This is a genomic window from Ruegeria sp. CDSB113 (assembly GCF_059611045.1).
In genome coordinates this window covers 111,236-167,233 of the sequence record NZ_JBXWOU010000009.1, presented here as the reverse complement: position 1 = coordinate 167,233, position 55,998 = coordinate 111,236, and the positions used below count along the sequence as shown (strand labels likewise).

Below are 55,998 nucleotides of genomic sequence, written 5' to 3'. Positions count from 1 at the left end.
TGGTCGCGATCATTCTGATGTGGCTGTTCGACGTCTGGTATCTGGTTGTCGTTGCTGTCACCATCGCGCTGTACATCTGGTTCACCTTTGCGGTGACCGAATGGCGGGTGAAACTGCGCCGCGAAATGAACGATCAGGATACCGAGGCCAACCAACGCGCCATCGACAGCCTGCTGAATTTCGAAACCGTCAAGTATTTCAATGCTGAATCGCGCGAGGCGGCACGGTACGACGTGTCGATGAAGGCCTATGCCGGGGCAGCGCTTAAGACGGCGTATTCGCTGGCCTTCCTGAATTTCGGTCAGTCCCTTCTGATCACTTGCGGGCTGATCGGCGTGATGGTTCTGGCGGCCATGGGGGTGCAGCAAGGGACGCTGACCGTCGGCGATTTCGTCATGGTCAACGCCTATATGATTCAGATTACTGTGCCGCTGAACTTCCTGGGCACCGTCTACCGGGAAATCCGCCAATCGCTGGTGGATATGGGGCAGATGTTCGACTTGCTGGAACAACCGACCGAGGTGCAGGACAAGCCCGGCGCGCCAGATCTGGTGGTCAGTGGTGGTGAGGTGACATTGGACAATGTGCGCTTTGGCTATGATGCGGACCGCGAGATCCTCAAAGGTGTATCGCTGACGGTACCTGCTGGCCAGACTGTTGCAATTGTCGGTGCCACAGGTTCGGGTAAATCAACGATAGGCCGCTTGCTGTTCCGGTTCTACGATGTCACTGGGGGCGCGTTGAAGATCGACGGGCAGGACGTGCGCGACGTGACCCTGAACAGCCTGCACGCGGCCATTGGCGTCGTGCCGCAGGACACGGTGCTGTTCAATGATACCATCCGGTACAACATCGCCTATGGCCGGGACGGGGCCACGCAGGAAGAAGTCGAAGCGGCTGCCAAAGCTGCGCAGATTCACGACTTTATCGTGACGTTGCCCGAAGGCTATGACACCACGGTTGGAGAGCGGGGCCTGAAGCTGTCGGGTGGCGAGAAACAACGAGTGGGCATAGCGCGCACCCTTCTGAAGAACCCGCCGATCCTGCTGTTGGATGAGGCGACTTCGGCGCTGGACACAGATACCGAACAGGACATCAAGGACGCATTGGCACGGGCTGGTGAGGGACGGACCGTGCTGACGATCGCGCACCGCCTTAGCACCATTGCCGAAGCGGACCGCATTGTCGTTCTGGAACGCGGAGAAATCCTTGAACAAGGCACCCATGACCAGCTTTTGAAGCGCGAGGGCCGTTACGCGCAGCTCTGGAGTCGCCAGCAAGCGGACGCGGCCTGATCCGTTCACCTGTGTAATTCCAGAGACCAGGTAGAACAGCACTGCAAAAATGCGTTCATTCCTCCAAGTTTAATTTGACGTTCATTTTCCTTGGTGACAAATCACCTAAAGTCACGGTGCCAGGTTCTTTGGCCGGACCTTAATCAAAGGAATATCTAATGAAAATGCGTGCAGCAGCAGCCTTGGCCGCAACTGTTCTTACGGCGACTTCGGCATTTGCCGAGGATCTTGAATTTCTGGTTGTAAATGATTCCAGCGCGGATCTGGTCGAGTTCAATGTCTCACCTGCATCTTCCGGCAGCTGGGAGGGGAACCTGCTGAGCGGTGGCTATGTCGCGCCCGACTACGAAATCGATGTTGTCATCGCGGATGGTCTGACCACATGTATCTACGATATTCGGGGGGCGTTCGACGATGGGTCGTCGGCGGAAGACTTCGGCCTGAATCTGTGTGATTTGGGTGAATATGTATTCACCGACTAAGTCATAGAAAAGAAAAATGGCGAACCCTGGGGTTCGCCATTTATGTTACTCAGCCGCCTTGAGGGGCGATGTTGGTGGGTGATCGGGACGCTCATCCTTGTCTGCATCCGGTGCAGGTGCGGCGGGTGTTTCATCACCCCAGACAACCTCGGTGGCCTGTACCTGACGGGCAGCGTGACCAACGGCCATATCCTGGGCGATTTGGCTGGAACGGCCTGCAGTGGCCCGAGCTATCGCCTTGGCCAGCCATACCGCATAGGTGGTGACCCACACCCGCAGGGCCAGGAACGATGGCGTCACGATCAGGGTCAGAACCGTTGCAATACCAAGCCCGAACACAACCGCCGTAGCCAGCTGTTTCCACCACAGCGCAGTTGGGCTGTCGATGGAATAGCCGCCATTGATGAAGTCCAGCGACAATCCGAACATCATCGGCGTCAGACCGGCCATCGTGGTCAAGGTGGTCAGTAGAACCGGCCGGATACGCGCTTCAGCCGTGCGGATGATCGCCTCGATCCGGGGCATATATCGGCTATATTCCTGATATGTATCGATCAGAACTATGTTGTTGTTCACCACAATCCCTGCCAAGGCCACAATCCCTGTACCGGTCATGATGATCGAGAACGGTTGCTGCATGACCATCATCCCGATCAGAACGCCGGTGGTCGAAAGCACAACGGCCAGCAGAACAAGCACCGAGTTGTAGAACGAGTTGAATTGCGCCAGCAGGATCACAAACATCAGGCCTAAAGCAGCCAGGAAAGCGCTGGACAGGAAAGCCTGGCTTTCTGCCTGATCTTCCTGATCGCCGGTCCATTCCCAACTGACGGTGCTGCCGAAGGGATTGGTTTCAAGCCACTCGGTCAGCACTGCAATGCGTTCGTTGGGATTGATCAGGCTAATCCGGGCGTCGCCGGATTCAATATCAGACCGCATGACGTCGACGTTTTCTGCGCCTGTAAGCGTCACCAGCTCATAGATATTGCCTGTCGGGGCGGTTAGCGTCGCGCCGGTAGGTTCGGATCCGTCGACAACCTCGCGCACGATTGCCAGCCGTTGCTCTGTGCCATTTTCATTGTCTACCACAACTTTGCTCAAGCCTGGCTCAACATCCGCTTTCACATCGTAATAGCGCTGCTGGTTGATCCGGTTGATCTCGGCCAGTTTGGCCACAGGCTTGCGGGTGACAAAGTTCGACAAAGGCACCAGCCCATCCGGCGTACGCACCTTGAGCGTATCCAATGTCGACAAAACCCGGTCTTCATCGGGCAGGCGAACGCGGATTTCGATTTCCTCGTCCACGCTGTCGGGGCGCATTTCGCCCAGCAGCAGCCCGCGCGTGACCAGCTGCACCATCGCGCCCACGGTTGCCACATCCGCGCCAAAACGACCCGCTTTGGCAACATCCACGTCGATTTGCCAGTCGATACCCGGCAAGGGCAGGGTGTCTTCGATCTTGATCAGGCCGGGCGTTTCATCGAACGTTTTACGGGCCGCAGCAGTGGCTGAGTTCAGTTCTTCCCAGCCATCCGCCTTGATGCGCAAATGAACGGGTTTGGCCGAGGCCGGACCCTGTTCCAGCGGTAGGATTTCCACGATGAAGCCCGGAATTTTCGCAAGTTCGGCGTTCAATTGATCGAGCACGAAGTCACCGTCATATTCCGGGGCAACCGTTTCACGGTCGATCAACCCGCCGAAGATCGGTTCGGACACGTTAGGCCGGTCTTCCCACGGGATGATTTCAAACTGGACGCGACCGACAGTGTCTGCCGGTGCTTGCGCACCTCCATTGTTTTGGTTCAGTCCGCCTTCCCCGGCAAAGGAAAACACGTTCACGACTGCGGGATGTGCGCTGATAATTTCTTCGGCCGCCAGTACCATTTGGTCCTTTTCGACCAGCGATATGTTGCCACGTGCACGAACATAGGCCGTGGCTTGCTCGGGTTCGCTTTCGACGAAGAACTCTACACCCCGATTGTTGTTCCCAAATGCGGTCATGACTGACATCACGGCGAAGCCAATGACGACAATCGAAACAATCGGCATGATTGGGTTGCCGACGAGGAACTTGATGACATAGCCAAAGGGTGTGTGTTCGCGTGCTGTATGCACATGCTGATCGGGTGCGCGTTCTATTTTGGCGGCACTCAACGTAACAGAACCGGCAAATGCTCCAAAAATGAACAGGAAGGCGCCAAGCAGAACTGCTCCGAATGCGCCTTCGGGTAACAGATAGGTCGGATTCAGCAGTTGCATCGCACCAAGGAAGATCAGGTACAGCGATGGCGGCACCATAACCGCACGAACCCACCACCGGGTGCGTGCGCGCAGCCAGTCGGATGTGCGGTCAAAAACCCGGCTCAGACGTCCCGAAACACCGCCCATGACAGGCAGATAGATCAGTGCAACGATCAACGAAGCGGACAAAACGAAGATCAGCGTGACAGGCAGCATGCCCATGAATTCACCCGGGACACCCGGCCAAAACAGCATCGGCAGGAAGGCGCACAATGTTGTGGCCGTGGATGACACGATAGGCCAGAACATACGCTGCGCAGCCTCGACATAGGCGTGCATCGGGCCGACGCCCTCTTTGATGCGCCGGTCAGCGTATTCCACGACAACAATGGCCCCGTCGACGAGCATACCCACCGCAAGGATCAGACCGAACATCACGATGTTCGAGATGCTGATGCCCATGACTGCCAGGAACGCAAAACACAGCAGGAATGAGGTCGGGATCGCAAAACCCACCAGCAATGCGGCGCGTGTGCCCAAAGAGGCCAGAACAACGATCATCACCAGTGCGATGGCCGTCAGAACCGAGCCTTCCAACTGGCTGACCATCGAGCCGACGATGCGGCTTTGGTCGTTCGAAGTGCCCAGCTGGATTGCGGCCTGCATCTCGGGCGGCCATTTGGCCTGCGCAGCGGCAATGGTTTGTTTCACACCCTCGACTGTGTCGATCAGGTTGTAGCCCTTGCGCTTGACCACCTGTAACGCGACGGTTTGTTCGCCGTTGAAACGGGCGGTGCCTTCGCGGTCCTCAAAGGTATAGTTGATCTGCGCCAATTCCCCCAGGGTGACGACCCGGTCGCCATTCACTTTGACCGGCAGGCCATAAACATCCTGCGCGGTTTTGAAGGAAGAGGGGATCTTGACCGAGAATGTGCCCTGTGCGGTTTCAACCTCACCGGCAGCAATCAACTGATTGTTGTTGCGCACCACATCGATAAGCTCGGCAGCGGTGACATTGTAGGCCTCAAGCCGAAGAGGGTCGATGATGACCTCAAGCAATTCGTCGCGGTTGCCCGCGATACCGGCTTCGAGCACCGAATCCATCGCCTCAAGGTCGTCCTGCAAAGCCTTCGCGACCCGCGCCATAGTGCGTTCGGGGACTGCACCTGTCAGGTTGACGATAACGATGGGGAACTCTGAGAAATTGATCTCGGTCAACGAGTATTGCTCGGCCCCGTCTGGGAATTCGGCTTGCGCGCTGTTCATCGCGTCGCGCACATCAGCCATGATCGCGGTCTTGTCCCAGCCGAAATCGAACTCCAGCGCGACGCCCGCATACCCTTCGGCGGCGGTCGAGGTCATCTCTTTCAGCCCATCAAGGTCCGCAAGCTCGGTCTCCATTGGTTTGACCAACAGATTTTCCGAATCCTCGGCTGAGATGCCCGGAAACTGAACCGAGACAAACAGGGCAGGGATTTCAATGTCTGGCTCGCCTTCTTTCGGCAGGCTGACATAGGCAAAGCCGCCAATCACCAATGAGATGGCGATGAAGGCCAGAACCATTCTGGCCCGGCCAGCGGCCCAACTGACGATTCCGGTCATTTCGAAGCTTCCCGATATGTGGGTTCAACTGTGACGCCGCGGGTTACGAACTCTTGCCCGATGACGATGATGTCCACAGTCTCCGGCAGGCCACCGACCCAAACGCCTTCGGCGGTATCACGCAGAAGAACGACGGGCTGGAAATCGACGACGTTGCTCTGGCCAATGGTGCGGACACCGAGTTGACCGTTATTGCTCAGGGTCAGTGCCGATTGCGGTAGGAAATGGGCTTTGGCTCCGGCGGCCGAAATGCGGATGTCGGCGGTTTGGCCGTCCCGAATGGCCAGTTCCGGGTTCGGAACAGTAATTTCGACCTCAAACGTACGGGTTGTTTCATCGGCCGAGCGGCTCAGGAATGTCACACGACCAGAAACCTGGAGGCCAGTGACCAACTGCGCCGTGGCTTCGGTTCCGACAATGATGCGGTTCACCTCGGTTTCCGGCACAAAACCCACCAGCTTGATCGGATCCAGTTGGATAACGGTCGCGCACAGCGCGCCGGGCTGCATCAAGCTGCCCAATTCGGCGGTATCGCTTTCCAGTAATCCTTTGAAGGGTGCAGTGATGGTCTGGCGGTCAATCTCGCGTTCCGCGGCTTTGACCTCGGCGGTTGCGGCTTCGATTCCGGCGCGGGTGGCCTCAAGACCGGCTTCGGCGGTCTTGATACCCGCCTCAGCGGTTCTCATAGAAGCCTCGCTTGAGATTCTGCGTGTCTCAGATCCAAACCCGGAGTCAGACAGTTTATTCGCAGCCGTCAGGTTGATCTCGGCCTCAGCGACGCGTGCATGCGCTTCTTCCAGGCGGGCTTCGGCTTCTGGAATGCGGCTTTGGGCTTCTAACTTGGCGGCCTTCGCTTCGGCCAAACTGGCGGGGCGGGTGCCTGGGTCAAGCTCGCACAGAAGATCGCCGGCTTCGACGAACGTGCCTTTGCGCTTGGGCTCTGAGATGACGGTCGATGTGGTTTCGGCCAGAACTTCGACCTGACGATTGGCCTTGGTCTGGCCCCGCAACAACACGGCGCTGTCAATTTCACGTGCAGTTGACCTTACGGCAACGACGCCAATCGTCGCCTGATCCACGTCCACGACTTCGCCAGATTCGCTGGCAACCTCAGGGCTGGCCTCGGCTTCCGCGCGCCCGGCGAAAGAGAACAGGCTGTCCCGTTCGAAAACCAAAAAAAACAAAACAACAATAACCAAAGCGGCGTTTACTAATGAAATCAATCGCATGCAGGACTACTCCCAGAATTCTGCGCCACATATTTTTTGCGGTCATGCTAGAAAGTGGGGACGATTATGTATCGTTTCCACACTAAACTGAATAGTTCGGTTTATTTTTTTCTACAAGAGGGCAGGCCACCGGCGGGATTGTAAAAAATCGGGCTCTTGGCTTGGCGATTGCGCCGGGGTATGACATGGCGCCATACACCAAGGATGCAGCCCCGGAGGGCAGGGATGAGCGACGTCGACAGTTTTATTGATGAGGTGACCGAAGAGGTGCGCCGGGACCGCCTGTTCTTGCTATTGCGCAGATGGGGTTGGGTCGGTGTGCTTGTGGTTGTCCTGATCGTGGGCGGTGCTGCATTCAATGAAGTCCGCAAGTCGCGCGCAACCAGTCAAGCGCAGGATTTAGGTGATTCAATCCTGGCGGCGCTGGCACAGAATCAGTCAGAAGACCGTGCAGCCAGCCTTGCCGCTGTCGAAACGCAATCGCCGGGTGGGGATGCGGTTCTTAACATGCTGTTGTCGGCCTCTCAGGTTGACGCCGGATCGGAGCAGGATGCGGTTACCAGCCTGAATGCCATTGCGTCCCAAGGGGATCTGCCGGAAATCTATCGCGCGATCGCGGCTTTCAAGGCGCTGCTGCTGCAGAGCGATACTCTGCCCGCGGCCGATCGCCGTCTTCAGTTCGAAGCGCTGGCCGCACCAGGTGCTCCGTTGCGGTTGCTGGCCGAAGAACAGTTGGCCCTGATCGATGTGTCCGAGGGCAATGTTGACGCGGCCATCACGCGGCTTCAGGCCTTACGTCAGGACGCAGAAGTTGGCGTGGATCAGCAACAGCGTGCGGCTCAGTTGATTGTAGCGCTGGGTGGCGAACCAGAGCCGTTGATCGCCCGGCAGGGCTGATCCGGTGGCGGCAGGAAAACTTACAGGCGAGTTCGGAACATCATGGTAGCAAGTCTATTCTCCCGTATTGGATTGCCGATGGCAGCCCTTTCATTGACCCTGGTCGCCGCCTGCCGGGAACCCGAGGTAATCTTGCCGGGACCGCGAGAAGATATCCGGCCCGCTTCCGATACCGAAACGGTGGAAACCCGCGGCTCAAAATCGATCAGCCTTCCGGCGCAAAGAGCCAACGCGAGCTGGCCGCAAAGCCCGGGCACGGCCGCGTTCCGGACGACCAATGCACAGTTGCGCGCAACGCCGCAGCGCATCTGGTCCGCATCAATCGGTCAAGGTGACTCGCGTAAGCAACGGATCACGGCTGATCCCGTTGTTGCGGGCGGTTTGATCTATACGCTTGATGCCGGCGCAACGGTGTCTGCAGTGTCGCCGCAAGGGCAGGTTGTTTGGAACACCGATCTTATTCCGCCAAGTGATGGCGACTCGGATGCCACGGGTGGTGGCATGGCGTACGACAACGGTGTGCTTTACGTGTCGTCCGGTTATGGCCGCCTGACAGCACTGAATGCCAAGACTGGTGCAGTTCGTTGGCAGAAAAGGCTGAATGCGACCGGTAGCGGCGCGCCTTTGGTCAGTAACGGGCTGCTGTATCTGGTGGCCGGTGACGAAACCGGTTGGGCAGTCAACACCAAGGACGGCCGCATTGCCTGGCAAATTCAGGGCACCCCAAGCGTTGGAAACGTTCTGGGTGCGCCGGCGCCAGTGATTGCATCAGATTTTTCCGTGTTCGCCTTTGGCTCGGGTGATGTTGCAGCGACGTTCCGTCGGGGGGGTATTCGCCGCTGGAACGCGTCAGTGGCCGGGGGACGTCGCGGACGTGCGGCGGCGCAGATCGTCGATGTAACTGGTGGACCAATGGTTGCGGGCGATAAGATCTATATCGGCAACCATTCCGGGCGCACAGTCGCGTTTGACGCCAATTCCGGCGAACGGATATGGACCGCAGACGAAGGGGCCGTCGATACCGTCTGGGCCGCTGGCAACAGTATTTTCCTGATCAGCGACCGCAGCCAACTGGTGCGGCTGGACGCTGCGACCGGAGCGATTGTCTGGGCGCAGGACCTGCCGGGTTTTGTTAAGGATAAGCCGGGACGCCGCGGTCCGGTCTACGCGCATTATGGTCCGATCATGGCGGGTGGGCGCATCGTCATCGCCTCGAATGACGGCTATGTTCGGTTCTTCAGCCCTGTTGACGGAGCACTGGTGAACCGTGTCGAAGTGCCGGGTGGCGCGACCACGGCACCGGTTGTGGCGGGTCAAACACTGTACGTCGTGTCGACCAAAGGTGATTTGCACGCTTTCCGTTGACGGCAAGATGCGCTAAAGGGCGCGTCTGAGTCTTGAAAGTTGAGTATCATGTCGCTGACCCTCGCCATCGTGGGGCGCCCGAATGTGGGCAAATCCACCCTGTTCAATCGCCTTGTGGGCAAACGTCTGGCTTTGGTCGATGACCAGCCCGGCGTGACGCGCGATTTGCGCGAAGGCCAAGGGCGTTTGGGGGATCTGCGCTTTACCGTGATCGACACTGCGGGGCTTGAAGACGCAACCGACGACAGCCTTGAGGGTCGCATGCGCCGCCTGACCGAGCGTGCGGTGGACATGGCAGATGTCTGTCTGTTCATGCTTGACGCGCGCGTCGGGGTCACGCCAACCGATGAGATGTTTGCCGAGATTCTGCGCAAACGTTCCAAACACGTGATCCTTGCGGCCAACAAGGCCGAAGGAAACGCGGCGGATGCGGGTGTGCTTGAAGCCTATAACCTTGGTCTGGGTGAGCCGGTGCGCCTGTCGGGCGAGCATGGCGAGGGGATGACCGATCTTTATTCCCAGCTTATGCCATTGGCCGATGCCGCCGAAGAACAGGCGGTCGTGGATGCGCCGGAAACCGATATCGAACTGGATGAGGACGGTGAGGGCGAGACGCCAATGATCACCGCCGAAAAGCCTTTGCAGGTGGCAGTTGTTGGCCGCCCGAATGCCGGCAAATCCACATTGATCAATAAGATCATTGGGGAAGACCGCCTGCTGACCGGGCCAGAGGCTGGTATTACGCGCGATGCCATCAGTCTGCGGATCGATTGGGCCGACCCGGACGGGGACAGCACGCCGATGCGTATCTTTGATACGGCCGGTATGCGTAAAAAAGCCAAAGTTCAGGAAAAGCTTGAAAAGCTTTCAGTCTCGGATGGCCTGCGCGCCGTAAAATTTGCCGAAGTGGTGGTGGTTCTGCTGGACGCTGCCATCCCTTTCGAACAGCAGGATCTGCGTATTGCCGATCTGGCCGAGCGCGAGGGTCGTGCCGTTGTTGTCGCCATCAACAAATGGGACATCGAAGAAGATAAACAGGAAAAGCTGCGGGATCTGAAAGAGTCGTTCGAACGTTTGCTACCGCAATTGCGTGGCGCACCGCTGGTGACGGTCTCGGCAAAGACAGGCCGGGGTCTGGAACGGTTGCGTGCCGCGATTCTGCGGGCTCATGACATTTGGAACCGCCGTGTGCCGACGGCCGCGTTGAACCGCTGGCTGACAGCCATGTTGGAGCAGCACCCGCCGCCAGCCCCGCAGGGTCGTCGGATCAAGCTGCGGTATATGACTCAGGTCAAAACCCGCCCGCCGGGCTTTGTCGTCATGTGTTCGCACCCTGACAAGATGCCAGCCAGTTACACCCGGTATCTGGTCAACGGTCTGCGCGAATCTTTTGACATGCCCGGTACTCCGATCCGCCTGACTTTGCGCGGACAGGGGGACAAGAACCCGTACAAGGGACGCCGTAAGAAAAACGCGGGCGCCTTGGCCAAACATCTCAAAGGTCGCGCGTAACTGCGCTAATTTTCAGCATTTTCGGCTGAAGGGCGTGACAGCCCCATTTCCCCGCGCTAGCATTCACTGGCGTGCATCTGTTTTTGTGTGCGCGTAATTTCACGCGGAGCTTCCGCACCAGTTTTTGACAACCATTGGACCTGACCAACGTGAGGAGCGGCTGGATGGATCTGAGGGAATACACTCGGCAATACGCGGTTCAGGATAACAGATTGGCCGCGCTGAGCTATTTTGGAACCTTCGCGATGTACTTCACATCGCTGGCGCTGGCGATCATCTATGTGGATCGCTGGTATGTCATGATCCCGGCCGGGGTCGTCTTTGCCTTTTCGGCGGTGCGCCTGTACGTGCTTCAGCACGATTGCGGGCATCATTCGCTGTTTGAGACACGTCGCCAAAACGAGTGGGCGGGCCACGGGCTTTCGCCGTTCACCTTTGCTCCGTTCGAGGTGATGAAACAGAATCACAACTTGCACCATGCCGGAATCGGCAATCTCGAGCACCGTGAGACGGGCGAAATCCACACAATGACCGTACGGGAATGGAACAAGGCGGATTGGAAAGCGCGCCTGTATTACAGGCTCTACCGAAATCCCTTCATCCTGGTTCCGGCCGGGGCTCTGTTCACGTATTTCGTCCGCTATCGGTGGCCCAAAAACACGATTCGGTTTGGCGTGAAGGGGGTATTGCTCCACAACTTGTCGATCATCGTCTTTCTTGGCCTTCTTTACCTGATAGCTGGCGCCACGGGTATTCTGGTCTGGTTGGTGTTTTCGCTTTTGGGCGGGATGCTGGGTGTGTTTTTGGTCTATCTGCAGCACAATTTCGAAGACACATACTGGGACCGTCGTCCGGATCTGGACCCGCAACTAGCGGCGCTTCAGGGATCATCGGCGCTGGATTTCGGGTGGTGGTTCGACAATGCGGTTGCGTGCATCACGCTGCACGACATCCATCATTTCAATGCGCGCATTCCGTCTTATCGGCTGCGTGCATGCCACTATAACCTACCGCCCGAATTCACGCCCCGCCGGATCAAATTCCCCGAGGCTGTTGCCGCTTTAAACCTGAAACTGTGGGACGAAGACGCCAAGCGGCTTGTTCCGTTTCCCGGAAAGGATCAATCCGGTAACCTCGCACACAGTAGCTGACACAAATGACCTGCATCCCTGGGCACTGGCTTGTGAGAACGTGTATCTGGTATACATAAGATAACGCAGGGAAAATCGGAAAGGACAAAGAATGACCGCAGTGACCGCAATAAAAGGCGTTGGAGAGGGGCTAGGAAAGTCACTTACAGCCAACGGCTTCAAAACCGCTGAAGCCGTTGCCAAGGCAAGCCCCGCTGCACTGGTCAAAGTTCCTCGTATCGGCAAAGCCCGCGCAGCCGTCTTGATTGCCGCCGCGAAAGAGGCGATTGCAGAGAAACCGCCAGCCGCCAAACCCGCCGCGGCGAAACCAGCCGCCAAACGCCCTGCGGCGAAAACAAGTACGCGCCGCGCGCCTGCCAAAAAGCCTGCAGCGCGCCGAACAGCGCCCCGCAAAACGATCGCTGCCGCCGCTGCCGAGAAGCGGGCGGAAGAGGCTGCGCGCAAAGCGGCTGAGGAAAAGGCCGCAGCCGAACTGGCAGAAGCCAAGGCAAAAAAGAAGGCCAAGGCCAAAGCCAAGGCTGAAAAGGCCGCTAAAAAGCTTCAGGAGATGGAAGCCGTCTTCTCGAAAGCCAAGGACAAGGTGAAGGCCAAGACGAAGAAGGATAAGAAGAAAGATAAAAAGAAAAAGGCCGACAAGACGGACAAGAAGAAAGATAAGAAAAAAGACAAGAAGAAGGATAAGAAAAAGGCGAAGAAGTAAGCCTTCTCCGCCTTGCAGCTTCTTGAACCGGCGCCCTGTTGGTCGCCGGTTTTCTTATGCCAGCGTGCCGTCCAGCTGCAGCGTCAGTTTGCCACCCAAATAGGGGGCCAGAACCTCGGGCAGGGTGACGGTGCCGTCTGCATTCTGGCCGTTTTCCAGCACGGCGATCAGGCAGCGCCCAACAGCCAGGCCCGATCCGTTCAGCGTGTGAACGTATTCCGGTTTGCCCCCAGCCTCGGGACGGAAGCGCGCGTTCATCCGGCGCGCCTGAAAATCACCACAAGTCGAGACTGAGCTGATCTCGCGATACGTATCCTGACCCGGTAGCCACGCTTCGATGTCAAAGGTTCGGCGCGCGCCAAAGCCCATGTCACCTGTGCACAAGATCACTGTGCGATAGGGGATGCCCAGCTTTTCCAGAATACCCTCGGCACAGCGCAGCATGCGTTTTTGCTCATCATCCGACTTGTCGGGATGGGTGACCGAAACCATCTCGACCTTTTCGAACTGGTGCTGGCGCAACATGCCGCGCGTGTCCCTGCCAGCCGATCCGGCCTCAGACCGGAAGCACAAGGAATGCGCGGTGTAACGGCGGGGCAGATAGTTTTCTTCAATCATCGTGTCGTTGACGATATTGGTCAGCGACACCTCGGACGTCGGGATCAGCCACCAGCCTTCGCGGGTCTGATAGCTGTCTTCGCCAAACTTCGGCAATTGGCCTGTGCCCTGCATCATCTCGGACAGAACCAAAACCGGGCCGTTCACTTCGGTCAGTTCGTTTTCGTTGATGTGCGTGTCCAGCATGAACTGCGCCAGTGCGCGATGAACGCGGGCGACGCCGCCGGACAACAGGACAAAGCGCGAGCCGGACAGCTTTGCCGCCGTTTCAAAATCCATGCCGTTCTGTACGGACTCGATTTCAAAATGCTCTTTCGGTGCAAAATCCAACTCACGCGGAGTGCCCCAGCGGCTGACCTCGACATTGTCGTTCTCGTCCGCACCTTCTGGCGCGTCCTCGGCGGGCAGGTTCGGGATGCGGATCAGCTGATCAGTCAGCAGTGCGTCCAGATCCTTGGCCTCGGTCTGCATCTGGGCAATCTCGGCTTTCTTTTCGGCGACCAGCGCGCGCAGGCGTTGAAATTCAGCCTCGTCGCCGCGTGCCTTGGCGGCACCGACTTCCTTGCTGGCCTTGTTCTGTTCGGCTTGCGCTGTTTCTGCGGCCTGAATTTTGGCCCGGCGACTTTCGTCCAGCCTTAGCAAATCTGACGACACCGGCGCGTCCCCACGGCGCGCAAGTGCGGCGTCGAAGGCGGCGGGGTTTTCGCGAATGGCGCGGATGTCGTGCATGGTTCAGATCCTTAAATGCGTGAATCACTGAAACCGCTTATGCACCATCTGAAAGGCGGGGTGTAGCGCCGGTTACGACTTATCGGCATCCTCGTGTGTTTCATGCGCCAGATGGCCATCCCAATGTTCGGTTGGGATCTTGGGATCAGGCGGATCAGCCATGTAAGAGGGCGTCATGATCTGCACACTGTTTTCATTGAACACGGCCACGATGTTGCGATGCAGGTCCGATTTTATCTTTGGAATAATACTGCCGCGTGTCGAATACCCGTTGATTTGATAATTGATCGCGTAATCCGCCAATGCGGTCCACAAAACAAACGGTTCCGGCTTGGACTTGATCCCCTTGGTGCGGTTGGCGGCCTCGATCAGCATCGCCTCGACCTTCTCGGGCGGCTCTTCATAGCCGATGCCAACCGTGGTATGCAGCAGCAGTCCGCTGCCGTCTGTTTTCTTCGAAAAGTTCACCACATCCGAGTTCATCAGCTGCGCATTAGGGATCGAGATCAGTTCGTTCTTGATGGATTTCAGATGCGTCTCCATCAGTTTGATCTGAACCACATCGCCGATGTGGTCGCCGATCTGAATGCGGTCCCCGATCGAGGTCGAGCGACGGTAGATCACGAACAGGCCGGCCAGCATGTTTGAGACGACAGAATTTGCACCCAGCGACAGCATGGCACCCACCAGGATCGTCAACCCCTGGAACGCCGCCGAATCCGATCCGGGGATGTAGGGAACGGCAAAGACCAAGGCGATCATGATCACCACAACACGGGCAATGTTGAAGGTTGGGCTGACCCAGTGCTTTTCGAAATCGCCCATATCGAAGGAACCCGCCTCGACCGCGTCGAAGAACACCCGCATCCCCTTGATGATGTACAGCGCCACCCAAGAAATCAGGCCCAGCATGATCAAATTGGGGATGTAACTGATAATGCCTTTGAAGATCAGCAGTACCGGCTCGGTCAGATAGGTCAGCAACAGCTGCGCAAAATAGCGGGTTTCGGCGAAAGCCAGCAGAACAAACGAGAGGTAGTAATAAAAGCCGAGAAAGAAGATGATAAGCAGAACGAAGTTCAGCCCATATCGTACCAGCGCGGCGATCGCTTCGGCCTGAACGCTTTTGGCTGTGGCAGTTTCCACGTCCTTGAGGTGAAGTGAGACAAACTTTAATGTCTTCCGTCGAATCCGACGGTGCACCCACAGGATTGCCACCACAAACGCCACAAAACCAATGGTCCAGGCCACTGCCTCAATTGCACCTGACACGCGCGCCCGATCGGTGCGGTTGGCGCGGTAGTCTTCGATGGATTGTTTGATCGCGTTCCCGTGCAAAACGCTTAGAACGCTAAGCTCCATCTGATCCAACTCGGCATCGGCTTCGGTGACGATCGAGACTCTCTCGCCGTCGGCCAGAGTCCAAATGCCGAACTCGGTCTCTTCGTATGTCACCTCAACCGTCGGCGCGTCCGAGGCTTCGGCGATTTCGATGATCTTGTCCTGAACGTCTTCCGCCCGCTCTGGCGCAGGCAGGGCACTGGATCCCCGGACCTGGAACAATACGTCCCCGTCCACGATGACCGGCGCCACGAAACTGTCTGAGTCCGCCCCGTCAGAAGCAGGGGGCTCTGTCGGTGTTTCCTGTGCCAGTACGACGTCCGAAAACCACAGGCTGGACGCCAGGGCTGTCAGAAAATAAACCAGCAAAAGGAAGGGCTTGAATTGCCTTGCCATATGTCCCCCTTAACCCGAACTATACCCGGTTTCAGCGAGGTGCCTAGGACATATCTGCAACGCCTGGCTTGTTCTTTGTGCACTGTGGCCGGGTCAGGGCGGTGTACAGCGTTGCCTTCGCTTGCAAAGGCGCAATTCAGAGCATAGGTTCCCGCCAAATTTGCGGAGCATTTCCGCAGCACCAAAACAAAGGAATATCCCATGGAAGGTGGCGCAATCGCCCAGTTTCTCCCGCTGATCCTGATCTTCGCGATCATGTATTTTCTGCTGATCCGTCCGCAGCAAAAAAAGATGAAGCAACATCAGGCCATGGTCGAAGCCGTGCGTCGCGGCGATCAGGTCGTCACCCAAGGTGGTATGATCGGCAAGGTGTCCAAGGTCAAAGAAGGCGACAACGAGATCGAAGTTGAAATCGCCGAGGGTGTGAAGGTTCGTGTGGTCAAGTCGACCATTGCGCAGGTTCTGAACAAGACTGAACCAGCGAAGTAACTTCGCGCCACAATTCCTTGAAAAGGCAGGGTAATGCTGCAAATTGATACCTGGAAGCGGGTTCTGATCTGGCTGGTCTGTGTGATCGGTCTGATCCTTGCCCTGCCGAATGCGTTTTATACGCGCGTCGAGCAATCCAACGATGCTAAGGCCGCAATTGAGCTTGGCATCGACACTCCCGAAATGCAGGCCGAGGCGGCGCAATGGCCGAACTGGTTGCCGTCATCGCTGGTCAATCTGGGCCTCGATCTGCGCGGTGGTGCGCATCTGTTGGCCGAAGTTCAGGTCGGCGATGTGTACGAATCCCGGATGGAGGCCATGTGGCCCGAAATTCGCGATGCGCTGCGGGATGAACGTGCCACCGTAGGCACCATCCGCAAACAAGAGTCGGCCCCGGACGAGATTCGAGTGCGCATCAGCCAGCCCGAGGGCATGTCCCGCGCGCTTGAAGTTGTGCGCGGCCTGGCCCGTCAGGTACAAACCCTGACTGGTGTAGGTGCAACCGATATCGAGGCACGGGCTGAGGGCGACACAATCGTCGTTCAACTGTCCGAGGCCGAAAAACTTGCCACAGACGACCGCACTGTGCGCCAGTCGCTTGAGATTGTGCGCCGCCGTATTGACGAGGTCGGAACACGTGAACCCACGATTCAGCGCCAGGGTGCGGATCGTATCCTGATACAGGTGCCGGGTATCGGCAGTGCTGGTGAACTGAAAGAGATCATCGGCACCACCGCTCAGCTGACATTCAATCCCGTTGTGGGGCGGGGCACCAACCCGGACGCAGTGCCGGGGATTGGCGAACAGGTCCTCCCCTCCATCGACGAAACCGGTTTGTTTTACACAGTCGAGTCGGCCCCAGTCGTCACCGGTGAAGAGCTTGTGGATGCGCAGCCAGCCTTCGACCAGAACGGTCGCCCAGCAGTCAGCTTCCGATTCAACACATCGGGGGCACGCAAATTCGGCGACTATACGCTGGAAAATATCGGCCAGCCGTTCGCAATCATTCTTGATGATGAGGTCATCTCGGCCCCTGTCATTCAAAGTCACATTCCTGGCGGGTCGGGCATCATCACCGGCAACTTCACCGTTGAAGAAAGCACCAATCTGGCTGTTCTGTTGCGCGCAGGCGCGTTGCCTGCTGGGCTGGAATTCCTCGAAGAGCGTACAATCGGCCCCGAACTGGGGCAGGACAGCATCGACGCGGGTAAGGTTGCAACCATCGTGGCCTTCGTCGCCGTGCTTGCCTTTATGGCGCTCAGCTATGGTTTGTTTGGTCTCTTTGCCAACATCGCCCTGATCATCAACGTCGGCCTGCTGTTTGGCCTGTTGTCCCTGATCGGAGCCACCCTGACACTGCCCGGTATCGCCGGTATCGTGCTGACGGTTGGTATGGCGGTGGATGCCAACGTGCTGATCTTTGAGCGTATCCGCGAAGAGCTGAAATCCGCCAGAGGCCCGGCGCGCGCGATCGAACTGGGTTATGAAAAGGCGTTGTCGGCCATTCTGGACGCAAACGTGACCACATTCATCACCGCTGTTATCCTGTTTGCCATGGGCAGCGGTCCGGTGCGCGGTTTTGCCATCACGCTGGGTCTGGGCATTCTGACCTCGGTCTTCACCGCGATCTTCGTGACGCGCCTGATGATCGTGATCTGGTTTGAACGCCGCCGCCCGAAAACGATCGAGGTTTGACATGAGACTGAAACTCGTACCCCAGAACACCTCGTTCGATTTCTTCAGCCGATGGAAAATCTGGCTGGGTATCTCGGCCTTGATGATGATCGTGGCGTTCACGTCCTTCATGCTTCAGGGGCTGAACTTCGGCATCGACTTCCGCGGTGGCACAACGATCCGGACGCAAAGCACACAAGAGATTGATGTCGGAGTCTATCGTGACGCCCTTGCCCCGTTGGAATTGGGGGATGTGACAATCACAGAGATCTTCGATCCAAACTTTGGACCGGATGAGAATGTTGCGATGATCCGTATCCAGGCGCAAGAAGACGCCGAGGCGGTTACATCGGACGTGATCACTCAGGTCGGCGAGGTGCTTGCCGCTGCTGATCCAGGCCTCAATTTGCCATTTGAAAGCGTTGAATCCGTCGGCCCCAAAGTGTCCGGTGAGCTGATCCAAACTGCCGTTATCGCGGTGGTGTTGGCGATCGGGGCAGTGCTGGTCTATATCTGGCTGCGTTTCGAATGGCAATTCGCCTTGGGCGCGGTGGCCGCATTGGTTCACGACGTAATCCTGACCATTGGCATATTCTCGGAACTGCAAATCCGGTTTGATCTGGCCATCATTGCCGCGTTGCTGACCATCGTGGGGTATTCGCTGAACGACACCGTGGTCGTGTTCGACCGCGTCCGCGAGAACCTGCGGAAATACAAGAAAAAGGACCTGAAAGAGGTTCTGAACATCTCGATCAACGAAACGCTTAGCCGGACAGTGATGACCTCGGTCACCACGCTGCTGGCGCTGATCTCGCTTTACATACTGGGCGGGGACGTGATCCGCGGCTTTGTTTTCGCGATGATCTGGGGCGTGATCGTAGGGACGTATTCCTCAGTCTTTGTGGCCTCGACCATCCTGCTGTGGCTGGGCGTCAAGCGCGACTGGTCGAAGCCGTCCAACAACGCGGGCAACCAGTTCGCAAATGTGGATGCCTGATCTGCTCGGCCAGTCCCCCACGGGGCTGGCCGTTATCTTTTTTGCAGCGACGCTAGGCGGCATCGTACGCGGGTTTTCCGGCTTTGGCACCGCGTTGATTTTTCTGCCTCTGGCCACTCCGTTCCTCGGCCCGTTTGGGGCGCTGATCGGACTGACGATCATGGATATCTTCGGGCCACTCCCCAACCTACGACGGGCGTGGCGCGCCGTAGACCGCGGCGACCTGGCACGGTTGCTGCTTGGCTGCGCCCTGGTCCTGCCTGTTGGCCTGTGGGTCCTCACGCAGGTCGAACCCGAGGTTTTTCGATACGCGGTCAGCTTCCTGGCGCTGTTCATGCTCGCAATCCTGATCCTTGGATTACGCTACCAAGGCCGCGTGCGACGCGCGATGGTGACCGCGATCGGTGGCGCTGCGGGATTTCTCGGCGGCGTCGCTGGATTGCCTGGACCGGCGGTGATCCTGTTCTACATGTCCCGTCCGCTGCCGGTAGAAGTCATTCGGGCCACGATCCTGCTGTTCCTTTTCGGTTTCGACTTCCTCATCTTCGGCTTCCTGTCCGGCATGGGGCGAGTGACCTTCGACAGTGTTGTTCTGGGGCTGGCTCTGTCGGTCCCGAACCTTTTGGGCAATTGGCTGGGCGGCTGGCTGTTCAACCCCGAAAAGGAAAAGCTCTACCGCACCGCCGCCTATGTGGTCATCGCCCTTGCTGCCTTGTCGGGCCTGCCGCTTTGGGGCATAGAAGATATCCATGCGGTTGAATGAGATCACATATAACAACGCAACACCGGTCGATGGCTACGGGCCCGGCTTTTTCCGTATAGGTGGTCAGGTCTACGAAGGTGCGGTTCTGACTGGCCCCTCCGGCACCGCCGGTTGGGGCGGGTACGACGATCAATCCTCTTTGCTTGCACTGGCTGGGCAGGTGGATGTCCTGTTGATCGGAACGGGCGCTGATCTGGCCCACATCCCCTCTGACCTCCGAGCGGCGCTTGAGCAGGCCGGCATGGGGGTTGAGATCATGAACTCACCCGCAGCCTGCCGCACCTATAATGTTCTGCTCTCCGAAGGCCGCCGCATCGCGCTGGCTTTGCTTCCCACCTGACGGGATCCGCTTCATCTGGCCAAAAATATCCCGGGGAGCGCGAGGGGCTGGCCCCTCGTTTCCATGCGTATCCGAAAGCGGGTCGGGTACTGCCCTGCGGCAAATCCCGCCTTTTGCCCCTATGCGCAATAAGATAAGCGGGACCGTATGACACTGACCGTAACTGATCTTGCCATCACCCGCGGGGGCATCCCCGTGCTCGAGGGGCTGAACTTCTCGCTTCGACCCGGGCAAGCACTGATCCTGCGTGGGCCAAACGGGATTGGCAAAACGACTTTACTACGTACACTGGCGGGGTTGCAGCCGGCATTGAGCGGAACCATTGACGGGGCCGAGGATCAAATTGCCTACGCCTCGCATTCTGACGGGTTGAAGCCAACGTTGACGGTTGTGGAAAACCTGACCTTCTGGGCCTCGGTCTTTGGGACAGATGACATCCAACCCGCATTGGATGCCTTTGCGTTGGGCGAGCTGTCGGACCGCCATGCGGGAAATCTGTCTGCCGGTCAGAAACGCCGCCTTGGACTGGCCCGGATGCTGGTCACCGGACGGCCGATCTGGATGCTGGACGAACCGACCGTGTCTTTGGACAAGGACGCCGTACAGATGTTCGCAGATGCCGTTCGGTCACATCTGGGGCAGGGCGGCTCGGCCCTGATCGCCACGCATATCGACCTTGGTCTGGACGGCGAGATTATGGATGTGGGTCCCAACAAAGCCAAACCAAAACCCATTGACGACTTTGACGGAGGCTTCCTGTGATCGCCCTGCTGCTGCGCGACCTGAAACTGGCCTTCCGCGCGGGCGGGGGTTTTGGCCTTGGTCTGGCGTTCTTTTTGATTGTGACCGTTCTGGTGCCGTTCTCAGTCGGCCCGCAATCCTCACTGCTGTCGACCATTGCGCCGGGTGTGCTTTGGCTGGGCGCGCTTTTGGCCTGCCTGTTGTCGCTCGACCGCCTGCTTGCGTTGGATTGGGAAGACGGGTCGCTTGACCTGTTGGCCACGGCGCCCTTGCCGCTTGAGGCGGTTGTGTCGATCAAGGCGCTGGCCCACTGGATAACAACGGGTTTGCCACTGGTTCTGGCCGCGCCGTTTCTGGGTGTGCTACTGAACTTGCCGGTGACAGGCTTTTTCTGGCTGGTGATCTCACTTTTGGTCGGCACCCCGGCCATGAGTGTGATCGGGACCTTTGGCGCAGCTCTGACTGTCGGCCTGAAACGCGGCGGGCTGTTGTTGTCATTGCTTGTTCTGCCGCTGTATGTTCCCACGCTGATCTTCGGGGCCGAGGTCGCGCGCCGCGGTGCCACGGGTATGGAAACGCAGACGCCGCTTTTGATGTTGGCGGGGATCACCGCCGCCACAATTGCGCTGTTGCCCTTTGCCAGCGCAGCAGTATTGCGGATCAACCTTCGGTGACGCTGTCGCAGTTTGACTGATGTCAATTGAGAACAAACACGAGTCGGACTAAATAGAGCCCATGTCTATCGCAGCCAAAGCCAATACCCTCTGGGAATACGCCAACCCGCGCAAATTCCTCGCGACCAGCGAGCGGGTCCTGCCGTTCTTCTGGATGACTTCTTTTGTGTGTCTGGTCGTTGGGCTGATCTGGGGCTTTTTCTTCACGCCGGATGACTACAAACAGGGCTCGACCGTCAAGATCATCTACCTGCATGTGCCTGCGGCGCTGATGGCGATCAATTGCTGGCTGATGATGCTGGCCACATCTTTGGTCTGGCTGGTGCGCCGCCACCATGTCAGTGCACTCGCTGCGCGAGCTGCAGCTCCCATCGGTATCGTGATGACCCTGATCGCGTTGGCAACTGGCGCGATCTGGGGGCAACCGATGTGGGGCACATGGTGGGCCTGGGATCCGCGCCTGACGGCTTTCCTGATCCTGTTTCTGTTTTACCTTGGCTACGTAGCCCTGTGGGAAGCGATCGAGGATTCCGATACAGCCGCCGATCTGACCTCGGTCCTGTGTCTGGTGGGGTCGGTTTTTGCCTTGCTCAGCCGCTATGCGGTGAACTTCTGGAACCAAGGCCTGCATCAGGGGGCATCCGTGATGCGCGCCGCAGCCGTCACCGGCGCGGATACCGAAGAAAAAGTCAGCAACATTTATTTCTATCCGCTGTTGCTGTGCATCATCGGATTTGTGCTGCTGTTCATTGCGTTGGTTCTGTATCGCACAGGAACGGAAATCCGGGCGCGGCGGATCAAGGCGCTGCTGGCGCGAGAAAGGCTAAACGGATGATCCCTGATCTTGGAAAATATGCCGACGCGGTCCTGTGGTCCTATGCGGCTTCGCTGGGGTTGCTGATTGCACTGGTCGTTCTCAGCGTAATGCGCGGGCGCAAAGTCCGGGCGGAAATGGAAAAGGTCGAACACAGGATGTCGCGCAATGGCTAAAATCTCACCCCTGATGATTGCGCCGCCGTTGATTTTCGGCGCTTTTGCCGTTCTGGCAGGCATTGGAATGTTCCGGGATGATCCTAACGCCTTGCCATCTGCACGCGAAGGGCAGCCCGCGCCACCGGTTGTTCTGACTGAGTTTCCGGGCAAGACGATATTTGACGATGCCACGCTGCGTGATGGTGAGGTCAAGCTGGTCAACTATTGGGCCAGCTGGTGTGCCCCCTGCCGGGCCGAGCATCCCAACCTTGAGGCGCTGTCCAAAGAGGGCATCCCGGTCTATGGCATCAACTACAAGGATCAGTTGGCCAATGCCGAAGGTTTTCTGACCGAACTGGGCGACCCTTACGAAGCCATCGGACGGGATGAACAAGGGCGCATGGCGCTGGACTGGGGTCTTTACGGTGTTCCGGAAACTTATGTAATCGACGGAGAGGGCACGATCATTCTGCGCTTTGCCGGTCCGATCACGCAGCGCGTGATTGAAAGCACGATCCGCCCGGCATTGGAAAAAGCCGGCCAGTGATCTGAACCGTTGCCAAGCGGAGCGTGCCTGCTGCACGCGCTCTATTTCTTATTGGTGCTAGTGGCGCTGGCACTCAAGAAAAAGCCCCGGCGCATTGGCCGGGGCTTTGTTGTTTTAAGTTTCCTTGGCAAGGTTCCGCAGCACATATTGCAGCACGCCACCATTTTCGATGTATTCGATCTCGGGCGCGGTATCGATCCGGCATTTCAGCGTGATTGTTTTCTCGGTTCCGTCGCCGAAAATGATGGTGCAGAGCACCTCTTGCAGCGGCTCGACCGAATCCAAGCCGTGGATTGATACGGTTTCATCGCCTGTCAGGCCCAATGTCTTGCGGGTGTCGCCTCCGGTGAACTCGAACGGGATTACGCCCATTCCAACCAAGTTGGACCTGTGAATACGCTCAAAGCTTTCGGCGATCACGGCTTTGACGCCCAGCAGGGCAGTGCCCTTGGCAGCCCAGTCCCGGGATGAGCCGGCGCCGTATTGCTCGCCACCAAAGACGACCAGCGGCAGGCCTAGTTCCTGGTAGGCCATCGAAGCGTCGTAGATCGAAGCCTGTTCGCCGTCAGGACCTTTGGTATAGCCACCTTCGACGCCGTCCAGCATCTCATTCTTGATGCGGATGTTGGCAAATGTGCCACGCATCATGACCTCGTGGTTGCCGCGGCGGGAACCGTAGGAGTTGAACTCGCGTGGCTGCACCTGACGTTCGATCAGGTACTGACCGGCAGGTGAAGTGCTTGCAAAAGACCCTGCGGGTGAGATGTGGTCGGTCGTGACCATGTCCCCAAGAACCGCCAACACCTTGGCCCCTTCGATATTTGAGATCGTGCCCGGCTCGGAACCCATTCCCTGAAAATAAGGAGGGTTCTGGATATAGGTCGAAGTCGGCGGCCAGTCATAGGTTTCCTGTTGCGGAACCTCGACGCTTTGCCATTTCTCATCGCCTTTGAAGACATCCGCATATTTCGACTGGAACGCTTCGCGGGTAACGGTTTCCTGCACCAGCTCGGCAATTTCGCTTTGAGTTGGCCAGATGTCCTTCATGAAGACGTCATTGCCGTCCTTGTCCTGCCCAATCGGCTCGGATGTCAGGTCGATATCCATGGTGCCAGCCAACGCATAGACTACAACCAGCGGTGGCGAGGCTAGGTAGTTGGCCCGGACGTCCGGAGAAATCCGGCCTTCAAAGTTGCGGTTGCCGGACAGAACGGACGTGGCGACCAGATCGCCCTCGGCAATCGCTTCGCTGATCTCCCTCTGGATCGGGCCAGAGTTGCCGATGCACGTGGTGCAGCCATAACCAACCAGGTTGAACCCGATGGCATCCAGATGTTGCTGCAGGCCTGCTGCCTCAAGGTATTCCGACACAACCTGCGAACCGGGGGCCAGCGAGGTTTTGACCCAGGGCTGACGGTTCAGGCCCAGCTCATGCGCTTTTTTTGCGACCAGACCGGCACCGATCATCACGTAAGGGTTCGAGGTGTTGGTGCAGGATGTGATCGAGGCGATCACGACCTTGCCCGATTCCATGCCGTAGTTTTCGCCTTTGACTTCGATCTGCTTACCCATCGGGCGCTTGAAGGTATCCGCCATTTCTTTGGTAAATGCCGCCTTGGCACCAGTCAGCGCAACATAGTCCTGCGGGCGTTTCGGGCCCGAGATGGCGGGAACGATTGTGCCCATATCCAGAGTCAGAGTGTCGGTGTAAATGGGCGCGTAATTCTCATCACGCCAAAGGCCGTTTTCCTTGGCATAAGATTCGACCAGTGCCAGACGATCCTCATCCCGGCCGGTGTTACGCATATAGCGCAGGGTCTCACCATCGATCGGGAAGAAACCGCAGGTCGCGCCGTATTCAGGTGCCATATTAGCAATGGTTGCGCGGTCAGCCAGCGGCAAACGGTCCAGACCGCTCCCGTAGAACTCGACGAATTTGCCTACCACGCCTTTCGCGCGCAGCATCTCGACGACTTTCAGAACAAGGTCAGTGCCAGTGGTGCCTTCGAGCATCGCGCCGGTCAGCTCAAAACCTACAACCTCAGGGATCAGCATCGATATCGGCTGACCCAGCATCGCGGCCTCGGCCTCGATCCCGCCGACACCCCAGCCCAGAACGGCCATGCCATTGACCATGGTGGTGTGGCTGTCGGTGCCAACCAGCGTGTCGGGGTAGGCGACTTCGTCGCCGTTCTGGTCGGTGTCGGTCCAGACGGTCTGGGCCAGATATTCCAGGTTCACCTGATGGCAGATGCCGGTTCCGGGGGGAACAACACGGAAGTTGTTAAAGGCCGACTGCCCCCATTTCAGGAACTGGTAACGCTCCATGTTGCGTTCATATTCGCGATCAACGTTCATCTGGAACGCGCGCGGGTTGCCGAATTCATCAATCATGACCGAGTGGTCGATGACCAGATCAACCGGGTTCAGCGGGTTGATCTTCTGCGCATCGCCGCCCAGCCCTTTGATGCCATCGCGCATCGCGGCCAGATCAACAACAGCCGGAACGCCGGTAAAGTCCTGCATCAACACGCGGGCAGGGCGATACGCGATCTCGCGGGGGTTCTTGCCGCCATTGCGTGCCCATTCGCCAAAGGCTTTGATATCTTCGACCGCGACGGAAAAGCCGTCATCCTCAAACCGCAGCATGTTTTCCAGAACCACTTTCAGCGCGGCGGGAAGCTTGGAAAAATCACCCAGACCAGCCTCTTGCGCGGCAGGGATCGAGTAATATGAAATGGATTTGCCATTCACGCTAAGGTTGCGGCGTGTTTTGGCGGTATCTTGTCCGACTTTGATGGGCATCTGTGGCCTCCCTCTGAAATGACTTAGATCCCGGGATTCGCTAATAGTTATCTGCATCACGAAAGCCTTTGGTTCAAGGACCAACGTGGTGAGCTTGTTGAGTTATGTATACCATTGCACACAAAATTTAAGGGTAACGATGGTCGCATGTCTCAAGAAACGTTGATTGGAGGTTGAACGGGCTTGCGTTTAAACCGGTCGGTACATCCAGCCAAAGGCCCGAGACCCGTAATGTTCAGATCCATTCGCGCGACAGCGTTAGTTTCCTTGTTTCTCTCCACAGCAGCCTTGGCCGAGGGCGACCCGGTTGTGGTTGAGTTGTTCACATCTCAGGGCTGTTCGTCCTGTCCGCCTGCCGACCGGATCATGCATGATTTGGCCAAACGCGACGATGTGATCGGCCTGGCACTGCATGTGGATTACTGGGACTACATCGGGTGGAAGGACGAATATGCCGACCCGGACCACACTCTGCGCCAGCGCACTTATGCGCGAGAAGGGGGGCGGTCGATGATCTATACGCCTCAGATGGTGGTGAATGGGCAGCAGGATGTGGTCGGGGCGCAATCGCGGGAACTGGATCGCCTGATCAATGCGCATCTCAAGGCCGCCCCGCAAGCGTCCGTGACGGCCGCGCGCTCAGGTGATGATGTGACGGTGGATGTGACGCCGGTCGAACTGCCGGCCGGAGAAACCTATGACATCCGGGTCATCCAGTATTCACCGGTGCGCCATGCCTCGATCCGACGCGGAGAGCTTGCTGGTCACGATCTGGACTATGCCAATGTTGTCGAAGCCTGGCATATGGCGGGTCAATGGGACGGCGTCGCGCCCCAGGCGTTTTCGGTAACCGTCGACGCAGATTTTCCGGCAGTTGTGCTGGTGCAAAGGGCAGGGCACGGCCCGATTGTGGCAGCCGCGCGGGTCAAGTAATCAGGGCATATCCTCGGGCTGAACGCCCAAACCGTTCCAGGCTTTCCAGCGCCGGTGGATCCAGAACCACTGGCCCATATGCTGTCTTACCATGGCCTCAAGATCGTCATTGGTGAACTGGGTCATGGTCCTGGGGTCTGTATGCGGCACCGGGTCGTGCAGCACGATTTCGAAATCCACGCCGTTTGGTTGCCGCACCGCATAACACGGGATCAGGACGGCGTTGTATTTCATTGCCAGTTCTGCATTCAAGACTGAGGTCACGGCGGGCTTACCAAAGAATGTCAGCTCTTCACCGCCATGGGCGTGCAGATCGGATACGATCGCGATGATCCCATTTTTCTTGAGCGAACGCACCATCTCGACCATTCCGCGACGGCCCTGTTCGAACATCGGCGAGCCAGTCTTATGGAACGCCTCGACATACATGTCGTTAAAATAAGGGTTCGCCATGCGGCGATAGAGGCACCCAATTGGTTGACCGCTGCGTTCCTGCAGGGCGATGCGTGCTGCAAGATAGTGACCAAAATGCGCGGTGATCATCATGATCGGCCGCCCTTCGGCGACGGCAGTGTCAAATGCGGCAACACCCGAGCCGCTTACCTTTGCCGTGCGCTGACGTTCGGTGAACCCTTCCGGCGAAAAATGCTCCATAATCGCGCGACCGGCATTGTCCGGAACGGCGCTGCAAATTCTGTTGACCTCGGCCTCTGACAGGTCAGGGCGGGTCAATTTTAAGTTGCTGCGCACGCGTTTGGTAAAGCCGATCAACGGTGAAAGCCCACGTGCGATTGCGCCCATGGTGGCTAGGCGTGTTTCATAGGGCAACAACCTCAAGGTCCCGATCACGCCCTTCATGAACAATCCAGTGATGTAGTATTTTCTAAGCTCTGTGCGGCTTAGTTCCGACTTTTCGACGGGCATGAATAGGTCTCACCGGCTGTTGCGATTTGCCGGGCAAGACATACAAGGGGGAAACCGCAACCACAAGCGTTGCAAACCAAAGCCATGCTTTGTCCTGCCGGATCGGACTTGCCCGTCACTCTTCGCTATCCTCTTCGATCAACGCTATTGCACCTTCGTCGACCAGTGTTCGAATTGAGCCGATGACAAGTGTCATCGCTTCTTCGGCTTCTGCCAGCTTCACCTTGCCGCGTTCGGTGATTTCCTCGCGCAGGTTATCCGCCATACGCGTCGACATGTTGGATAGCAGGAAATCGACCGTGGCTTTGTCATTCTCGGCCGTGGCGCCAGCCAAGGCGGTGACGAGATCAGCCTGATCCAATCCACGCAGAATCGCAGGCACGTCCCTGGGCAGGATGCGGGCCGGGATATGGGCGAAGGTGAATATTGATTGGCGCACCAAAGCTGCAAAGTCGGTGTCTTCTTCATCCAGGGCCGTCAAGAGCCCGTCGCGCGTCGCTGCGGCTGCTTGGTTCAGAATCGCACCGACCCGCGCTCCGGGGCCATCCGAAAAGGCCGTGGCAGGGCGTCGATCAAGTTGCGCCGCCAGCGACCAGCCAATCCGTTCAACCGCCTCGGGTGTGATGTTGGCCGTTTTAGACACGGCATAGGTGATGCGCCGCGCGACCGGGCCGGGCAGGTGACCCAGAAGTTGCGCGGCATTCGCAGTTTCCAGCTTGGACAACATGACCGCTGCAATTTCAGTGCTTTCGGCCAGAGCGATGGTGGCCAAATCTTCTGTCGGGATTTCGCGCAGCCGTTGCCACGGATCGCCGATCTGGCGCACCCCGGCTTCCTTCCGCAACCTAGCCGCTGTTGCCGGCGTAATCTTGTCGCTGACTGCGTCCAGAGCACCGGCCAACCCATGTGGAAAAGACAGGCCGACACTGTCCAGCGCTTCGGCAAATTCATGTGCGACGGATGCCAGCGTGATGCGATCCACTAGGCCCATCTGACCCAGCTGGTGCGTCAGCTTTTCCTGCAAATCGTCGGGAAGTTCTTCCAGGGGGATATCTGCGCCCTCATTCAACAAAAGACGCACCACGACGGCGGCTTTTTGTCGGTTGCTCAACGCCTTGGGGACGACGCGGGGCGCGTCGTTCTGGGCGTCGGCTGCGGGTGTTGATGTCCCCGGTGCCAGTTGAACCAAAGAGTTTGTGTCCTGCATCTGCCCGTGGTGCCAAGTTTCTGTTCCACAGGCAGATTACGGAGAGTCGGGTAAAGAAAGGCTGAAGTTTAGTAGTTGTAAGTCAGCCCGGTGCGGATCGCCTCGCGCAGGGATGCCTCGGCCCAGGTGCCTTCACCGCCGCGCGCCTTGATCTCGCGCCACTGTGCGATGGCAAGATCGGTTTTGCCTTCGGTGACAAAGCCCTGACCCATATAGCTGCGCGCCAGTATGTTGTCGGGATTCGCCTCAATGGCGTTCGAATAGAAGGCATTCGCCAGATCAAGCTCACCCATTTTGCGGTAGGTGAAACCCCAGTAGGTCAACACGCGATCATCATCCTGATCCATGATGCGCAGGATGTCTTGAGCATTTTCGAACTGTCCGTCATAGGCCAGTTCGCGCACGGCGTCATACAGCTCTTCTTCAGTAAAGTTGGTCTTGTCCGGCTTCACGCACCGTCCGGCGTCTTTGTCATAGACGCGACCGAAGAAACACTTCTTGGTCGTGTTGGTCGGTTTTGGCGGGCTGCTGTCACCGCCAGCGGCGATCGCGACCGGCGCGAATGCAAAGGCCTGAAGGGCGATGGCTGAAGCGAGTACTAGGCGCATTTTCCTACTCCGTTGTCTGGGCTACTTACAGAAAGCATAGTGCGTTTCTCTCAAAAGCTAACAACCGAAGGCTCGCGTTTATTCACGAATAGGAAGATTTTTTCTCAGCTATTCACAATTTTGGCGCAGGTTTGGGCTTCTGCATCCCAAAACGTGCCCGGCGCGCAGGACTGGGTTTGCTTGGAATGGCCACTACAGGCCAAGGCAACGGAGGCTGAACAACTAAGGGCCAAAGCGCAAATCAAAGTGCGGATCATCGTGTTTCTCCTGTCCGGACATACGCGGGCATCATAGCCTGTTTTGGCCTGTCTGGCAAAAGAGCAGGGCCCGGATCGCGTTGTGCGAGCCGGGCCCAGCGAAGCATTTGATCAATCGTAGTTTATTCGCCGAACACGCGGGCGAAGATCGTATCAACGTGTTTGGTGTGATAGCCGAGGTCGAATTTCTCTTCGATTTCTTCCGGGCTCAGCGCGGCGGTGACGTCCGCGTCTGCCAGCAGTTCTTCTTTGAAATCGGTGCGGTGTTCCCAGACTTTCAGCGCGTTGCGCTGCACCATGGCATAGGCATCTTCGCGGCTGACACCTGCTTGGGTCAACGCCAGCAGAACCCGCTGGCTCATGACCAGGCCAGGGAACTTGTTCATGTTCTCAAGCATGTTCTCGGGGAAGATCAGCATCTTGTCGATCACGCCTGTCAGTCGCGCAAGTGCAAAATCCAGCGTGATCGTGGCATCCGGCCCGATCATGCGTTCGACCGAGGAATGCGAGATATCGCGCTCATGCCAGAGTGCCACGTTTTCCATCGCCGGGATCACTGCCGCGCGCACCATGCGGGCCAACCCGGTCAGGTTCTCGGTCAGCACCGGGTTTTTCTTGTGTGGCATGGCCGAGGAGCCTTTCTGACCCATCGAGAAGAACTCGGCCCCCTCCAGCACCTCGGTGCGCTGCATGTGGCGGATTTCGATGGCGACGTTCTCGATGCTGCTGGCGATAACCCCCAGCGTGGCAAAGAACGCAGCATGACGGTCGCGCGGGATGACCTGAGTGCTAATCGGCTCGGGCACCAGACCCAGCTGGTCACATACATGCTCTTCCACACGCGGGTCAACATTGGCGAAGGTGCCAACCGCGCCGCTGATCGCGCCAGTGGCGATTTCAGCGCGGGCGTCGCGCATGCGGGACAGGTTGCGGTCCATCTCGGCGTAAAAACGAGCGAAAGTCAGGCCCATGGTGGTTGGCTCTGCGTGGATACCGTGGCTGCGACCGATACGGACGGTATCCTTGTGTTCAATCGCGCGGCGTTTCAGTGCAGCCAGCAGACCTTCGAGATCTGCGATCAGCAGGTCGGCGGCGTGGGTGAGTTGCACGTTGAAACAAGTGTCCAGAACGTCCGAGCTGGTCATGCCCTGATGGACAAAACGCGCCTCTTCACTGCCGACATGTTCGGACAAATGGGTCAGGAAGGCGATGACGTCGTGCTTGGTAACCGCTTCGATTTCGTCGATGCGTGCCACGTCGAATTCCACGTCTTTGGCTTTCCAGACAGCCTCGGCATTCTCGCGTGGGATCACACCCAGGTCCGCCATGGCGTCGCAGGCATGGGCCTCGATCTCGTACCAGATGCGAAACTTGGATTCGGGTGACCAGATGGCGACCATATCGGGGCGGGAATAGCGTGGAATCATTGGCAGCGGCACCTTATTGTGATTTGGCAGGAGGCGTTGCGGCGGGGTTTAAACCCGCGCAGACAAAGGAACAAGGCGCGAGTGCGAATATGAGACGGTTTGCCCTGATTTTGGCCCTTTGGCCCGGTTTTCTGGCGGCTGAGGAGTTCAGAACGCTGACGGGGGATGAAATTCTGTCTGCATTGACCGGCCAGAAGCTCGATTACGGGAAAGGTATCTGGCAGACCTTCGACGATACGATGCTGACACAGTATTTTTCGGGCGGACCCAGCGCCGGGCGGTGGGCGGTGGGCGAGGATCGCTATTGCTCGGTCTGGCCGCCTTCGGATTTTTGGGCCTGCTATGAAGTTCAGCAAAGCGGCAAAGTGATCCGGTTCGTGGATGATAACGGTGCCACGACCGACGGGACATTTGCCGAATGAGCCTGCCGCGCAGACTGTCGGATTTCGAAGGCCGTTGGAGCCTGACCCGGACCATTCTGGATACGCAGGCGGGGCATGTGGTGCAGGCCGATGGTCACACGGTCCTGAGCCCGACCGAGGACGGCTTGATATACGACGAAGAAGTCACGCTGCGTGTGCCGGGGCAAGCCAGAATGAAAGGCACGCGCAGGTACCTGTGGCACGCGGCGGGTGAGGCGATTGCCATACATTTTGACGACGGCCGCTATTTTCACCGGCTGGCCTTGGGTCAGGCACATGCGTCTGACCACCACGATTGTCCGCCCGACAGCTACGATGTCGTCTACGATTTTTCGGCCTGGCCAGTCTGGTCAGTGCGCTGGATCGTCTCGGGACCCAGAAAATCTTATGAAATGAGCACCGAATATCGGTTAAGATAGCGTAATCATGTTGCAGTCAAAGCTCTAAGCGGGCATTTCTGCAGTTGAAAATAGGTGGAGACATAAGAATGAATGCGAATGTACTGGCCAATGCGATTGGCCCGCGCGAAGGCACCGCGCTGCGCGTCAAGCAAGTTGTGCTGGTGGCACTAGGTATTCTTGCGCTGGCAATAGCTGCCAAGATCAAGGTTCCAATGTGGCCTGTCCCGATCACTATGGGCACCTTTGCCGTGCTGACAATCGGCACCGCCTATGGCACGCGTCTGGGTCTGGTCACCATGCTGGGTTACCTGCTGATCGGCGCGCTGGGCTTCGACGTGTTCGCGGGCTCTTCGGCTGAGGAATTCGGTTTGACCTACATGATGGGCGGCACCGGTGGCTATCTAGTCGGCTACCTGCTGGCAACCGTTCTTCTGGGCGCACTGGCCGCGTGCGGATGGGATCGCTCGGTTGGAAAAATGGCACTGGCGTTGGTTCTGGCCAATGTAGTGATCTACGTTCCCGGTCTTGTGTGGCTGGGTCAGCTTTACGGCTGGGACCAGCCGATCCTGCAGTGGGGCCTGACACCTTTCCTGGTGGGCGACGCGATCAAACTGGTGCTGGCTGCGCTGCTGATCCCTGCGCTGTGGAAACTGGTCGGCGACGCTCGTTCGTAAGTTTCGGCCAATCTAAGTCTGACGAAGCCGCGCCCGGAGATATCCCGGCGCGGTTTTTTTGTGCCCTCACATCGGGATGCTGGACAAAAGGGGCCACTACAGGCCAATCTGCACTCAATGAAATCATCAGGTTATTGAGATATGCGTATTCAATTAGCTTCGGCACTCGCTGTTTGCGCCTCGCTTTTGCTGAGCGGCGGGACGGCATCCGCCGACACTCCGGTCACTTATACGGACAACGGGCGTGCGCTGTTCGGCTTTTCCGTTCCCGACTATTGGGCGCTGCGCACCGGTGGCCCGCGCGAAATTGAAGATACCGAGCTGGGCGATGCACGTGCCGTGGCCCGGGTCATGGGGATGCGGCCAGTCACGGACGACAATGTCTGGATGGGCTTTGTGTCGCCTGCTGGAGTGGCCTCGATCGAGGGCGGTCTTCGGTATCTTGAGGATATCGACAAGTTTCTGGTCAAAGATCCGACAGTGTCTGAGACAACCACGACGCGCATTGGCGGGTTGCCCGCGCGTGTCATTCGCGGGACCGGCAGTCGCGAAGGGCGCGGTGTGAACTTTACTGTTTCCGTGATTGACTTGCCGAAGGGGCGCGTGGCCATCGCAGTTGCGATCCTGCGCGACGGCGCCGATCCAGCTTATGTGGACGATCTGAACGCCGTGTTCGCGTCGTTCCGGTCCCTGCAGTGAGGAGGCGCACATGACCCGCAAACTGTTCAAACGCGCAGCCCTTGCCCTTGGATTGGGGGTTGCAAGCCTGACACTATCGGCCTGTGACGGAGTAACCGTCGGAGTAGGTTACGGCTATGACCCGTTCTACGACTCGATGCTGTGGAATGACTATTATCACGACGTAGACGTGGATATTGACATCGACCGGCCGGATCGCCCCCGGCCGCCTGATGGTCGCCCACCTGCGCGCCCCGTTCCGCCAATCGCCAAGCCACCGAACAGACCACCGGTGTCGCGACCGCCGAACAGGCCACGGCCTCCGGTTGCACGACCCCCGGCGGCCCGGCCACCCATTCACCGCCCCGCAGGGCGGCGCTGAGCGAGCGGGTCAGTCCAGTAATTCAGTTGTGATCTGGGCTGACCCTTCCAAGGTTCTGTGGACCGGGCATTTGTCCGCGATTTCCAGCAATCGCGCGCGTTGCTCGGCCGTCAGCGGACCTTCAAGGCGGATCTTGCGGCGGAACTGATCGACTTTTCCTTCGTTGGCCAGCCCGGCATCTTGTGCGTGGACCTTGTTGTGGCACACATCGACTGAAACGGTTTTCAGCGGCCACCGCTTGCGCCGCGCATACATGCGGATAGTCATTGATGTGCAAGCCCCCAGACCAGATGACACAAACCCGTAGGGCGACATGCCTCGGTCGGTGCCGCCGTATGAGGCGGGCTCATCCGCGACGGCATGGTGCCGGGGACCGGACTGAATGTCTTGCAGGAACCCTTCCGGATCAGCTTCGGTCACGCGAACAACACCTTCGGGTGCGCCAGGTGGTGGGGCCGGCGGGCAGAGCTTGACGTAGCGCGCAACCCATGCGGTGATCACGTCTGCCGCGTATTCCGCGTCGGATGCGCGGGTAATCAGGTGATCGGCATCGTCGAGGGTCACAAAGCTTTTGGGATGTTTCGCGGCCAGAAAGATTGTGCTGGCATTGTCTATGCTTACGGTCTCGTCCCGAGGTGCGTGCAAGATCAGCAAAGCGGCCTTCAGGTCTGCGATGGCCGGTATCAGAGCTGCTTCGGAAATATCTTCCACAAACGCCTTGCCAATACGGAAGGGACGCCCGCCCAACATCACGTCTGCTGACCCCGCCTGCGTGATTTCAGGCAGCGCATCTTCAAAGTGATGCGCCACATGGCCGGGATCTGCGGGTGCACCCAAAGTGACCACAGCTTTGACACTAGGAATCCCGGCACGGGCGCGCAACACAGCCGCACCACCCAGCGAATGGCCGATGAGCAATGCCGGAGCCATGTTGCGGCCAGCCAGATAATGCGAGGCTGCGATCAGGTCTTCGACATTGGAGGTGAAGGTTGTGTTGGCAAACTCCCCGCCGGAATGACCCAGCCCGGTGAAGTCAAATCGCAGAACGGCGATGCCCATCGCCGCCAGCCGGGCTGCAATCCTGCGCGCGGCAGGGATATCTTTAGAACAGGTAAAACAATGCGCAAATAGCGCCGTGGCCAGAACCGGTCCGTCCGGCAAATCCAGGCGCGCGGCCAATTGGTTGCCGTCGTGACCGGCAAAGGTAATGCGTTCGGTGGGCATGGCAGTTCCTTGTTCGTCGGGATGACTAATAGTGTGTGCTTCCGACTGGCCGCTCAACCCCATTGTAAGAAGCGTCACGGGAAGGTGAGTGAAGCGAACAGATTGCGCGCAATCCTTTGTCTTTGCTGTGAGCCTAAAGCATCAAATTTCGTGAAGTATATTCTAAAAAATATTCGTTTTACTAATTTATATCACCTCCCCATCTTACGACCATCGCAAACGTGCAGCCCAGGAGGTTCAAATGGCACATACTGCAATGGATCCAAGGGGCGTGGTTCTACGCCCGGATATACTGGCCGTGATTGCCCTGACCGGGGTGATCGGATTTACGCTTGGTCAAACTCTGCCGCCGGTGGCATCTACTGAGGCGCAAGTTACTGATCCCGTGTCCGAAGACTGGCACGGAAATGTCAGGCGGTCACATTGGTCGAACTGAAACGTCAGCTCAGCCCCATGAGCTGCCGATCAAAGGGATAGGTGGTCAGGTTCTCATAGCCGTCTTCGGTGATCAGAACCTGATCCTCCAGCTTGATCGAGAAATCTCCGCCAACCTCTCCAACGGCAGCCTCGACACACAGGACCATGCCGGGCTCGAGCGCGTAGTCGTAAGAGCCCGCCACTGCCTTGTCCGGGTAGGCAACCAGAGGCCACTCATCGCACAGGCCGACGCCGTGCATCAGGCAGCCATATTTCTGCGCCAGGAACTTGTCGTCCAACTTGTGTGCATTGGCTGTCAGTTCCGGGATCATCACGCCGGGCTTCAACATTTCCATGTTGGTCATGATATGCTCATGCGCGTGCTGCATGGCGTACACCATGTCCGGCCGGGGCTTTTCGTCCCCGATCCACCACGTGCGCGAGATATCAATACAGATGCCATAGGATCCGATCAGGTCGGTATCAAAGGCGATGATCTCATTTTGTTGCGTGATCCTGGGACCGCATTCCTGAAACCAAGGATTGGTGCGCTGACCGGAAGCCAGCAGACGGGTTTCAATCCACTCGCCGCCACGCCGGATGTTTTCGGCATGCAGAACCGCCCAAATGTCGTCTTCCGAGGTTTTGCCGTCACCCACATTGGCGCGCGCGAATTTCTCCATTTCCGCCACAGCGGTTTCGCAGGCATGGTTGGCGCAGCGCATGGCCAGGATTTCGTCCGGGCCTTTGATGGCGCGGGTCTTTTCCGTAGCCTCTTCGCCTTCCATGATCTCGAACCCTTGCGCCTCAAGCGCACGCAGGCCGTGCAGCATGATCTTGTCCACGCCGAGGCGCTTGTTGCCGCCACCATGTTCGTCGATCAGAACGCGCACCTCGTTTGAAAACACGTCCGCTGCCACATCCACCTTGTCGCCCCGGTCAAAGTAAAAAAGGTCAGCGCCGGATCGCTGTTCGCGCACCAGCGGGTTGAACGTGGAAAGGAACGGAGAGTTCTTATAGTCCCAGATCACCATGTAGCCGTCAGCGCACAGCAACACCGCGCGGAACGGATTGTGCGTGTTCCACAACTGCATGTTGGTGCTGTCGGTGGCATAACGAATGTTCAGCGGGTCGAACATCAGCAGCCCGCCATAGCCGCGGTCGACAATGGCTTGCGTCAGTCGTTTCCACCGGTGTTCGCGCATCCGGGCCAGATCGGGCAGGGCAAGGCCGGCCTTTTCCCATTCTGAAAACGCAAGCTGCGTCGGGCCAATCTCAATCCGGTCGTTTTCATTCGGGGTACCATCACCAAGGGTCGCACCTTTGGTCGGGTCGATCTTGCGGCTGTCGCGGTAGTGTCGGTTCATGGTGGGTCTCCCTGCCTGTTCTTTTAGCGTGAAGAATCAATCTCCCGACGTCTTGAAGGTTTGCGACGGTGCGTTCGTCGCTTTTTGACCGACAAGCGGAAATTCTGATGATACTTCAAATTCATGACGCCCATTCTTCAGACTTCAATCCCATATGACCCGCGGGCCCCGCGCCCATTACCAGGCATTCAGCCGGCGAAAATGGACAACTGGTTGCACCGCGATGATGCGTTTGCCGCCCAGATGCAAAGACGCGAGGACCTGTTGGTCAGTCATCGTTCGGATGTTCTGGCGTTGGATGCAGGCGCCAAACCCGCTGCGCAGGAGTTGTTGGATCTTGTCCTGAACCAAGTCTATCCCGAGTGCACAGATCACGTCGCTCGCCCGGACGGGACAGATGTTACGATCGATCCGGATCAGCCATTGGATACACTGTGCCGATTGGTGCAGGAAGATTTCTGCATCCTGCAAAAGCAGGGGGATGAACATATTCTGACCGGAGCCATCCTGTGTTTTCCTGCCAGTTGGCGCTTGTCCGAGAAATTCATGCGGCCCCTGATCGACATCCATCTGCCTGTTGACAGCTACAACGCCGACATCGCCCGGCGGGTTCAGCGGTTGTTTGACGGGATACAACCGGGACGCCCTCTGTGGCGGTTCAATGCGCTGTGGTATGAGGAAGCCGAGCTGCATCAACCCCGCAGTGCAAACGACCGACGGGCCCTGCAGAAGCCAGGACACGCGCGGTTCCTGCGAAGTGAGCGGCAGACGCTGTTGCGACTGCCTGAGACACAGGCCGTGGTTTTCTCGATCCATACATATGTTCTAGCGGCAGAGCAGGTGACAAAAATGGAAAACCCCGCCTGATGGCGGGGCCTCCAAGGAGGGTCATTTCATACCAGGCTACATGCCCAGCGCGCTGGCAGCGCCCGCAAGTGCCCCGCTTGTGCTGAGAGCGGAGATCGCGACCGAATATACCAGCACCTGAGTGTTCAGGCGGAAGTCTTCGCCCCTTATCAGGTTCACAGCGGCCAAAGAGGCCGCAATCGGGACGGACACGCTTGCCACGGCACCTGTCAATCCCCAACTGGTCAGTCGGAGGATATCGCTGGGTTGCTCGTGGACGAGGGGGGGCGTGTCGTCCCGATCGGTAGGCTGCTCGATAGGTTCTGTCCGAAAAGCGATGCTGAGCAACTGCTCATCCGACAGCTGGATTGGCCGGGCTACTGGGGTCAGCGCCTTTTTTTCTGGCTTATCCAGGTCTTCTGCGTCAGTGACATTCAGTCCGGCAAACGGGCCTGTCACTGCCTCGAAAATCTGTTTTCTGTCACGCGGCCTGCTTGGGGCCAGCGTGTCAAATGCGCTCATGAATTGTTCGATGGTCAGAACGGTATTGGGCGACAGCCATTCGACCCGCTGGGTCGCGCAGACGTCAACCATTCTGTAAAGGATCACGACCAGCATCAGCTCGGACACTTCGCTGTCATCCAATAGGGGGGAAACCGGGGTCACAGTGATCGTCAGCCGGTTATTCGGCAGGGTGACGACGGGTCTCTGGATTGTCTTCAGACCTGCGGCGCGGTTGAGGCGCTCGAACCGGTCTTCGGTTTCGGCGACCTTAGTATCCAGCGTCAGGCGCACCAGATACTGACTGGACACAATGCTGGCTTCGGTGTCGTTCTGCAGAGACTTACGCTCGACCAGGTGACCATAGTCCGCAAGGGTCTTGGCAACGATGTCGCTGAACCGCTCGACCGCGTTTTCGGTCTTACCGTTAAATTGTAGACCACCGTGATAGCTGTGCTTCGGAGTCACTGCGCTGTCCTTTGTCGCATCCTGTGTTTGGAAACAATCTAGCAAGCGATCTGGGGCAGATTTGGGCAAAAATGGAAAAAAATGAGAAATCGGGCAGATTGATTACGCTATGGAAACCTAGGCATTTTAAGGGCCTTTTGACGTCTGTGGCGACAATGTGGCCGAAATCGGGTGTAACTGCCGGAATCCCAAGCCTGCTTCAACCGTCGATTCGGGCAGCCATTATTGCAATGGACTGTTGGTAAACCGAGGCGGCATTCCACTGTTGAATGACAGCAAAGTTGGGCTGACCCTGTTGATAGCCCCGACCAAGTTTCCAGCCCTTCTTACGCAGAAAATTGGCGGTTGAGGCCAATGCATCCGTCATATTGTAAAAGTCGACCTGACCGTCGCCGGTGGCATCAACCCCGTATTGCATGGCATTGCCCGGCAGGAACTGGGTGTGCCCAAGTTCGCCATGTTTTGCCCCTTTTGTCGCTGTCGTAATGCTGCCTTGATCGACCAGCTTCAGCGCTCCGATTGCGTGAGGAATGAAAAACTCGGACCTGCGGCAGTCGTAGGCCAGTGTTGTGATTGCGGAAACAACCTGACTGTCCCCCATGAAGTTTCCGAACCCGGTTTCCATACCGTGAATGGCGATCAGCACCCCGGCCGGTACGCCGTATTGACGTTCGAGTGCCGCATAGAATTGTGGGTTGCGCGCTTTGCGTTTGCGCCCTTGCGCCACGATGGTGTCTGCCCCTCGGACGCGCATGAACTTGTCTAACGAGTATTTAAAGCTCTTTTGATTGCGGTCCGCGGCAATGGTTCGCGTGGCGTATTGGGATTGGGCCAGTGCCTGCAATCCTTTCTTTTTGACGCCCGCGCGTTTCGCCTGCTTGGCAAAGTCTGCTTTCCATACCTCAAAGCCGCTACTTGTGTTGCCGCAAGGAGCAGCGACGCTGATTGCTGGCAGGGTGACGGCAATGACAAACGAAATGGCAAGGCATCGCATGAATTTTTCCTTCAATGGGTTTAAGCACAACCGGTAATAAGTAGAACGCGGTCTACAAAGCACGCTGTAGGTCTTCAGAAGTTAAGACAGGCTGGATCTCAATATTGGCGTCCAGAGCTGCGAACAGCGGTTCGTTGATGGCTGGCATGCGCGCTTGATCACTTTCCTCAAAGATGACGATCCCCATGCGTTTTCCATGCTCTAATGCGAAATACGCGGCCTCGGCATTCACATCTTTCACCAGCGCTTCGATTGCTGGCCCAAGGGTTCCGTCCCGCTCTGCCTGATTGCCTTTTTCAACTGGTATTGTGAATTTCAACATCAGGCGCATCGTTCTCTCCCAAAAATGCATAAGCTAATATGTCAGAGAAAGGCTCTGACGTTCCTGCGCCTCAGTCAAGGTACTTGGAGGGTGACGGTGAGAAACGACAAAAGGGCGCCCACAAGGACGCCCTTCCGTTTGATCTTTCGCTAACCCGCAGCTTAGCAGCTGTAGTACATGCCGTATTCAACCGGGTGCGGGGTGTGCTCGTAGGTTTCGACTTCTTCCATCTTCAGTGCGATGTAGCCGTCGATCTGGTCCTTGGTGAACACGTCACCCTGCAGCAGGAAGTCGTGATCCGATGCCAGAGCTTCCAGAGCTTCGCGCAAGCTGCCGCAGACGGTCGGGATATCGGCCAGTTCTTCGGCAGGCAGATCGTACAGGTTCTTGTCCATGGCTTCGCCCGGATCGATCTTGTTTTTGATGCCGTCCAGACCGGCCATCAGCAGAGCGGCAAACGCCAGGTAGGGGTTTGCGGCCGGATCGGGGAAACGAGCCTCAACGCGCTTGGCTTTCGGGCTTTCAGTCCACGGAATACGGACGCAACCCGAACGGTTACGGGCCGAATAGGCGCGCAGAACGGGGGCCTCAAAGCCTGGGATCAGACGCTTGTAGCTGTTGGTCGCCGGGTTGGTGAAGGCGTTCAACGTTTTGGCGTGCTTCAGGATGCCACCGATGAAGTACAATGCCTCATCCGACAGATCAGCGTATTTGTCGCCTGCAAACAGCGGCTTGCCGTCTTTCCAGATCGACATGTTCACGTGCATGCCGGTGCCGTTGTCACCTGCGATGGGCTTTGGCATAAAGGTGGCCGATTTGCCGTAAGCGTGCGCGACGTTGTGGATGATGTACTTGTATTTCTGCAGCTCGTCGGCCTGTTTGGTCAGGCTGTCAAAGATCAGACCCAACTCGTGCTGACACGACGCCACTTCGTGGTGGTGCTTGTCGACCTTCATGCCCAGACGCTTCATGGTCGACAGCATTTCTGAACGCAGGTCCTGCGCTTCGTCGATCGGGTTAACCGGGAAGTAGCCGCCCTTGACGCCCGGACGATGGCCCATGTTGCCCATCTCGTATTCGGTGTCAGTGTTCCACGACGCATCGGTTGCATCAACTTCGTAGGATACTTTGTTGATACTGTTCGAAAAACGAACATCATCGAACAGGAAGAATTCCGCTTCAGGGCCCATATAGGCCACATCACCGATACCCGATGCTTTCAGATAGGCTTCGGCTTTCTGAGCGGTGCCGCGCGGGTCACGCTCATAGGCTTCGCCGGTGTCGGGCTCAACAACCGAGCAGTGCACACAGATGGTTTTTTCCGCGTAGAACGGATCGACATATGCGCTGTTGGTGTCGACCATCAGTTTCATGTCGGATGCTTCGATCGACTTCCAGCCCGCGATGGACGAACCGTCGAACATGAAGCCTTCTTCCAGGAAGTCCTCGTCAACCTGGTCGGCCATCAGCGTGACGTGCTGAAGCTTGCCGCGGGGATCAGTGAAGCGAACGTCGACGTACTCGGCGTCCTCGTCTTTGATCAGCTGAAGAACTGCGTCCTTGCTCATAACTTAATATTCCTCTGCTTTGAGTTTGTTCTGTTACAGTGCTTCCGGGCCGGTTTCCCCGGTCCGGATGCGAATGGCTTGTTCAACGGGCGAGACAAAAATCTTGCCGTCGCCGATCTTGTCGGTTTTCGCTGCCGAGACGATGGCGTCGATAGCTGCGTCAACCTGATCATCGTCCAGCACGACTTCGACCTTCACCTTGGGCAGGAAATCGACGACGTATTCCGCGCCGCGATACAATTCAGTGTGGCCCTTCTGACGGCCAAAGCCCTTAACCTCGATCACGCTGAGACCCTGGACGCCGACATCCTGCAGCGCCTCTTTAACCTCATCGAGTTTGAACGGCTTGATGATCGCTTCGATCTTCTTCATTCCGGGCTCCTGTTAACTCTTGTCAGTTTGGCACTGACCACGTCTAAATTCGGGCGGCAATGTGATTGCGATATCGGTCCGAGCCGGGCGCTGAGAAAATGGGCGTCGGGTCAATTTTTGATCAACTTGCACAAAAAGTAAGCGAAACTGAATCGCCAGAGGATTTGAGATGACGGAATTGCTAACAGCGGCGCAGATGCGAGCAATTGAAACAGCGGCGATTGAGTCCGGTCAGGTGACCGGTCTGGAACTGATGGAGCGCGCCGGTCGCGGGGTTGTCGAGGCGATTTTTGAGGAATGGCCTGAACTGTCGAAAACGTCTGGCGCTGCCGTGGTTTTGTGCGGTCCCGGCAATAATGGTGGTGATGGGTTCGTCGTTGCGCGCCTGTTGAAAGAGTGGGGCTGGGAAGTCGAGGTTATTCTGTATGGGGACGCCGACAAGCTGCCAGCTGATGCGCAAGTGAACTATGACCGGTGGCAGGAGTTGGGGGATGTTGTACCGCTGACTGAAAAGAACATGCGTAAAGGTGGTTTTGCCGATCTTTACGTTGACGCTCTGTTTGGGACGGGACTGAAACGCGGCTTGGACGGTGAACTGTTCAAGGTCGTTCGGCATCTTTCTGGTGTGAATGGGGACCATTACACCGACTGCCTAGTCAGCATAGATGCCCCATCTGGTTTGTGTTTGGACAGCGGGCGGGTGTTGCATCAAGAGCCATTGAACCTATGGCCTCGCGAATTTCTGGACGGTGTGCCCGCAGAGATGCGAAAGAAGGTTGCTCCCGCGGGCGGCGCGCGCGCTTTACATGACCGTTTTGCTTGGTTGACAGTTTGTTTCGACAGCCCAAAGCCCGGGCATTTTCTGGCGCAAGGGCCGGATTTGTGTGGCAAGCTCGTTGTTAAAGACATCGGTATTTCCACGCAGCGTTGCCGCTTTAACGGTGAACCATACGACAGTGCGTTCACATTAGGCCCCAAGCCTCTTCGCAGGGCGAGCCGACCTGCTTTTCTAACCCTTGCCGAGGCACCTGGCCGCGTGAAGGACGAGCGAACATGGGGTGGTTTGCCGCTCTATCGCTTGCCCAAATTCAAATGGCAACACAAGTATTCCCATGGCCATGCCTTCATCTTATCAGGCGGTTCGGGCAAGACCGGCGCGGCGCGATTGGCAGCGCGGGGTGCTTTGCGGATTGGGGCCGGGTTGGTGACATTGGGTGTTCCTCCGTCCGCACAGATGGAAGCTGCGGCGCAGGTTATGGCAATCATGTTGCAACGGGTTGAGGGGGGCGACGGGTTGTCCGATGTTCTCAAAGATGAGCGGTTGAATGCGCTTTGTCTTGGACCTGGTCTGGGATTGGAGCGTGCGCGGGAATTGGTGCCCGCTGCCCTTGAGGCAAAGCGTGCAACGGTTTTGGATGCCGACGCACTGACGGCTTTTGCGGATGATCCGGCATTGTTGTTCTCTCGATTGCACGAAAACTGCGTTCTTACACCGCATGGTGGAGAGTTCGCACGGCTGTTCCCTGATATATCTGAAAAGCTCAAGGCAGTTCCCACCAAAGGCCCGGCCTATTCCAAGGTCGACGCAGCGCGTGAGGCGGCCAAGCGGGCAGGGTGTGTGGTTCTGTTCAAGGGGCCGGACACGGTGATTGCCGCGCCAGATGGGCGCTGCGCGATTAACTCGGCCCATTATGAGCGTTCGGCACCGTGGTTGGCGACGGCTGGCTCTGGCGATGTGCTCGCCGGGTTTATCACCGGGTTGCTGGCGCGTGGGTTCGCTCCGATGCAGGCAGCGGAAATGGGTGCGTGGCTGCATGTGGAATGTGCGCGCCATTTCGGCCCCGGGTTGATTGCCGAGGATCTGCCTGAGCAACTACCCGCGGTCTTTCGGCATCTGGCCAAATGACGCATGGGCGGAAATTAGCCGCTTTTTTTAGCGTTCGGCAAGAAATGGCCGCACGTATACGCATCAGTGCATGTCATTCCTTTTGAAAGACATCAGACAGAGTGGCAGACTTGTACCTAGATTTTCCTGCCTACGAAGACTTGGTGGCCAAATCTTTGATATGATTAAAATTTACTTTCTGCCGATTTGAGCCGTAAGGCAGAAATCCTAAACGCGACTAACTCGGTTCCTTGCGGAGTGGTCCGTCACATCGGTTTTTCTTTTGGCGGTTCCCACAAACGAAACGTTCAAGGTGAATAAAATGACAGTGAATTTGAAACTCCCATCGGTTGCCGCTGTTCTGGCGATGACCACGGTGATCCCCGCCGCAGCTGAATTGAAGTACGAAAACAACAGCGGCGGTTATGTGGTGCTGTACGGTCAGCTCGATCCAGTGATCGTATCGGTCGATGACGGCCAGGAGACCGAGACCCGGTTGCTGGACAATGACCTTTCCAACAGCCGCGTAGGTTTGCGCGTCATGCAACCCTATGGCAGCAATGAGTTCATGTTCCGGTTCGAAACCGGTCTGGGTCTGCCAAGTACCGGGACAGCCAACCAGGATGGTACCAACACCAACGGTTGGAGCCGTGAAGATATCCGCCACGTCGATTTCTCGCTCAAAGGTGGATACGGAAAGTTCTCTGCCGGTCAGGGCAGTATGGCCTCGGACGGGGCCGCCGAGACTGACTTGTCCTACGTCGGGACGGCTCTGTATTCATTCACAAATGATGAAAACGGCGCGTTTTTCTACCGGGGAGCAGACGGTATCCTGAGCGGCATCACCGTTGGCGACTCGGCCAGCAACTTTGATGGCGCGCGCCGGGGCAGGGTGCGGTATGACACACCCGATTTCAACGGCTTCTCAGCGGCGATTGCTTATGGTCAGAACATCCTGTCCAGCAGCGACGACGACGATTATTACGATCTCGCGGTCAAGTACCGGAACACCTTCACCAACGGTGTCGAGTTCTCAGCGACCATTGCCTACGCAGTAAGGGATTTCGACGGCCAACCCGGCGAACGCAAAGATACCATTGGGTCCGCGTCGGTCCTGTTGCCCAGCGGGTTCAGCTTTACTGCAGCCCTCGGCACGCGGGACGATACCTCTACCGGCGCCAGCGACCCGGACTATTGGTACACTAAACTTGCTTATGAAGGGGATTGGGTGTCCTGGGGTAAAACTGGCGTTGGTATCGACTATTTCGACGGTTCCGATTTCGAAAATCAGGGGTCCAGCACCAAGTCCTGGGGTATTGCCGTTGTCCAGCGGATCGACGCGATCAACACAGACGCCTACCTGAAATACCGTAACCACGATTTCGACGACACGGTCGACTTTGACAAGAACGAAGCCTGGGTACTGGGTGCGCTCTGGAAGTTCTGACGACGTTTCCCCGTAAACTAACGGCGCCCCAGTTTGGCTGGGGCGTTTTTTTGTTCAAATCGGCGGCAAAACAAGGCTGATCTGGCCATTGCCTCTTGCACGTAAGCGGCTGGGCAAATAGAAGGCGTCAAATTTGCCCGGCGCGCCGTTTTGCGCGCCCCGAATCCTATGGGGACTACCATAATGCAGGTTACCGAGACGCTGAACGAAGGTCTGAAACGCGGCTACAATATCATCGTATCCGCGGCCGAGCTGGACGACAAAGTTAACGAGAAACTGGTCGAAGCGCAGCCGGAAGTCGAAATGAAGGGTTTCCGCAAAGGCAAAGTGCCGATGGCACTGCTGAAAAAGCAGTTCGGTCAGCGCCTGTTGGGCGAAGCGATGCAGGAAAGCATCGATGGTGCAATGAACCAGCATTTTGAAGACAGCGGCGAGCGTCCTGCACTTCAGCCCGAGGTCAAAATGACCAACGAAGACTGGAAAGAAGGCGACGACGTCGAGGTCGCAATGTCCTATGAGGCACTGCCTGCGATCCCCGAAGTTGACCTGAAATCGGTTGAGCTGGAAAAGCTGGTTGTCAAAGCGGACGACGCAGCCATCGAAGAAGCGCTGAACAGCCTGGCCGAAACCGCGCAGGACTTCAAAGCGCGCCGCAAGGGTTCTAAAGCCAAGGACGGCGATCAGGTTGTGATCGACTTTGTTGGCAAGGTTGACGGTGAAGAGTTCGAAGGCGGTTCGGCTGAAGATTACCCGCTGGTTCTGGGTTCCAACAGCTTCATCCCCGGCTTTGAAGAGCAGCTGGTTGGCGTGAAGGCCGAAGAAGTCAAAGACGTCAACGTTTCCTTCCCCGAGGAATACGGCGCAGAGCATCTGGCCGGCAAAGACGCCGTATTCACCTGCACCATCAAAGAGGTGAAAGAACCCGTTGCTGCAGAAGTAAACGACGAGCTGGCGACCAAGTTCGGCGCAGAAGATCTGGCCGCGCTGAAAGGTCAAATCGCCGAGCGTCTGGAAGCGGAATATTCCGGTGCATCGCGCGCGGTCATGAAGCGTGGCCTGCTGGACGCGCTGGACGAGAAGGTCTCGTTCGATCTGCCTCCGTCGCTGGTTGAAGCCGAAGCCAAGCAGATCGCACATCAGCTGTGGCACGAGGAAAACCCGGAAGTGGAAGGCCACGACCACGCCGAGATCGAGCCCACAGATGAGCACAACAAGCTGGCCGAACGCCGCGTGCGTCTGGGCCTGCTGTTGGCTGAACTGGGCCAGAAGGCCGAGGTTGAGGTCACCGATTCCGAGATGACCCAGGCGATCATGAACCAGGCACGTCAGTACCCGGGTCAGGAACGTCAGTTCTTTGAGTTCGTGCAGCAGAATGCTCAGATGCAGCAACAGCTACGCGCGCCGATCTTCGAAGACAAAGTCATCGACTATGTTTTTGAACTGGCTCAGGTCGCGGACAAAGAAGTCAGCAAAGACGATCTGCAGAAAGCCGTTGAGGCACTGGACGAGGAGTAATCCTCGTCCGCCCATCCCAATGGGCGTAAAAAAATACGGAGCCGTCTGAAAAAAGACGGCTCCGCTTGGGTGGCTTTAACTTATGAGGTGAGGGGGTCAGGCCTCATGAGCAAAAGCACGGGGGGTTCTTAACAGAGCGGTCTTCTGCTCTGGCGTAAAGCGGTCTGAAAGCGCCTCGATCAGCTTCAGTACTGACTCGACTTCGGCTTTCGATGTTGCCGAACTCATCTGTTCGACAAAGTACTTTTCCAACTGAGTCAGCGGCTGGTGGTCGTAGTTTGCGGCACCTTGCTTGGCATTTGTGCCCTCAAACAGCTCCAGCGCCTGTTCTTCGGTCAGGAAGACATCGTGTTCAATGCCTGCATAGTCCCGAACACCCGAGATCCGTTCATCCGAACAGTCCATAAGGGCGGCCATGGCCACAACCTTGCCCATTGGCTTGGCAGTTCCAAGATAATCGTAAGGCGCGTTGCCGGATCTTTGCAGGACGCGGTTCATCACAGGGTCAATCACGGCAATCGAGTCCAATACGCCGGCCATCTTGGCATATTCGAACGAGCCGATCATGATCTCGCTGGTGACATAGGATACCGAGTTTTCCCCTCGTCCTCGCCCAAGCTTTTTGGTGTCAACGCAAAACCGGGTTGCTTCCCAGACCTGCGCGCTGCGGATCGGCGGTTCGCCGTCCAGGATTGAATAAAAAACGTCGGAAAGCATGTGCGGCCCGGTCGTTTGCAGTAGTCTCATGCATCCAACAACGTCCCCATCGTCGTTGATGCTAACTACATGTGCTGGATGAAGGTCGTCAAAGTGGTCGCGTTCGCGCCCATCGACAATGTTTACATCCCAACCAAGGCGCTCGCCAAAAACGCGCGCACGCAGTTTGTACATCTCGTCCAAGACATGCTTAAACTTATTCTGGTTAATACCATCAATTACGATGATCATTTCCATCCCCCTACAGTCTGGTTACCGTAAGGATGACGTTAACTAAGATTTGAGCTAAGACTATTGGGGGTTTCCCGTATTTTTTATCTTTTTTGATTATCCTGGGGCGATTAAGCCCAGTCCGATAGCCCTTCCAATGGCTTGCGGAGTTGTCAATGCACCCAGTTTTTCACGGCCGGACCGCATGTGAACTTCGACAGTACGGTGTGAAATTGACAAAATATCGCCGATATCCTGTTGAGATTTGCCGCCAGCGACCCATTGTAGGATCTCTTTCTCTCGGGTCGAAAGGGCTGGTAGATACAGCGCTTTGGCCAGCAGACCGGACTGCATCACAGTATCATGTGCCGTAACTGCAGCCATCTGCAGGTCCCCCATCACATGTTTCTTCAACTTCTCCCACTCGGAATCCGAGCAATTTCGGGTCACATTCAGCAGGCCGCATTCCCCGTACGGTCCCCGTACCGGTACTGTTAACCCACGGGACGAAATGCCAAAATCATGCGCATCTCGAAAAACCGAATGGAACTTTTCGTCACGATTAAATCTGCCCCAGTCAACCGGAGCGATGCTGAGCGCAGATTGATATAAGGTCGGGTCGAAATGGTGAAATCCCTGGCTGCCGTAGTGAATCTTCCATTCGTCTGGGAAGTTGGCATATCCCTGAACATCACCCTTTACAGGGTTAAAAGTGGCATAAGACGCGTAGTCGAAACCCAATTCATCGCAGACAGCATTAATTATGTCGGCTGCCGACTTTTCCTCGTGGTCGATCGCGGCCAAGTCTATTAGTTTCACCTGTCCAACCCTTGCGGCGGCAAATCTTTCCCCAAAGACATGCCAAATCTGTCCATTTCACCGAATACGTTGCGTCAACTGTGGTGCCTGACGCAAGCTAATTGTGCATAACGCTTAGGCATAATGCGTGGTTCTGGCAACAGAATACCTTAGCGATTACATAAGTCATTATTGCAACCTTTACGCTAATGACAAGCTATATCCTTACCTAACGTCACTTCGACCTTAGGCCAGTTTCAACGAGCATCCCGGCGGCCTTAGCCTCGGGGTAGTAACCTTTGGCATAAAGGAAGATGGCCCGCTTCTGGTCGCCATCTGACAAGAGCCACGCCCCACGCAGATATTTTCCGGCGAATTCCAGATTGGTGTCTGCGTCCAACAATCCCTGTGAGTTGCCTTTGTACCCCATGGAACGTGCTGTCGCGGGCAGGATTTGCAGCAACCCGTAATAGGGGCGGTTAACGGCCCACGGTCGGTGCGTGCTCTCCCTTATGGCGAGCTTGTGCACCAGCTCGCGTGGCAATTCATAGTGGTCAGCCCACTTGTTGATTGATGCGCGCAACTCGGGGGTCTCGTTGGGGTATAGTGGCGGATCAAAAGGGGCATTACGTGAACTGTGCCTGCCATCCTGGCCGCCGCAAGCAGCCAGGGCAGGTGCGCCAAGTAGTGTAACAAGTAGAGCGCGGCGCGTGTATTGGGGCATATGTGGTCTCCGGATGGGGTTGGGCGCATGATAGTCCCGCCGGACGCAACCGCAAGCAGACAGCCAACCCGCGCGCTGATTTATGCCGTGTCTCGTTGCGTCACCTTTCGACGCCGGAGTGTTCCGTTTTGGTCGGGCCGGAAGGGCGCGTTGTCACATTTCGACCTGGAACCACAGAATGATATCGGCAAACCAGATTTTGTTCTCTGTCGCGCGAAACTGAACGGTGTTATTGATCCCCGGGTTCAGAACGGTTCCGGGGAAGGTCTCCCATAATCCACGAATGTCGCCGCCCGACATGGACGGGCCATAAATAAAGGTATCGTTTATCTCGATCTGAAAGGCCCCTCCGGACGGCGTTGCCCAGGCTTTGAAGGCAAGGATCGGTTTCGCGCGGTTGGTTCCAATGATCAGGTTGGAAGGGATCGGGTCGCTGAAGGTCTGGCTTTCACCGGGGTTTAAAGAAAAAGAGCCGTCATTCACGACGATGTAGTCACACAAGGATGCCATAATGGTTTCTCCTGTCGGATCGCGATCCGCCCAGATGCGCGATCACGCAAATTGCTAATAAAATGAACTTCAAAAAAATGCGACTGGGGCGGCAGGGGCCGCGTGACCCTAGGATAGCACAATTTCCATCCTAATTCGTGGTCACATCCGACGCCGCGATCTATCTTGGCCCAGGATACGAACAAAAAAAGGCCGCGCCTTTCGGCGCGGCCAATCAATCTTTCAAAGGCAGCCAGATCAGGCTTTGGCTTCGTCTTCCTCAGCCGGGGCTTCTTCGGCGACCATATCGTCGTCGTCAGACGCTGCGGAGCCGATATCGTCGAACAGTTCGGCGATTTCGAATTCTGCGGCAGCCTCTTCTTCGGCGGCCAATTCCTGGATCGATTTACCCGACGCCTGCAGTTCTGCTTCTTCTTGCGAACGGGCGACGTTCATCTTGATCTGGACTTCGACCTCGGGGTGCAGTTTGACTGCGACCGAGTGCACACCCAGATCTTTGATCGGTGCGATCAGGATGACCTGCTTCTTGTCGACGGTGAAACCAGCCTCGGTTGCGGCATCTGCGGCGTCACGCGGGGTGACCGAGCCGTACAGTGCGCCAGCATCCGATGCTGAACGAATCACGATGAATTGCTGACCGTCCAGCTTTTCAGCCAGTGCTTCAGCTTCTTTCTTGGTTTCCAGGTTGCGGGCCTCAAGCTGCGCTTTCTGGGCTTCGAACGACGCGATGTTGGCGTTCGATGCGCTCAGCGCTTTGCCTTGGGGCAGCAGGAAGTTGCGGGCAAAGCCAGACTTGACGTCAACGACGTCGCCCATCTGACCCAGTTTCGCAACGCGTTCCAGCAGGATAACTTGCATATCAGTCTCTCCTTACTTCACAGCGTAGGGCAGCAGGGCGAGGAAGCGGGCGCGCTTGATAGCACGGGCCAGTTCACGCTGCTTTTTCGCCGAAACGGCGGTGATGCGCGAGGGAACGATCTTGCCACGCTCAGAGATGTAGCGCTGCAGCAGACGGGTGTCTTTGTAATCGATCTTCGGCGCGTTGTCGCCCGAGAACGGGCAGACTTTGCGGCGGCGGAAAAATGGTTTTGCGGCCATGGTATATGTCCTTTCGTCAGGCGTTGATCAGCGGCGCTCGCGGCGGCCTTCGCGCTCGTCGCGCTTCTGCATCTGGACCGAGGGGCCCTCGTTGTGCTCGTCGACCTTGATGGTCAGAACGCGCATAACGTCGTCATGCAGGCGCATCAGGCGCTCCATTTCCTGAACGGCGCCAGCTGGGGCGTCGGTCTTCAGGAAGGAATAGTGACCCTTGCGGTTCTTGTTGATCTTGTAGGCCATCGTCTTGACGCCCCAGTACTCGCTTTCGACGACGTTGCCGCCGTTGTCAGCCAGAACGGTGCCGAAATGTTCGACGAGGCTTTCTGCCTGCGCGTTGGACAGGTCCTGACGCGCGATCATTACATGCTCATACAGTGGCATGTGCACTCCTGTTTCTATCAAGGCGCATTTCAAAGGCGGGGCCAGTTCGTCCTTCGCGACCCTGCCACGAGAGGCTGCGCGATTCATAACTCTTGCGAAGGATGGCCCCATATACACCATTCGCGTCGGGGGGCAAGGGCCGTCACACATGCCTTGGTGAAGTCGCGCTATTTCCTTTGCGCTGCCCAATTCCTGACGCTTTTCGGCTCAAAGTTGTTTTGCATACCGGGAACTAACCGGACAGACCGAACCAAAGACGGCAACGTGAACTAGGGTACAGAGAAATGACCGCGATGAACACGAATACCTTCGAGAAGTCTGCGACCAGCACGACTTATGATCAATCGGTTCCAGTTCTTATCGCATTTGCGCCGAACTGGAGGGCACGCACCGTTCTGGCACGCATCGCGGGGGCGTTGTTGATCGTTGTCGCGTTTTCCATGTGGCTGATGTCTGGCGCGGTGATGGCAACCGAAGTTTGGCCGATCAAACTGGCTGCGTCGCTGACATTCTTACTGATCGGCGTCAGCCTGCTGACCATTCAGGTGCTTGATGCGCGCCCCGATGCCTATTTTGATCCGATCCGCCGCGAAGTACGCGTGCTGCAAAAGAATGAAAACGGGCGTCCTCAGACAGTACTGCGCCGCAGCTATGACACCTTGGGTGGTGCACGGTTCGATGATGATCAGGTCGAACTCTATGATGTGGACGGCAGCCTGCTGATGAAGTTGCCGCTACAATCGGCGGATGTTGGCCGAGCGCTGAAGGGCCAATTGAGCGGAAGTGTAACGATCTTCGCCTGATTTTCACTTCTGTTCATTTAGGAACAGAAATTGTTAGAGAATAAGTCTTGTGTGCCGCCCAAGGGCGGCACATTTTTGTTGTTGAGCATTCCAACTGGTTTGCACTCACAACATTTTTGGAGATAGTCATGAAATCCACCCTTCTTGCTGCTGCACTGGCCGTATCGGCGACCTCGGCGTTTGCAAGCGCCGAGAAATACGTTTTGGACCCCAGCCACAGCCAGGTTGTCTTCAACTATAACCACCTTGGTTTTTCCACCACGACTGGCATGTTCTCGGGCTTTGAAGGCGAGATCATGTTCGATCAGGAAAACCCGGCAGATTCCAGCGTGAGCGTGTCGATGCCTGTGGTCGAAATGATCACCGGCTGGAAGCCGCGCGAAGATCACTTCATGACCGAAGACTTCTTTGGCGTCGCCGAGGGTGACCTGATTTCGTTCACCTCGACCGGTATCGAAGTCACCGGTGAAAACACCGCGAACATCACCGGCGACCTGACCATGAACGGCGTGACCAAGTCGGTCGTTCTGGACGCCAAGCTGAACCAGGTTGGCGAGCATCCGATGGCGGGCAAGCCCTGGGCCGGATTTGATGCCACCACCACACTGGTCCGAAGCGAGTTCGACTTGGGCCAGTTCGCACCGTTTGTAAGCGATGAGGTTGAGGTTCGTATTTCGGTAGAGGCGCAAAAGGCCGAGTAAGCCTGCCTTATATGCAAAAAGAAACCGCCGGGACCCGTCAGGCCTCGGCGGTTTTTTCTTTATTCGGCTTGGGTGGCTGTCAGTTCAACGGCTACTTTTACGGCAAAGGCCAGCGAGTCCTCGGTTGGTTGCGTCGTACCGACGTCGTAATCTAGACGGTTCAGATCCAACTCTCCCTGCATCTTGGCGGTACCGTCCTGCAGGTCCAGCTCGAACGGCAGGACGACGTCCATGGTTTTGTCGCGAATGGTCAAAGTGCCGCGTGCCTCATAGGCTAGATCGGTCTTGAACAGATCTGCGGTGAAATTCGCGGTCGGGAACTGAGTGCTATCAAAGAAATCCGCGCCAAGGGCTTGCTGTGTCACGGTGCCAATGGTCAATGAGCCGACGGCGATTGTCACATCAACAGTCCCGGCCGGTCCGGGTTCCGCAGGGTCGTCGAATGTGATTGCCGCAGTCCAGTCGGAAAACGCGCCGCTGACGGGGCTGCCCAACTGGGTGATCGTGATCGCCAGCGAACCTTCCTGCACCTGCCAGTCGGATTGCACCGCCTCCAATTCGGCAGATGCATGATCACCGGTCGGATGTGCCGAGTAGGCTCCGTCGAACCACCCGATGCTAATAGCAACGGCCCAGACGGCGACTGCTGCGACGACGGGTGCAGGTGAGTGCCATTGCGTTGGCGGTTCCGGCAAATCCACCCGTCCGGGCAGCATGCGGCGCAATGTGCTGTCTTTGTCGATCACGTGGTGCTTGAGCGCGCCAACAATATGCAAAACCAGAGCACCCACTAGCACCAGCATCAGAACGAAGTGTAACCCGGCGCTTGTTTCGGCCAACGCGGGGGATTTGGGCACAAAGGGCAGGTTCTGCCCGATCGGCCAAAGGATCGGCGCAAACCCTTCGGTGGCCGCATGGTGAATCCAGCCTGTCAGGGGAACCAGTACCAGCGAGCCATACAACAGCCAGTGGACGGTTTCCGCAGCAAATGCCTCGGGCTTGTTTTCAGCATTGAGCAATCCTGGTTTGGGCTGGCTGATCGCCCACAAGATACGGGCAAGCGCCACGAAGAAGACCGTGACCCCGATAGTTTTGTGTAGCGAAAACAGCTGCGCGGCCTGTTGCAGGTCTTCCGGTGTCGTTGGAATGGCCGGGTCTTCAATTGCGTGCGCCAGTTGGTTCGCGAACCACCCAATCGGAAGCGCTGTCAGAATGAGCAAGGCCGTCAGCCAGTGGAAGGTTTTCGAAACGCCTCCATAGCTTTGGGTGGTGTTGGCAAGGGGCATGGGTTCACGACTCCGATCTGTTTGCTATGGCCACCCTAAATGCAGCGCGGGCCGACACAATAGCCTCTGACGCACAGAATGCGTGTCAGGATGCAGAGCTTGTGCCGCTCGTTCACTCGGTTTACACCCCTTCGCAACCTAACGTCATCCAAGAGGTTGCAATGACACGCGCGTTCGTTTTTCCGGGGCAGGGCGCCCAAACCATCGGTATGGGCAAGGCACTGGCCGAGGCCTATCCGGCTGCACAGGCTGTTTTCGACGAGGTCGATGAAGCGCTTGGTGAAAAGCTGAGCACGTTGATCTGGGAAGGTGACATTGCCGAACTAACGTTGACGCAGAACGCACAGCCGGCGCTGATGGCGACCTCGATGGCCGCGATGCGCGCGTTGGAGGCCGAAGGTGTTGCCGTCACAGACGCTGCATTTGTTGCTGGGCATTCGCTGGGGGAATACTCAGCGCTTGCGGCAGCTGGTGCGCTGTCGATTGCGGATACGGCGCGTTTGTTGCGGACACGTGGTCAGGCGATGCAAAGCGCCGTTCCCGTGGGTGAAGGCGCAATGGCCGCAATTCTGGGGCTGGACCTTGAAGCGGTTCGTGCCGTCGCAGAAGAGGCTGCGCAGGGCGCGGTCTGTCAGGCCGCGAACGACAACGACCCTACCCAGGTGGTTGTGTCGGGTGCGAAAGCGGCCGTGGAACGTGCTGCCGAGATTGCCAAGGAAAAAGGTGCCAAGCGTGCTGTAATGTTGCCCGTGAGCGCCCCGTTCCATTGTGCGTTGATGCAACCCGCCGCGGATGTGATGACCGAGGCGCTGGCCGCAGTTGAAATCAAGGCCCCAGCGGTTCCGCTGATTGCGAACGTGCGCGCTGAGGCTGTTGGCGATCCGGAACTGATACGTCAGTTGCTGGTCGAGCAGGTCACCGGTTCTGTGCGCTGGCGCGAAAGCGTGCTGTATATGGCGGCGCAAGGCGTGACCGAGACATGGGAGATCGGCGCAGGTAAGGCGTTGTCGGGGATGATCCGCAAGATCGACCGCGCGATTGCCGGCAAGGCTGTTGGCACGCCGGACGACGTGCAGAATGTGGTTAAGAGCGAATCATAAGAACAACGTGCGACGCAAGTTGCGCTGCAAAGGGAAGATCGAATGTTTGATTTGACAGGTAAGAATGCGTTGATCACCGGTGCGTCCGGCGGGATTGGCGGCGAGATTGCGCGCGTGCTGCACGGCGCGGGAGCCACGGTTGCGCTGTCCGGCACACGTGTTGAACCGCTCGAGGCATTGGCCACCGAACTGGGTGAGCGGGCGCATGTTCTGCCATGCAACCTGAGCGACGGCGAAGCTGTTTCCGCACTGCCAAAGCAGGCGGCCGAGGCGATGGGGGCAGTTGATATTTTGGTCAACAATGCCGGGATTACCCGAGACAACCTGTTCATGCGCATGTCGGATGACGAATGGCAAAGCGTGATCGACGTGAACATGACCTCGACCGCCAAGCTGTGCAAAGGCGTGCTTAGGGGCATGATGAAGGCGCGCTGGGGGCGGATCATCAACATCTCGTCCGTCGTCGGTGCCACCGGGAACCCCGGTCAGGCAAACTATGCAGCGTCCAAGGCCGGTATGGTCGGCATGACCAAATCGCTGGCCTATGAGGTTGCCAGCCGCGGTATCACGGCAAATGCGGTTGCTCCGGGCTTTATCACCACGGCCATGACCGACAAGCTGACCGACGATCAGAAAACGGGTATTTTGGGGCAGGTTCCGGCCGGTCGCATGGGGGATGCATCGGAAATTGCAGCGGCTGTTCTGTATCTTGCCAGCCCCGAAGCCGGATATGTTACCGGAACCACCTTGCATGTTAACGGCGGTATGGCCATGTTGTGACCGCGGACAGGGGCAGGTGCGAAAGCGTTTGCCTCGCGCGTTGTCTATGCTATAGGCGGCGCATAAATGCTGGGGTCGACCAAATGGTCGGCCTTCTACTTTCCCGGTCATCCGGGACCCAACCGCCCGCACCGGGCAAATCAAAGCCAGCCTGAGCGGGCAAGGGCAGAACCGGGCACTAGGCCCTGAAAACGGAATGAGGAATAGACATGAGCGACGTCGCAGATCGCGTTAAAAAGATCGTTGTTGAGCACCTGGGTGTTGAAGAAGACAAAGTGACCGAAAACGCGTCCTTCATCGACGATCTTGGCGCAGACAGCCTGGACACTGTTGAGCTGGTTATGGCCTTCGAAGAAGAGTTCGGCATCGAAATCCCTGATGACGCAGCCGAGACAATCCAGACATTTGGCGACGCCGTCAAATTCATCTCAGAAGCTTCCTAAAGCTTCGAAATAATCAAAAAGCGGCGCTTCCGGGCAACGGAGGCGCCG

57 protein-coding genes (1 of these 57 running past the window's edge) are annotated in these 55,998 nt (G+C 57.3%); 33 read left to right on the top strand and 24 right to left on the bottom strand.

What is annotated here, in order from left to right:
• Both AC2FIS_RS16210 and AC2FIS_RS16205 read left to right on the top strand, forming a co-directional pair.
• Nucleotides 1–1,295: the 3' portion of an ABCB family ABC transporter ATP-binding protein/permease gene (locus AC2FIS_RS16210; protein ID WP_496774371.1), read on the top strand. Its footprint begins 505 nt before the window's first position; the window shows 1,295 of its 1,800 coding nt (coding positions 506–1,800); its start codon lies beyond the left edge, outside the window; the stop codon is at nt 1,293–1,295.
• 158 nt (nt 1,296–1,453) lie between these two features.
• Nucleotides 1,454–1,777 (top strand): hypothetical protein, encoded by a 324-nt coding sequence (locus AC2FIS_RS16205; protein ID WP_496774369.1) that lies wholly within the window; start codon nt 1,454–1,456, stop codon nt 1,775–1,777.
• A 45-nt stretch (nt 1,778–1,822) separates the two neighbouring features.
• On the opposite strand, the gene AC2FIS_RS16200 is transcribed toward AC2FIS_RS16205, so the two are convergent.
• A complete protein-coding gene (locus AC2FIS_RS16200; protein ID WP_496774368.1) occupies nt 1,823–5,620 on the bottom strand; it encodes an efflux RND transporter permease subunit in 3,798 nt (1,265 codons plus the stop codon).
• Nucleotides 5,617–6,849, bottom strand: a complete 1,233-nt coding sequence (locus tag AC2FIS_RS16195; protein WP_496774367.1) for an efflux RND transporter periplasmic adaptor subunit — start codon at nt 6,847–6,849, stop codon at nt 5,617–5,619. Before AC2FIS_RS16195 ends, AC2FIS_RS16200 begins: the two co-directional genes overlap by 4 nt.
• 225 nt (nt 6,850–7,074) lie before the next feature.
• On the opposite strand from AC2FIS_RS16195, the gene AC2FIS_RS16190 reads away from it, so the two are divergent.
• The 5 genes from AC2FIS_RS16190 to AC2FIS_RS16170 all read left to right on the top strand — a co-directional run bounded on the left by AC2FIS_RS16190 (nt 7,075) and on the right by AC2FIS_RS16170 (nt 12,474).
• Nucleotides 7,075–7,746 (top strand): hypothetical protein, encoded by a 672-nt coding sequence (locus tag AC2FIS_RS16190; RefSeq protein ID WP_496774366.1) that lies wholly within the window; start codon nt 7,075–7,077, stop codon nt 7,744–7,746.
• A gap of 42 nt (nt 7,747–7,788) precedes the next feature.
• On the top strand, nt 7,789–9,111 hold the full coding sequence (locus AC2FIS_RS16185; RefSeq protein WP_496774364.1) for an outer membrane protein assembly factor BamB family protein: 1,323 nt from the start codon (nt 7,789–7,791) through the stop codon (nt 9,109–9,111).
• A gap of 48 nt (nt 9,112–9,159) precedes the next feature.
• Nucleotides 9,160–10,623 carry a ribosome biogenesis GTPase Der gene (gene der / locus AC2FIS_RS16180; RefSeq protein ID WP_282120415.1) on the top strand — a complete coding sequence of 488 codons (1,464 nt, stop codon included), beginning with the start codon at nt 9,160–9,162 and terminating at the stop codon, nt 10,621–10,623.
• A gap of 164 nt (nt 10,624–10,787) precedes the next feature.
• Nucleotides 10,788–11,774, top strand: a complete 987-nt coding sequence (locus AC2FIS_RS16175) for a fatty acid desaturase (RefSeq protein WP_496774362.1) — start codon at nt 10,788–10,790, stop codon at nt 11,772–11,774.
• A 91-nt stretch (nt 11,775–11,865) separates the two neighbouring features.
• Nucleotides 11,866–12,474 (top strand): helix-hairpin-helix domain-containing protein, encoded by a 609-nt coding sequence (locus AC2FIS_RS16170; protein ID WP_496774361.1) that lies wholly within the window; start codon nt 11,866–11,868, stop codon nt 12,472–12,474.
• A gap of 54 nt (nt 12,475–12,528) precedes the next feature.
• On the opposite strand, the gene serS is transcribed toward AC2FIS_RS16170, so the two are convergent.
• Nucleotides 12,529–13,821 (bottom strand): serine--tRNA ligase, encoded by a 1,293-nt coding sequence (serS, locus tag AC2FIS_RS16165; RefSeq protein ID WP_496774360.1) that lies wholly within the window; start codon nt 13,819–13,821, stop codon nt 12,529–12,531.
• A gap of 72 nt (nt 13,822–13,893) precedes the next feature.
• A complete protein-coding gene (locus AC2FIS_RS16160) occupies nt 13,894–15,558 on the bottom strand; it encodes a mechanosensitive ion channel family protein (RefSeq protein ID WP_496735921.1) in 1,665 nt (554 codons plus the stop codon).
• Between the two features lie 201 nt (nt 15,559–15,759).
• Here AC2FIS_RS16160 and yajC point away from each other — a divergent pair, with 201 nt between their 5' ends.
• The 10 genes from yajC to AC2FIS_RS16110 all read left to right on the top strand — a co-directional run bounded on the left by yajC (nt 15,760) and on the right by AC2FIS_RS16110 (nt 22,755).
• A complete protein-coding gene (gene yajC, locus AC2FIS_RS16155) occupies nt 15,760–16,047 on the top strand; it encodes a preprotein translocase subunit YajC (RefSeq protein WP_058274044.1) in 288 nt (95 codons plus the stop codon).
• Between the two features lie 33 nt (nt 16,048–16,080).
• Nucleotides 16,081–17,742 carry a protein translocase subunit SecD gene (secD, locus tag AC2FIS_RS16150; protein ID WP_496774359.1) on the top strand — a complete coding sequence of 554 codons (1,662 nt, stop codon included), beginning with the start codon at nt 16,081–16,083 and terminating at the stop codon, nt 17,740–17,742.
• A gap of 1 nt (nt 17,743) precedes the next feature.
• The gene (gene secF, locus AC2FIS_RS16145; RefSeq protein WP_496774357.1) at nt 17,744–18,718 is read left to right on the top strand and encodes a protein translocase subunit SecF; all 975 of its coding nucleotides are present in this window, start codon (nt 17,744–17,746) and stop codon (nt 18,716–18,718) included.
• Nucleotides 18,711–19,481, top strand: a complete 771-nt coding sequence (locus AC2FIS_RS16140) for a sulfite exporter TauE/SafE family protein (protein WP_496774355.1) — start codon at nt 18,711–18,713, stop codon at nt 19,479–19,481. Before secF ends, AC2FIS_RS16140 begins: the two co-directional genes overlap by 8 nt.
• Nucleotides 19,468–19,821, top strand: a complete 354-nt coding sequence (locus AC2FIS_RS16135; protein WP_496774354.1) for an Mth938-like domain-containing protein — start codon at nt 19,468–19,470, stop codon at nt 19,819–19,821. Before AC2FIS_RS16140 ends, AC2FIS_RS16135 begins: the two co-directional genes overlap by 14 nt.
• Before the next feature lie 147 nt (nt 19,822–19,968).
• Nucleotides 19,969–20,583, top strand: coding sequence for a heme ABC exporter ATP-binding protein CcmA (gene ccmA / locus AC2FIS_RS16130; protein WP_496774353.1), 615 nt, complete (start codon nt 19,969–19,971; stop codon nt 20,581–20,583).
• On the top strand, nt 20,580–21,236 hold the full coding sequence (gene ccmB / locus AC2FIS_RS16125; RefSeq protein WP_496774352.1) for a heme exporter protein CcmB: 657 nt from the start codon (nt 20,580–20,582) through the stop codon (nt 21,234–21,236). Before ccmA ends, ccmB begins: the two co-directional genes overlap by 4 nt.
• A gap of 61 nt (nt 21,237–21,297) precedes the next feature.
• Entirely contained in the window at nt 21,298–22,071 is a 774-nt protein-coding gene (locus tag AC2FIS_RS16120; RefSeq protein ID WP_496722476.1) for a heme ABC transporter permease, read from the top strand.
• A complete protein-coding gene (ccmD, locus tag AC2FIS_RS16115) occupies nt 22,068–22,226 on the top strand; it encodes a heme exporter protein CcmD (RefSeq protein WP_496723495.1) in 159 nt (52 codons plus the stop codon). The genes AC2FIS_RS16120 and ccmD overlap by 4 nt, the downstream gene beginning before the upstream one ends.
• Nucleotides 22,219–22,755: a DsbE family thiol:disulfide interchange protein gene (locus tag AC2FIS_RS16110; protein WP_496774351.1), complete on the top strand. Its 537-nt coding sequence runs from the start codon at nt 22,219–22,221 to the stop codon at nt 22,753–22,755. Before ccmD ends, AC2FIS_RS16110 begins: the two co-directional genes overlap by 8 nt.
• A gap of 114 nt (nt 22,756–22,869) precedes the next feature.
• Here the strand turns inward: AC2FIS_RS16110 and acnA are convergent, their stop codons facing one another.
• Complete coding sequence (gene acnA / locus AC2FIS_RS16105) at nt 22,870–25,560, bottom strand: aconitate hydratase AcnA (protein WP_496774350.1); 2,691 nt, start codon at nt 25,558–25,560, stop codon at nt 22,870–22,872.
• A gap of 231 nt (nt 25,561–25,791) precedes the next feature.
• Between acnA and AC2FIS_RS16100 the strand changes: the two genes are divergently transcribed.
• Nucleotides 25,792–26,493: a DUF1223 domain-containing protein gene (locus AC2FIS_RS16100; protein WP_496774348.1), complete on the top strand. Its 702-nt coding sequence runs from the start codon at nt 25,792–25,794 to the stop codon at nt 26,491–26,493.
• Here the strand turns inward: AC2FIS_RS16100 and AC2FIS_RS16095 are convergent, their stop codons facing one another.
• From AC2FIS_RS16095 to purB, 4 genes are all read right to left on the bottom strand, one after another.
• Nucleotides 26,494–27,417, bottom strand: coding sequence for a lysophospholipid acyltransferase family protein (locus tag AC2FIS_RS16095; protein ID WP_496774346.1), 924 nt, complete (start codon nt 27,415–27,417; stop codon nt 26,494–26,496).
• Nucleotides 27,418–27,532: 115 nt separating this feature from the next.
• Nucleotides 27,533–28,624 (bottom strand): flagellar motor switch protein FliG, encoded by a 1,092-nt coding sequence (locus AC2FIS_RS16090; protein WP_496774344.1) that lies wholly within the window; start codon nt 28,622–28,624, stop codon nt 27,533–27,535.
• Between the two features lie 68 nt (nt 28,625–28,692).
• The gene (locus AC2FIS_RS16085) at nt 28,693–29,232 is read right to left on the bottom strand and encodes a tetratricopeptide repeat protein (RefSeq protein ID WP_058274031.1); all 540 of its coding nucleotides are present in this window, start codon (nt 29,230–29,232) and stop codon (nt 28,693–28,695) included.
• A gap of 379 nt (nt 29,233–29,611) precedes the next feature.
• A complete protein-coding gene (gene purB, locus AC2FIS_RS16080; RefSeq protein ID WP_496774342.1) occupies nt 29,612–30,916 on the bottom strand; it encodes an adenylosuccinate lyase in 1,305 nt (434 codons plus the stop codon).
• Between the two features lie 89 nt (nt 30,917–31,005).
• Here purB and AC2FIS_RS16075 point away from each other — a divergent pair, with 89 nt between their 5' ends.
• The 5 genes from AC2FIS_RS16075 (at nt 31,006) to AC2FIS_RS16055 (ending at nt 33,473) form a co-directional block, all read left to right on the top strand.
• Nucleotides 31,006–31,338, top strand: a complete 333-nt coding sequence (locus tag AC2FIS_RS16075) for a hypothetical protein (protein WP_496774340.1) — start codon at nt 31,006–31,008, stop codon at nt 31,336–31,338.
• Complete coding sequence (locus tag AC2FIS_RS16070) at nt 31,335–31,757, top strand: DUF6314 family protein (protein ID WP_496774338.1); 423 nt, start codon at nt 31,335–31,337, stop codon at nt 31,755–31,757. Before AC2FIS_RS16075 ends, AC2FIS_RS16070 begins: the two co-directional genes overlap by 4 nt.
• 68 nt (nt 31,758–31,825) lie before the next feature.
• Nucleotides 31,826–32,413 (top strand): biotin transporter BioY, encoded by a 588-nt coding sequence (locus tag AC2FIS_RS16065; protein ID WP_496774336.1) that lies wholly within the window; start codon nt 31,826–31,828, stop codon nt 32,411–32,413.
• A 141-nt stretch (nt 32,414–32,554) separates the two neighbouring features.
• On the top strand, nt 32,555–33,112 hold the full coding sequence (locus tag AC2FIS_RS16060; protein ID WP_496774334.1) for a hypothetical protein: 558 nt from the start codon (nt 32,555–32,557) through the stop codon (nt 33,110–33,112).
• A 10-nt stretch (nt 33,113–33,122) separates the two neighbouring features.
• A complete protein-coding gene (locus tag AC2FIS_RS16055; protein ID WP_496774333.1) occupies nt 33,123–33,473 on the top strand; it encodes a hypothetical protein in 351 nt (116 codons plus the stop codon).
• 9 nt (nt 33,474–33,482) lie between these two features.
• Here AC2FIS_RS16055 and AC2FIS_RS16050 read toward each other — a convergent pair whose 3' ends face one another.
• Nucleotides 33,483–34,697, bottom strand: coding sequence for a bifunctional alpha/beta hydrolase/OsmC family protein (locus AC2FIS_RS16050; protein WP_496774331.1), 1,215 nt, complete (start codon nt 34,695–34,697; stop codon nt 33,483–33,485).
• 241 nt (nt 34,698–34,938) lie between these two features.
• Here AC2FIS_RS16050 and AC2FIS_RS16045 point away from each other — a divergent pair, with 241 nt between their 5' ends.
• Nucleotides 34,939–35,133: a hypothetical protein gene (locus AC2FIS_RS16045; RefSeq protein WP_496774329.1), complete on the top strand. Its 195-nt coding sequence runs from the start codon at nt 34,939–34,941 to the stop codon at nt 35,131–35,133.
• A gap of 4 nt (nt 35,134–35,137) precedes the next feature.
• Here the strand turns inward: AC2FIS_RS16045 and dddP are convergent, their stop codons facing one another.
• Nucleotides 35,138–36,481, bottom strand: a complete 1,344-nt coding sequence (gene dddP, locus AC2FIS_RS16040) for a dimethylsulfonioproprionate lyase DddP (RefSeq protein WP_496723468.1) — start codon at nt 36,479–36,481, stop codon at nt 35,138–35,140.
• Between the two features lie 123 nt (nt 36,482–36,604).
• Here dddP and AC2FIS_RS16035 point away from each other — a divergent pair, with 123 nt between their 5' ends.
• Entirely contained in the window at nt 36,605–37,348 is a 744-nt protein-coding gene (locus AC2FIS_RS16035; RefSeq protein WP_496774327.1) for a heme-dependent oxidative N-demethylase family protein, read from the top strand.
• Between the two features lie 36 nt (nt 37,349–37,384).
• On the opposite strand, the gene AC2FIS_RS16030 is transcribed toward AC2FIS_RS16035, so the two are convergent.
• The 5 genes from AC2FIS_RS16030 to AC2FIS_RS16010 all read right to left on the bottom strand — a co-directional run bounded on the left by AC2FIS_RS16030 (nt 37,385) and on the right by AC2FIS_RS16010 (nt 41,552).
• Entirely contained in the window at nt 37,385–38,296 is a 912-nt protein-coding gene (locus tag AC2FIS_RS16030) for a hypothetical protein (RefSeq protein WP_496774326.1), read from the bottom strand.
• A 199-nt stretch (nt 38,297–38,495) separates the two neighbouring features.
• Nucleotides 38,496–39,290 carry a lytic murein transglycosylase gene (locus AC2FIS_RS16025; RefSeq protein ID WP_496774324.1) on the bottom strand — a complete coding sequence of 265 codons (795 nt, stop codon included), beginning with the start codon at nt 39,288–39,290 and terminating at the stop codon, nt 38,496–38,498.
• Between the two features lie 52 nt (nt 39,291–39,342).
• A complete protein-coding gene (locus tag AC2FIS_RS16020) occupies nt 39,343–39,621 on the bottom strand; it encodes a hypothetical protein (RefSeq protein ID WP_496774323.1) in 279 nt (92 codons plus the stop codon).
• A gap of 152 nt (nt 39,622–39,773) precedes the next feature.
• The gene (gene glnA / locus AC2FIS_RS16015; protein ID WP_058277498.1) at nt 39,774–41,180 is read right to left on the bottom strand and encodes a type I glutamate--ammonia ligase; all 1,407 of its coding nucleotides are present in this window, start codon (nt 41,178–41,180) and stop codon (nt 39,774–39,776) included.
• Nucleotides 41,181–41,213: 33 nt separating this feature from the next.
• Entirely contained in the window at nt 41,214–41,552 is a 339-nt protein-coding gene (locus tag AC2FIS_RS16010) for a P-II family nitrogen regulator (protein WP_282151514.1), read from the bottom strand.
• Between the two features lie 169 nt (nt 41,553–41,721).
• Between AC2FIS_RS16010 and AC2FIS_RS16005 the strand changes: the two genes are divergently transcribed.
• The 3 genes from AC2FIS_RS16005 (at nt 41,722) to tig (ending at nt 46,399) form a co-directional block, all read left to right on the top strand.
• Nucleotides 41,722–43,458, top strand: a complete 1,737-nt coding sequence (locus AC2FIS_RS16005; RefSeq protein ID WP_496774322.1) for an NAD(P)H-hydrate dehydratase — start codon at nt 41,722–41,724, stop codon at nt 43,456–43,458.
• Between the two features lie 301 nt (nt 43,459–43,759).
• The gene (locus AC2FIS_RS16000; protein WP_496774321.1) at nt 43,760–44,884 is read left to right on the top strand and encodes a porin; all 1,125 of its coding nucleotides are present in this window, start codon (nt 43,760–43,762) and stop codon (nt 44,882–44,884) included.
• Between the two features lie 183 nt (nt 44,885–45,067).
• Nucleotides 45,068–46,399 (top strand): trigger factor, encoded by a 1,332-nt coding sequence (gene tig, locus AC2FIS_RS15995; RefSeq protein WP_282151585.1) that lies wholly within the window; start codon nt 45,068–45,070, stop codon nt 46,397–46,399.
• Between the two features lie 96 nt (nt 46,400–46,495).
• Here tig and AC2FIS_RS15990 read toward each other — a convergent pair whose 3' ends face one another.
• From AC2FIS_RS15990 to rpsF, 7 genes are all read right to left on the bottom strand, one after another.
• Nucleotides 46,496–47,347, bottom strand: a complete 852-nt coding sequence (locus tag AC2FIS_RS15990; protein ID WP_496774320.1) for an acyl-homoserine-lactone synthase — start codon at nt 47,345–47,347, stop codon at nt 46,496–46,498.
• Between the two features lie 96 nt (nt 47,348–47,443).
• The gene (locus AC2FIS_RS15985; RefSeq protein WP_496774319.1) at nt 47,444–48,145 is read right to left on the bottom strand and encodes a helix-turn-helix transcriptional regulator; all 702 of its coding nucleotides are present in this window, start codon (nt 48,143–48,145) and stop codon (nt 47,444–47,446) included.
• A 214-nt stretch (nt 48,146–48,359) separates the two neighbouring features.
• Nucleotides 48,360–48,848 carry a transglycosylase SLT domain-containing protein gene (locus AC2FIS_RS15980; RefSeq protein WP_496774317.1) on the bottom strand — a complete coding sequence of 163 codons (489 nt, stop codon included), beginning with the start codon at nt 48,846–48,848 and terminating at the stop codon, nt 48,360–48,362.
• Nucleotides 48,849–49,001: 153 nt separating this feature from the next.
• Nucleotides 49,002–49,358 (bottom strand): hypothetical protein, encoded by a 357-nt coding sequence (locus tag AC2FIS_RS15975; RefSeq protein ID WP_496774316.1) that lies wholly within the window; start codon nt 49,356–49,358, stop codon nt 49,002–49,004.
• Nucleotides 49,359–49,595: 237 nt separating this feature from the next.
• Nucleotides 49,596–50,216 carry a 50S ribosomal protein L9 gene (gene rplI / locus AC2FIS_RS15970; protein WP_113789517.1) on the bottom strand — a complete coding sequence of 207 codons (621 nt, stop codon included), beginning with the start codon at nt 50,214–50,216 and terminating at the stop codon, nt 49,596–49,598.
• A 12-nt stretch (nt 50,217–50,228) separates the two neighbouring features.
• Nucleotides 50,229–50,456, bottom strand: coding sequence for a 30S ribosomal protein S18 (gene rpsR / locus AC2FIS_RS15965; RefSeq protein WP_005982441.1), 228 nt, complete (start codon nt 50,454–50,456; stop codon nt 50,229–50,231).
• Nucleotides 50,457–50,483: 27 nt separating this feature from the next.
• Complete coding sequence (gene rpsF, locus AC2FIS_RS15960) at nt 50,484–50,837, bottom strand: 30S ribosomal protein S6 (protein WP_082637099.1); 354 nt, start codon at nt 50,835–50,837, stop codon at nt 50,484–50,486.
• 284 nt (nt 50,838–51,121) lie between these two features.
• Here rpsF and AC2FIS_RS15955 point away from each other — a divergent pair, with 284 nt between their 5' ends.
• Both AC2FIS_RS15955 and AC2FIS_RS15950 read left to right on the top strand, forming a co-directional pair.
• On the top strand, nt 51,122–51,640 hold the full coding sequence (locus tag AC2FIS_RS15955) for a hypothetical protein (RefSeq protein WP_108860342.1): 519 nt from the start codon (nt 51,122–51,124) through the stop codon (nt 51,638–51,640).
• Nucleotides 51,641–51,768: 128 nt separating this feature from the next.
• Nucleotides 51,769–52,341, top strand: coding sequence for a YceI family protein (locus AC2FIS_RS15950; RefSeq protein ID WP_109311412.1), 573 nt, complete (start codon nt 51,769–51,771; stop codon nt 52,339–52,341).
• Between the two features lie 59 nt (nt 52,342–52,400).
• On the opposite strand, the gene AC2FIS_RS15945 is transcribed toward AC2FIS_RS15950, so the two are convergent.
• Entirely contained in the window at nt 52,401–53,627 is a 1,227-nt protein-coding gene (locus tag AC2FIS_RS15945; RefSeq protein WP_496774314.1) for a cytochrome b/b6 domain-containing protein, read from the bottom strand.
• Between the two features lie 161 nt (nt 53,628–53,788).
• Between AC2FIS_RS15945 and fabD the strand changes: the two genes are divergently transcribed.
• The 3 genes from fabD to AC2FIS_RS15930 all read left to right on the top strand — a co-directional run bounded on the left by fabD (nt 53,789) and on the right by AC2FIS_RS15930 (nt 55,950).
• Nucleotides 53,789–54,727, top strand: a complete 939-nt coding sequence (fabD, locus tag AC2FIS_RS15940; RefSeq protein WP_496774312.1) for an ACP S-malonyltransferase — start codon at nt 53,789–53,791, stop codon at nt 54,725–54,727.
• Nucleotides 54,728–54,769: 42 nt separating this feature from the next.
• Nucleotides 54,770–55,507 (top strand): 3-oxoacyl-[acyl-carrier-protein] reductase, encoded by a 738-nt coding sequence (gene fabG / locus AC2FIS_RS15935; RefSeq protein ID WP_496774310.1) that lies wholly within the window; start codon nt 54,770–54,772, stop codon nt 55,505–55,507.
• Nucleotides 55,508–55,716: 209 nt separating this feature from the next.
• Nucleotides 55,717–55,950, top strand: coding sequence for an acyl carrier protein (locus AC2FIS_RS15930; protein WP_005982462.1), 234 nt, complete (start codon nt 55,717–55,719; stop codon nt 55,948–55,950).
• Nucleotides 55,951–55,998: the final 48 nt, after the last annotated feature.

Coding starts and splice junctions, on each gene's coding strand:
- yajC (WP_058274044.1), top strand. CDS start 15,760: ATGGAAGGTGGCGCAATCGCCCAGTTTCTCCCGCTGATCCTGATCTTC.
- AC2FIS_RS16190 (WP_496774366.1), top strand. CDS start 7,075: ATGAGCGACGTCGACAGTTTTATTGATGAGGTGACCGAAGAGGTGCGC.
- secF (WP_496774357.1), top strand. CDS start 17,744: ATGAGACTGAAACTCGTACCCCAGAACACCTCGTTCGATTTCTTCAGC.
- AC2FIS_RS15945 (WP_496774314.1), bottom strand. CDS start 53,627: ATGCCCCTTGCCAACACCACCCAAAGCTATGGAGGCGTTTCGAAAACC.
- rplI (WP_113789517.1), bottom strand. CDS start 50,216: ATGCAAGTTATCCTGCTGGAACGCGTTGCGAAACTGGGTCAGATGGGC.
- AC2FIS_RS16185 (WP_496774364.1), top strand. CDS start 7,789: ATGGTAGCAAGTCTATTCTCCCGTATTGGATTGCCGATGGCAGCCCTT.
- AC2FIS_RS16010 (WP_282151514.1), bottom strand. CDS start 41,552: ATGAAGAAGATCGAAGCGATCATCAAGCCGTTCAAACTCGATGAGGTT.
- AC2FIS_RS16200 (WP_496774368.1), bottom strand. CDS start 5,620: ATGACCGGAATCGTCAGTTGGGCCGCTGGCCGGGCCAGAATGGTTCTG.
- purB (WP_496774342.1), bottom strand. CDS start 30,916: ATGATTCCACGCTATTCCCGCCCCGATATGGTCGCCATCTGGTCACCC.
- AC2FIS_RS16055 (WP_496774333.1), top strand. CDS start 33,123: ATGACCCGCAAACTGTTCAAACGCGCAGCCCTTGCCCTTGGATTGGGG.
- AC2FIS_RS15975 (WP_496774316.1), bottom strand. CDS start 49,358: ATGGCATCCTTGTGTGACTACATCGTCGTGAATGACGGCTCTTTTTCT.
- AC2FIS_RS16205 (WP_496774369.1), top strand. CDS start 1,454: ATGAAAATGCGTGCAGCAGCAGCCTTGGCCGCAACTGTTCTTACGGCG.
- AC2FIS_RS15990 (WP_496774320.1), bottom strand. CDS start 47,347: ATGATCATCGTAATTGATGGTATTAACCAGAATAAGTTTAAGCATGTC.
- AC2FIS_RS16140 (WP_496774355.1), top strand. CDS start 18,711: ATGCCTGATCTGCTCGGCCAGTCCCCCACGGGGCTGGCCGTTATCTTT.
- AC2FIS_RS16070 (WP_496774338.1), top strand. CDS start 31,335: ATGAGCCTGCCGCGCAGACTGTCGGATTTCGAAGGCCGTTGGAGCCTG.
- AC2FIS_RS15980 (WP_496774317.1), bottom strand. CDS start 48,848: ATGCCCCAATACACGCGCCGCGCTCTACTTGTTACACTACTTGGCGCA.
- ccmA (WP_496774353.1), top strand. CDS start 19,969: ATGACACTGACCGTAACTGATCTTGCCATCACCCGCGGGGGCATCCCC.
- rpsF (WP_082637099.1), bottom strand. CDS start 50,837: ATGCCACTGTATGAGCATGTAATGATCGCGCGTCAGGACCTGTCCAAC.
- AC2FIS_RS16090 (WP_496774344.1), bottom strand. CDS start 28,624: ATGCAGGACACAAACTCTTTGGTTCAACTGGCACCGGGGACATCAACA.
- rpsR (WP_005982441.1), bottom strand. CDS start 50,456: ATGGCCGCAAAACCATTTTTCCGCCGCCGCAAAGTCTGCCCGTTCTCG.
- AC2FIS_RS16085 (WP_058274031.1), bottom strand. CDS start 29,232: ATGCGCCTAGTACTCGCTTCAGCCATCGCCCTTCAGGCCTTTGCATTC.
- AC2FIS_RS16050 (WP_496774331.1), bottom strand. CDS start 34,697: ATGCCCACCGAACGCATTACCTTTGCCGGTCACGACGGCAACCAATTG.
- AC2FIS_RS16175 (WP_496774362.1), top strand. CDS start 10,788: ATGGATCTGAGGGAATACACTCGGCAATACGCGGTTCAGGATAACAGA.
- fabD (WP_496774312.1), top strand. CDS start 53,789: ATGACACGCGCGTTCGTTTTTCCGGGGCAGGGCGCCCAAACCATCGGT.
- serS (WP_496774360.1), bottom strand. CDS start 13,821: ATGCACGACATCCGCGCCATTCGCGAAAACCCCGCCGCCTTCGACGCC.
- AC2FIS_RS16120 (WP_496722476.1), top strand. CDS start 21,298: ATGTCTATCGCAGCCAAAGCCAATACCCTCTGGGAATACGCCAACCCG.
- AC2FIS_RS16065 (WP_496774336.1), top strand. CDS start 31,826: ATGAATGCGAATGTACTGGCCAATGCGATTGGCCCGCGCGAAGGCACC.
- AC2FIS_RS16045 (WP_496774329.1), top strand. CDS start 34,939: ATGGCACATACTGCAATGGATCCAAGGGGCGTGGTTCTACGCCCGGAT.
- AC2FIS_RS15955 (WP_108860342.1), top strand. CDS start 51,122: ATGACCGCGATGAACACGAATACCTTCGAGAAGTCTGCGACCAGCACG.
- ccmD (WP_496723495.1), top strand. CDS start 22,068: ATGATCCCTGATCTTGGAAAATATGCCGACGCGGTCCTGTGGTCCTAT.
- glnA (WP_058277498.1), bottom strand. CDS start 41,180: ATGAGCAAGGACGCAGTTCTTCAGCTGATCAAAGACGAGGACGCCGAG.
- der (WP_282120415.1), top strand. CDS start 9,160: ATGTCGCTGACCCTCGCCATCGTGGGGCGCCCGAATGTGGGCAAATCC.
- dddP (WP_496723468.1), bottom strand. CDS start 36,481: ATGAACCGACACTACCGCGACAGCCGCAAGATCGACCCGACCAAAGGT.
- AC2FIS_RS16195 (WP_496774367.1), bottom strand. CDS start 6,849: ATGCGATTGATTTCATTAGTAAACGCCGCTTTGGTTATTGTTGTTTTG.
- secD (WP_496774359.1), top strand. CDS start 16,081: ATGCTGCAAATTGATACCTGGAAGCGGGTTCTGATCTGGCTGGTCTGT.
- AC2FIS_RS15930 (WP_005982462.1), top strand. CDS start 55,717: ATGAGCGACGTCGCAGATCGCGTTAAAAAGATCGTTGTTGAGCACCTG.
- AC2FIS_RS16135 (WP_496774354.1), top strand. CDS start 19,468: ATGCGGTTGAATGAGATCACATATAACAACGCAACACCGGTCGATGGC.
- tig (WP_282151585.1), top strand. CDS start 45,068: ATGCAGGTTACCGAGACGCTGAACGAAGGTCTGAAACGCGGCTACAAT.
- AC2FIS_RS16110 (WP_496774351.1), top strand. CDS start 22,219: ATGGCTAAAATCTCACCCCTGATGATTGCGCCGCCGTTGATTTTCGGC.
- AC2FIS_RS16035 (WP_496774327.1), top strand. CDS start 36,605: ATGACGCCCATTCTTCAGACTTCAATCCCATATGACCCGCGGGCCCCG.
- AC2FIS_RS16075 (WP_496774340.1), top strand. CDS start 31,006: ATGAGACGGTTTGCCCTGATTTTGGCCCTTTGGCCCGGTTTTCTGGCG.
- AC2FIS_RS16100 (WP_496774348.1), top strand. CDS start 25,792: ATGTTCAGATCCATTCGCGCGACAGCGTTAGTTTCCTTGTTTCTCTCC.
- AC2FIS_RS16060 (WP_496774334.1), top strand. CDS start 32,555: ATGCGTATTCAATTAGCTTCGGCACTCGCTGTTTGCGCCTCGCTTTTG.
- AC2FIS_RS16095 (WP_496774346.1), bottom strand. CDS start 27,417: ATGCCCGTCGAAAAGTCGGAACTAAGCCGCACAGAGCTTAGAAAATAC.
- AC2FIS_RS15950 (WP_109311412.1), top strand. CDS start 51,769: ATGAAATCCACCCTTCTTGCTGCTGCACTGGCCGTATCGGCGACCTCG.
- AC2FIS_RS16025 (WP_496774324.1), bottom strand. CDS start 39,290: ATGCGATGCCTTGCCATTTCGTTTGTCATTGCCGTCACCCTGCCAGCA.
- AC2FIS_RS16020 (WP_496774323.1), bottom strand. CDS start 39,621: ATGCGCCTGATGTTGAAATTCACAATACCAGTTGAAAAAGGCAATCAG.
- acnA (WP_496774350.1), bottom strand. CDS start 25,560: ATGCCCATCAAAGTCGGACAAGATACCGCCAAAACACGCCGCAACCTT.
- AC2FIS_RS16000 (WP_496774321.1), top strand. CDS start 43,760: ATGACAGTGAATTTGAAACTCCCATCGGTTGCCGCTGTTCTGGCGATG.
- AC2FIS_RS16005 (WP_496774322.1), top strand. CDS start 41,722: ATGACGGAATTGCTAACAGCGGCGCAGATGCGAGCAATTGAAACAGCG.
- AC2FIS_RS16160 (WP_496735921.1), bottom strand. CDS start 15,558: ATGGCAAGGCAATTCAAGCCCTTCCTTTTGCTGGTTTATTTTCTGACA.
- AC2FIS_RS16170 (WP_496774361.1), top strand. CDS start 11,866: ATGACCGCAGTGACCGCAATAAAAGGCGTTGGAGAGGGGCTAGGAAAG.
- fabG (WP_496774310.1), top strand. CDS start 54,770: ATGTTTGATTTGACAGGTAAGAATGCGTTGATCACCGGTGCGTCCGGC.